Below are 53,647 nucleotides of genomic sequence, written 5' to 3' on the forward strand. Positions count from 1 at the left end.
TGATTTTTTAAAGCTCGATAAGGTAGTGACTTCTTATCAAACTGGTTCATAATCGCAATTCTTGTCTTTAAAAAGGCACGTCCAAGGTGCTGGATGATGTGGAAACGATCAATAATGATTTCGGCATTTGGAAAAAGTCTTCGAGCTAGTGGCATATAGGCTCCTGACATGTCCATCGTGATAAACCGTACCTTTTGTCGTACTTTCAATGGATACTTCAAAAAGTAGTTTCGAATAGTGGTTTGACGGCGATTATCAAGGATGGTTATGAGTTTGTTTGTCTCATAGTTTTGAGCCACAAAAGCGAGTTCACCTTTCTTGAACCCAAACTCATCCCAGGACATAACAGCTGGGAGTTTGTCATAATGTTCCTTGAAAGTAAACTGGTCAAGTTTACGATAGACAGTGGACGTCGATACACGAAGTCTTCTGGCAATATCCGTTAGTGATACCTTCTCAGTTAGAAGTTGTGCAACCTTTTGTCGAACAAGATTGGAGATTTGGCAGTTTTTCTCAACGATTGATGTCTTAGCTACCGTGACTCTCCTACACACTTTACACTGGAAGCGACGTTTCTTCAGACGTAGTAGTGTTGGAGTTCCAGCTTGTTCAAGAAGAGGGATTTTAGAAGTCTTTTGAAAGTCGTACTTGATCATCTTTCCATGGCAATGAGGACATGATGGTGCAGGGTAATCAAGTTTTGCATGAATCTCGATATGAGTGTTAGTTTCAAAAACAAGTGAAATAATGATGTTAGGGTCTTTAATTCCAATTAATTCTGTGGTATTCTTAATAAGTCTCATGAGTTCTTCCTAATGATGGTTTGGTCGCTTTTCATTATAGTTCTTATGGGACTTTTTGTTTACACTCAAAAAGCTCCATAATCTCTACAGTGGTTTTACCCACTACAGAAATTATAGAGCCGTATTTATATGACTAGAATTTCTTCAATTTTTGATAAATATAAAATATAAGACCATTTTTTTTATCTTTTCCAGAAAATTTTGTATAATAGGAACACCAAAGATGAAGTGAGAAAGAAAAATGTACCAAGTAGTTGAAATGAAAGGGGATTTGGAACCGTGGTGGTTCTTAGAAGGCTGGCAAGAAGATATCATCAGTACTAAGGAATTTGAAAATTTTTATGATGCCCTCAAGTACTATAAAAAACTTTGGTTTGCTATGGAAGAAACCTTGCCAAGTTATATCAGCCGTAGCAGTGTCATGACTGCTTTTTGGGACCAAGAGGATAAACACTGGTGTGAGGAGTGTGACGAATATCTGCAGGTCTATCAATCGATTGCTCTTTTGGATGATTGGCAGGAAATTCCTGAGGAAAAATACCGTCCGGGATATGAAAAGCGAAATGACCTTCCAAATCATGCCCACTGTAAAATTAAACGTTAAACAATGCAGAAGCTCGAATTTTTTCGGGCTTCTTTTCATTTTCTTAAACTTTTTACGAATAGGTCTATGAGGAGGTCCTTATGGTAACAGAATTTGCTAAGGAAATGATCAAAAATGCTGATAGTTGTGGGGCTCAAGACATCTATGTCATTCCACGTCAGGATAATTACGAGCTCTATATGCGAGTTGGCCAGGAGAGGAGATTAATTGATGTATATCGGCCTGATTTCATGGCTAGTCTTATTGGTCACTTTAAATTTGTGGCGGGAATGATGGTGGGTGAGAAGCGTAGGAGTCAACTAGGTTCCTGTGACTATGATTGTGGTGATGGTCAAAGGGTTTCTCTGCGTTTATCAACCGTTGGGGATTATCGCGGCTTAGAAAGTTTAGTTATTCGTGTTCTACATTCCGAACGTCGAGAATTGGTGTATTGGAATCAAGGAATCCAGCCGATTATGGATGCTTTGGATTATCGTGGCTTGTATCTCTTTGCAGGTCCCGTAGGTTCTGGAAAGACTACGCTTATGCATGAATTGGTTCAGGAGCGTTTTAAGGGACAGCAGGTGATTTCGATTGAAGATCCTGTGGAAATTAAACAGGATAATGTCTTGCAACTCCAGGTAAATCAGGCAATTGACATGACCTATGATAATTTGATTAAGCTATCACTACGTCACCGCCCGGATGTTTTGATTATTGGAGAAATTCGAGATAAGGAGACTGCTCGAGCGGTTATTAGAGCTAGTCTGACAGGAGTGACTGTTCTTTCAACTATTCACGCAAAGAGTGTGGCAGGTGTTTATGAGCGTCTTCTGGACCTTGGTGTAGATAAGTCTGAGTTGGATAATGCTCTTCAAGGGATTGCCTATATGCGTTTGATTAAGGGAGGAGGTGTGATTGATTTTGCCAGTGAAAATTTCCAAAGCCATTCGTCAACCAGCTGGAACCAACAGTTGGAAGGCTTGGTTCAACAAGGATATCTCACTGAAGGGGATATCCAAGGGGAAAAAATTAAAGATTAATCAGCAAGTCAAGGTTATCCAGCTTTTCAAACAACTTCTAAAGGCAGGGTTTACTTTAACTGAAATCGTAGCCTTTTTGGAGCGAAGTCACTTGTTGAAAGAATCGTCATTATCTCTTATGAAAGCAAGCTTAATGCGAGGCGACAGGCTAGACCAGATGTTTGCGTCAGTGGGTTTTTCGGACAATATTGTTACTCAGATTGCCCTTGCTGATAAGCACGGTAATCTTCTAGGGAGTTTAACCAAGATTGAAACCTACATGCTTCGCATGACCAAGGTTCGCAAGAAACTCATGGAGGTAGCGACCTACCCTATCCTACTCCTGGGTTTCCTGATTCTGATTATGTTAGGACTTAAAAATTATCTTTTACCTCAACTGTTAGAGGGTGATGGTAAGGATAATTGGGCTGTACAGTTGGTTCAAATCTTTCCCCAGCTCTTCTTTGTGAGTTTGTGTGGACTTCTTGTATTAAGCTTAATTCTTTATCTATGGGTCAAACACCAGCCAGCCCTTGTCTTTTACCGACGAATGGCAAAAATCCCTTTCATAGGCCAAACTGTCAGGCTATATACGACCGCCTATTATGCTAGGGAATGGGGAAATCTCTTAGGACAAGGCATTGACCTGTTAGACTTGGTTTCTCTTATGCAAGAGCAAAAGTCTAATCTCTTTCGTGAGCTGGGGGCTGATTTAGAAGAGGCCTTGATGCTAGGACAGAGTTTTCCTGACCGTATTGCTACTCACCCTTTTTTCACTAAGGAACTATCCTTGATTATTGCTTATGGAGAGGCCAATGCTAGGTTGGGCTATGAGTTAGAAGTCTATGCTGAAGAGGTTTGGCAGGCTTTCTTTAACCGTCTTAATAAGGCAACAACCTTTGTGCAACCCCTCATTTTTGTTATTGTTGCTGTCGTGATTGTAATGATCTATGCAGCCATGCTATTACCAATGTATCAAAATATGGAAGGAATGATGTCATGAAAATGATGTTAAAAAAATTGAATGCCGTTAAACTACGAGCTTTTACGCTAATTGAAATGCTAGTCGTGCTTCTCATTATCAGTATTCTCCTCTTGCTTTTTGTTCCTAACTTGAGTAAGCAGAAGGATTCTGTTAAAGAGACTGGAAATGCGGCTGTGGTCAAGGTCGTGGATTCTCAAGCAGAACTTTATGAAATGAAGAATAACAAGACAGCTAGCTTAGCAGCTCTTGTTTCAGAAGGTCAAATCACGCAAAAACAGGCAGATTCATACAATGATTACTATGCGAAACATGGTGGCGAAAGCCGCTCAGTGGCCAATTAGAGCCTTCACCTTGTTGGAGAGTCTGGTGACACTAGCAGTGGTTGCCTTCCTCACTCTGAGTTTGTCAGGCTCAGTGACAGGTATTTTTCAACAGGTTGAAACTAACCTTTTTTATCTGCGCTTTGAGTACCTATACCGAGATAGTCAGCGCTTGGCAGCGGCGGAAGGCGCCAATGTTGAATTGCAGTTGGCCAAGGATAAAATCAGTAACGGAAAATCCAGTCTGGTGATTCCTAAAAGTATTCATCTTGATAAGGGGCAGACGCTAGTGTTTGATGCCAAAGGAGGTAACTCAAGCCTCACCAAGATTCGTTTTTCAAGTGATAAGGAGGTGGTGACCTATCAGCTTAACTTGGGCAGTGGTAAATATAAAAAGACGGTTTCTTAGAGGCTATATTCTTGTCGAAAGCCTGGTAGCAATGGCTGTTTTAGTACTTGTCAGTGGTCTTATCTTGAATCAGATCAATACCAATCGTAGACTAATGGCTGAGAATCTCCATCAACAAGAGGTCTTGAGTGTGGCAACCATGGCTGTTCAGACCAAACAGGATCAGTTGACCTTAAATGGTATCACAGTGACAGTAAAACGTAGCAAGCAAGGTATCGCGGTTTATGAATCGGGAAAGGAGATTATTCATGTCTCTAAATAGTAAGGTTCGCGCCTTTACCCTCTTGGAATGTCTAGTGGCCTTGTTGGTGATTGCTGGTTCAGTCCAAGTTTATCAAGGTCTGACTACAGTATTGGTGAGCAATGTTAAGCAGGTCAAGCAACAAGAAAACCAAGACTGGCTTCTATTTGTCCAACAAATGGAGGCAGAATTAGAAGGTTGTCAGTTGGTAAAGGTAGAGGGGAACAAACTCTATGTCAAGCAAGATAATCAAGACCTGGCTTTTGGACTCTCAAGTGCGACTGATTTTCGAAAAACAAATGCTGACGGTCGAGGCTACCAACCAATGCTTTTCAATGTAAAATCTAGTACGATTAGTCAAAATAACCAGATAGTCACCATCCAAGTGACTCTAAAAAACGGGCTACAAAGGAGTTTTGTTTATGCTTTTGAAAAAACAGGTTAGGGGAGGCGTTCTCCTCTACGCTCTTTTTATGGCTGGCATTTTCACACTTCTTCTTCATGTTTATCTGGAGCGGGTGGTTGCTAGCTCTAGACAAAACCAAGCGCAAATGACTTCCAGTCAAAGTCGTCTCATGGCAGAAATAACCATGGACTTGGCGGACAAGGAAGCTGGTGCTTTTAGTTTTTCTCAGGGAACTACGACCTACGAGGTTAAGGATAAACAAGTGATTGTTAGAGTTGCCAGTAAAGGCCAAATCAAGACCTATCGTTATGTGAAGAAGCAGGAGAAGAAATAGAAATTCTCTTCCCTTTTTGATATGATAGAAGGACGGAGGAAATCATGAATTTTGAAGCAATTGAGACAGCTTTTGAGCTGTTGTTAGAAAATGTCCAAACCATTGAAAATGATCTTGGAACCCATGCTTACGATGCACTTATTGAGCAAAATTCCTATTATTTGGGGGCTGAGGTAGCTAATGAAGTCATCATCAAAAACAACGAGAAATTACGTGCTCTTGATCTAAGTAAAGAGGAGTGGCGTCGTGCTTTTCAGTTCTTGTTTATCAAACTAGGGCAATTGGAAGCTTTACAAGCCAATCACCAATTTACACCAGATGCTATTGGATTTATCATTCTTTACCTACTCGAAGGTTTGACCAAGGACGACCAATTAGATATTTTAGAGATTGGTTCAGGGACAGGAAACTTAGCTGAAACCCTTCTAAATAATAGTCAGAAAACCCTTAATTATATGGGAATGGAAGTTGACGATCTCCTTATCGATTTGTCAGCTAGTATTGCTGATGTGGTGAATTCAAGTGCAGTTTACATCCAAGAAGATGCTGTTCGACCACACATTCTCAAAGAGAGTGATGTTATTATCAGTGACCTACCTGTTGGATATTACCCAAATGATGAGATTGCGAGTCGTTTCAAGGTTGCAGCAACTGGTGAACACACCTATGCCCATCACCTTCTCATGGAGCAATCACTCAAGTACCTGAAGAAAGATGGTATTGCTATTCTTTTGGCACCAACTAATCTTTTGACAAGCCCACAAAGTGACTTGCTTAAGAAATGGCTATCAGGATATGCTGATATTATTGCCGTTATCACTCTTCCAGAAGCAGCTTTTGGCAATAAACATAACATGAAGTCTATCTTCGTGCTTAAAAAACAAACTGAAAATGCTCCAGAGACCTTCGTTTATCCACTTAGCGATTTGCAAAACCCAGAGATCCTCAAGGATTTCACAGATAATTTCCAAAAATGGAAATCAGATAATTCCATTTTCTAGCAAAACATGTTAGAATAGGACTATATTATTGAAAGCGTTTTACAAAGAGGTGGCTTATGACAAAAACAATAGCAATTAATGCAGGAAGCTCAAGCTTGAAATGGCAACTATATGAGATGCCAGATGAAGTTGTTCTTGCTAAGGGTTTGATTGAACGTATCGGCTTGAAAGATTCTGTTTCAACAGTAAAATTTGATGACCGTTCAGAATCGCAAACCCTAGATATTGCTGACCATGTTCAGGCAGTAAAAATCTTGCTTGATGATTTGATTCGTTTTGATATTATCAAGAGTTATGATGAAATTATAGGTGTTGGTCACCGTGTGGTTGCTGGTGGAGAATATTTCAAAGAATCAAGCTTGGTGGATGAAGATGCCTTGGCTAAGATTGAAGAATTGTCAGCCTTAGCACCTTTGCACAATCCAGGTGCAGCTTCAGGGATTCGGGCCTTTAAGGAGCTCCTCCCAGATATTACGAGTGTTGCTGTTTTTGATACAGCCTTCCATACGTCTATGCCGGAAGTGGCCTACCGTTATCCAGTGCCTAATCGTTACTATACAGACTACCAAGTCCGTAAGTATGGAGCACACGGAACTAGCCACCAATATGTTTCTCAAGAAGCAGCTAAGTTGTTAGGTAAGCCAATTGAAGAAACTAAGATTATCACAGCCCATGTGGGAAATGGTGTTTCAATTACTGCCGTTGATGGTGGTAAATCAGTAGACACGTCAATGGGGTTGACACCACTTGGTGGCGTTATGATGGGAACACGTACTGGGGATCTTGACCCTGCGATTATTCCATTTGTTATCGACCGTGAGCCTGAAATGGCAGATGCTGAGCGTATCCGTCACGTCTTTAATAAGGAATCAGGTCTCCTTGGTATTTCTGAAAAATCAAGTGATATGCGTGATATCATTGCTGGTAAGAATGCTGGCGATGAAAAATGTGTGTTAGCCTATAATCTTTATGTGGATCGTTTGCGTAAATACATTGCTCAATACTTCGGTGTGTTGAACGGAGCGGATGCTATCGTCTTTACAGCAGGTATTGGTGAAAACTCTGCAGAAGTTCGTGCTTCAGTCTTGGATGGTCTCACTTGGTTTGGTATTGAAGTGGATCCTGAAAAGAATGTCTTTGGACATGTAGGCGACATTACAACAGCAGAGTCAGCTGTTAAAGTATTTGTTATCCCAACGGATGAAGAGTTGGTGATTGCGCGTGATGTTGAGCGCCTTAAAACTAAATAAGTTATCAAAAATTTGATAAGACCAGAAAAGTTGGCTGAGTGATTGGCCAGCTTTTTTGAATGCTCTGACAGAATCATTCGACTATTTCTATTTATGTGTAATTCTATAAGTAAAGAAAACTTTACAAAAAATGTAAAAGAGGCTTTACAAAATATGTAAAGTAGACTATACTATAAATGTAAAGTTAACTTAACAAAGAAAAGTAAGGAGTTTAACTATTTGAGAATAAACGATAAGGTTGAGGTACCACATGGAAACAAAAATTCAGGAACTTCGCAAGGCTAATAAGATTAGTCAGGCAGAGTTAGCAGATGAAATGGGGGTCACGAGACAGACCATCATTTCACTCGAAAAAGGTCGCTATAATGCGTCGTTGGAACTAGCTTTTAAAATTGCTAGATATTTTGGAAAGACTATTGAAGAAGTCTTTATTTTTGAGGAAGATTAAGGAGAAAAGATATGTTTAAACAAGTCATGAAGAAAATTGGTGTTATTGTTTTAGCGCTCACTCTACTAATCTTAGATTTAACACTATTAGGTGCTTTCCCGCTACTTACTCAGGATGGTAAGTTTTCACTTGTGGAGCAAATAGGTTACGGTATTTGGGCATTAGGGAGTTTGACTATTTTTATCGTGATTGCTTATAGATTTAAACTTTTATCGCTTAAAGAGATTAATTGGAGACGTCTCGTTGCGATTGCTTCTCTTAATCTCGTCATCTTTTTCCTAGGTGATCTTCTAGGGTATTTTATTGGTCAGTTAACACACAATGCGACTATGGAAAATCAAGATGCTTTAAATGATATCTTTGCCCACGTACCATTCTATCTTCACCTAGTAGTCGCCGGTTTTATTATTCCGATTATGGAAGAAATCATTTTTAGGGGACTCTTAGCCAAGGTGCTCTTTGGAAAATACTTTAAGACGGGTCTTGTTATTTCCAGTCTTCTCTTTATGGCTGGTCACTCAGCATTTACGCTTCAGACAATTGTCATCTATGGTATTATGTCAGCTGGTCTTGCGATAACATATTATAAGACTAAGCGTATCGAGTACAGTATGGGTGTTCATATCTTAAACAATAGCATAAGTGTACTACTCAGTCTTTTCGTTTAAGGTGAATAAGTGTTTAAAGTTGTCAGTGAAAAAAGTTATATTGCTCTTATAAAGGATAATAAAGGGAGTGTTAAGATATGTTAATAAAAATGTTAGTAGGAAAGAGAAAAACAGAGGATGAGTTTAAGAAATACATTACACGAGTAGCCTGTTCTCTTTTGTCTTTGGGTGTTTTGGGATTGTTTATTATTCGCTCTAACAGTCTTAGTGATTATGCTCTAGGCTTAGTTTTAGGACTTACCATTGGGGTTTATGTCTTGTCAATCTATTATTTTGCGACGCTTACTCATACTAAACGTCTTCACCAGATGTATATTGCTGCCTATGATGAGCGAAATAAACAGATTTTAATGGCGACAGCAGTTGCAACTCTGATTTTAGAGTTTTTGCTTATCTTTGCTTTGATTGCTCTATATGCCTTTGTCAATATTCAGTTGCCATATGTTACAGTCTTATCAGTCTTGCTCTATGGCTTAGTATTGGGATTTGCTCTTATTCGTCTCATCCTATCTAAAATAGGATAAGAGCCTATATTATCTTGAAAAATTCACCTCTCGTTCTCTTTTTGTCTTGTCAAGTAAGTTTTGTTGTATTATAATAAAGATACAAATAAATGATGAAAAGAGGTGGATTCTCATGAACAAAGGGTCAATTCTCAAACGCTTTCTTTATTTTTTACTAGCTTTCCTAATACTAATTATTGATCAAGTTCCAACCATCTATTTAGGTGTCAAAGATATAAGGCTGGTCTGTCTCTTAATTTTTGTCTTGCTTCTTATGAGCGCAGGAGCTCTTTTCTTAGGAAAACGTCTTGGGCTTTTCGAAGGCTTTAAGGCCCTTTCTTCCCTGAAGGCCTGGGGGATGATTGGCTTGACCTACCTAGGTATTTATATCGTTACTAGGATTGGTTCTATGGTCATGATGATGGAAGGTGTTAGTAATAGCACCAATCAGGCAGCCATAGAAAATGCCCATATGAATCCCTTCCTCCTCATAACGTTTACGGTAATTATGGCACCGATTGTGGAAGAGCTGGTTTTTCGCGGGCTCCTCATGGGACGCGTCTTTAATCCATATTCTATTGTTGGCTTGATTGTTAGTAGTTTACTTTTTGGCCTTGTTCATATGCCGAATAGTATCGGTGTTTGGATTGTATATGCAGGTATGGGTCTTGCCCTTGGAATAGCATATCGTAAGTTTCAAAAGTTAGAGTACTGTATCATGGCCCATATCATTAACAATAGCATTGCGGTTTCAATGTTGTTACTCTTACAATTTTTAGCGCCATATATCAAATAAAGCTCGGAATCTTCCGAGCTTTTTTCTTATAGTTTTTTGGCTTTAGCAATGGTTGTATCAATACTTGAAACTACACTATGGGTGAGGCCTGTACGCTCAAGGTCCATGAGACCGGCGATAGTAGTCCCACCAGGGCTACAGACCTTGTCAATAAGATCATGTGGACTGTCGCTACCAAGACTGAGATTTTCAGCAGTAGCTAGAACCGTCTGTGTGGCAATGGTCAGAGCGACCTGCTTACTTAGACCATTTTTGACACCAGCCTTGGCTAGAGCCTCGATAAAGAGGGCGATGTAGGCAGGGCTAGAACCTGCTAGGGCAGTAAAGGTATCAAAGTCTTTCTCAGCCAATTCAACAGTGGTTCCAAAACTGTCTGTGATTTCCTTGGCAACTGCCAAAAGGTCCTCGGATACCTTATCATTAGTGCAAAGACCAGTAGTGCTTTTGAGGATCTGAGCATTAAGGTTCGGCATGATACGAATAAGAGGAAGGTCTGGACTGGTGAGGGAAGCAAGGCGTTCCAAGGTCACTCCAGCAGCCATACTTATGATAGGTTGATGAAAATTGAGATCGGCTAGTACCTTATCAAACATTTGAGGTTTGATACCAAGGATGACCAGGTCAGCATTATCCAACAATTCCTGATGGGAAGCAGCCGCTTCAACCTCTAGTTCCTCTGCAATCTGGCGTGAACGAGCCAAGGAAGACCCTGAAATAATGATACGATGTGAGCTTGTATTTAGGCCGTTGATAATGGCTGTCGCCATTTTTCCGACACCGATAAAACCTATAATCATGGGTTACTCCTTGTCTTAGTAGTTTTTAATTAAATCTACTGTTGAGCGATCCAATTTCTTAACAATAGCTTGTAAGAAGGCCTGTGCTTCTAGGAAGTCATCCATCGCATAAAGGGTTTGGTGCGAGTGAATGTAGCGGGCACAAACACCGATAGTTGTTGATGGAACACCAGCATTCTGCAAGTGAGCGGCACCAGCATCTGTTCCGCCCGCAGCACAGTAGTATTGGTATTTGATACCAGCTTCTTCAGCTGTAGTCAAAAGGAAATCTTTCATATTGGGCAACATGATGTGACCTGGATCGAAGAAACGAATAAGTGTACCATCACCTACCTTACCTTGATTACCATAGATATCACCTGCAGGAGAACAGTCCACTGCAAAGAAAACTTCAGGATCAAATTTAGTGGTAGAGACATGGGCACCACGTAAACCAACTTCTTCTTGAACATTGGCACCAGCAATTAGAGTATTGTTGAGTTCTTGATCCTTAACGTTTTCCAAGAGTTCACGAATCATGAGAACACCATAACGGTTATCCCAAGCTTTAGAAATGACATTCTTTTGATTGGCTGTGAGAATTGTTTCTGATTCAGGAATGATGACATCACCTGGGAAAACACCGTAGGCATTTGCTTCTTCTTGGTTAGCAAAACCAGCATCAAAGACGATATCAGAAACACTAGGAAGACTTGAAGCTCCGCCACTAGCACGTAAGAAATGAGGTGGCACTGAACCTGAGATGACAGGATAGATACGACCGTCACGAGTGTGTAGGGTGAAGCGTTGTGAGCTGACAACCAGTGGGTTCCAACCACCAAGTTCGACGACACGGAAAGTCCCGTCTGCTTTGATTTCCTTAATCATAAAGCCAACTTCATCCATGTGGGCAGCCACAAGCACCTTAGGGGCATTTTCTGCTTGGCTATGCTTGATACCGAAAATACCACCGAGACCATCTGTTTGGACCTCATCTACAAGTGGGGTGATGTTTTTGCGAAGGTAGTCGCGTACAGGAGCTTCAAAGCCTGAAGTAGCACTGAGCTCGGTTACTTCTTTAATTTTGTCAAATAGGGTAGTCATAAAATCCTCCTTGAGTAGTACTTGCTACTATTTTAGCACGATTCTCAAGAGATAGGTAGCCTCTCCCCATTCGTCTAAAATTATGGTAAAATGTTTCTTATGAAACGTAAAACATTGGCCTTGTTTGCTGGAGGCGTAGGAGCTTTAGGTCTCTTGGCAATGGCAGAGAAGTATAGACAGTCACGTGCAGAAATGAAGAAGGCTGCATTAATCCAAGATATTAGACAAGAATTATCTCACTTGGGGACTATCGCAGTCCTTTATACAAATCCCACTGATAAGGAAAATCCAGGGCTTACAGGAGGTATCGTCTTAGAGGATGGACATGCCTATAGCTTTGTTTATGCAGAGGATATCTTGACCTATGAGGAGGAGCAGGCATGATTATTCCTAAGAATCTTGAAGAACTGGCAAGCTATGTTGAAAGTGATCAAAAGGTGGTTTTCTTTTTCACTGCCGATTGGTGTCCAGACTGCCAGTTCATTTATCCCGTTATGCCTGACATCGAAGCCCTCCATCCAGATATAACCTTTGTGCGTGTTAATCGTGATGATTATATGGCTTTGGCACAAACTTGGAATATTTTTGGTATCCCAAGTTTTGTTGTGACTCAGAAAGGTCAGGAATTGGGACGCTTAGTCAATAAAGCTCGTAAAACTAAAGAAGAAATCAATGCCTTTTTGTCGGAGATTTAAAAGATGAAAATCAATCACTTTCCTAATATCTCTCTTGATATTTCAGAAACCAAAGAAAAGTATCTGACAGAAAAAATGAGAGGATCATCGAAGAATTATGCCAAGTTTTAGTAGAGCATTCCAAAATTGAAAGCGATATCTTCTTGAAACACCAAGAAATAAATACCTACAAAAAGGAAAATAGTCTTCCAACACATCAAACTATTCCTGGAGAAATGGAGTTATTTGATGAATTTAAAGTGAAGTTGACTCCTTTAGCTCAAAAACACTTGACTGATAACTGTTATAAAAGAGGTTTTTCAGCTTCTTTTGGTTCTCCAGGCACCTATGATTTTGTGTTAGAGCCCTGTCGAGTTAAGTTTATTATGAAGAGTAAGGCTAAGATGTTTCTCGAATTTTCCTATGGGAATGACTTTTGGTACCACAAACAATTTGTCTTAAAATTAACAGAGAGTGACTGGAAAATTGACAAGATTAGTTATCGCTATGGTAGTAACGACGATTCTTGGCATATCAGTCGATTTTAAAATCTAGAAAAAGAATTATTGAAGGAGAATCCATGATTTTTGCATATAATAAAGAACAAGTTGGCGACGTTTTGTTGGTTATCTTAGAAGATACTAAAGACATCAAACGTAGCGTAGAACGTAAAGGTAAAGTGGCGCGTGTCACAGCTGATGAAACAGGCAAGACTCTTGCTTGGAATATTTTTGAAGCGTCAAGCCTCATTGATATCGAAGGTAACGGTCAAGTTTTCTTGTCAGACCAAGATGTAGCTGTTTTGAACGAGGAATTGGCTAAAGAGGGCTTTGAAGAGCGTTTGGAAAACACACAAGGACCAGTCTTTGTGGTTGGACAAATTGATGAAATGGTTGCACATCCAGACAGTGACCACCTTAACATCTGCCAAGTGAACATTGGTGATAAGAAGGTCCAAATCGTTGCAGGAGCACCAAACGCAGCGCTTGGGCTTAAAACTATCGTAGCCCTTCCTGGTGCTATGATGCCTAGCGGTGCCCTTATCTTCCCAGGAAAACTTCGTGGTGAAGATAGTTATGGTATGATGTGTGCCCCACGTGAGTTGGCACTTCCAAATGCTCCACAAAAACGTGGTATTATTGAACTTGATGATTCAGCAGTAGTTGGTGAGGCTTTTGATCCAGCCAAACACTGGAAAGGGTAAATAAGACAAGAAGCGGTAAGTAAGCCGCTTTTTTCTTTGTCATAAAGAAAGTTTATAGCTAATCATAAAAAAGAAAGATTATGCAAGTTATAATATTTTTCTTAAAATGTAATCAATATTTACTTTAGGAGGTACTTATGCTTACAACTATTCTTTCTGGTGGGCTCATTGGTCTGATATTTGGATTCATTTTGCAACGAACTCGTTTCTGCTTGACTGGTGGTTTCCGAGACATGTATATTGCACGTAATAATACCTTATTTTACGCTTTTCTTATTGCAATCACAGTAGAAAGTATAGGAGTACTTTCCCTGATTAAATTAGGTATTATTGGAAACCCTTATGAAGAATTTTCCGTGTTAGGAGCAATTGTGGGTTCCTATCTATTTGGTATTGGAATTGTTCTTGCTGGGGGATGTGCCACAGGAACGTGGTATCGTGCCGGTGAAGGTCTCCTAGGTAGTTGGGTTGCACTATTCTTTTATATGACAAGTGCAGCAGCTATGAAATCAGGATTTCTTGTTCCTTTGAATCAATTAATAGCCAAGCGATGGGTAATTAATGATGATTTAGCTGGTCAATTAGGAGTTCCGGTTTGGTATTTTCTTGTTTTCTTAGTAGCTATAACAAGTTTTGTTGTCATTCGAGAGTTACGTAAGCCCAGACGTCAGATTGCTTCGCTTCCATCAAAATATAAGGGAGTGAGACACTATCTTTTTGAGAAAACTTACCATAAATATTTTGCGGGACTTCTAATAGGTCTTGTTGCTTTTATTGCTTGGCCTGCTAGTCAGTTGACGGGTCGTGTTGGAGGGTTAGGGATTACAACTCCCTCAGCACATCTAATTAGTTATATTATTACAGGAGATAGTAAACAGCTTGGTTGGGGTGTTTTTCTTGTATTGGGGATTTTTCTTGGTTCCTTTCTTGCTGCAAAGGGTTCTCGAGAGTTTCGTTGGCGCTTGCCAGACTTGTCAACCATCGGTAAGAGCACACTAGGGGGGATTTTTATGGGAATCGGTGCTTCATGGGCTGGTGGCTGTACGATTGGTAATGGTTTAACAGCTACAGCAATTTTTTCTAGTAAGGGATGGATTGCTTTACCAGTGACTATTTTAGGTGTTTGGACGGCTTCCTATATTATCTTTGTAAAACCCAACAAAAATTAAGAGGAGAATATCATATGGCTTTGATAAAACTTGAAACGGGTGGATTGGTATGTCCATTCCCATTGATTGATGCGAAGAAAAAAATGGCTGAATTAGCTACAGGTGATGAGTTGTTGATAGCTTTCGATTGTACGCAAGCAACGGAAAGTATACCAAACTGGGCTGCAGATAATGATTATCCTGTGACGCGCTTTGAACAAGTCGGTCCTGCTTCATGGGAAATTGTGGTTCAAAAACGTTGAGTTAGTTAAACGAGTAGAGAAAATTTATCATTCAACTGCTGTCATGAAAATATCTGAGAGAGCAGTATTACTAGAAAAGTAATAGTCTCCTATTTACTAGGGATATTAGGATAATTTGGTTATGTAGATTGGAGTATTAGTAAGGATACTCTCAAAGGAATCTGTAAAGCTATTTAAAATAATCTATTTTTTACTTCCGCTTACGAATAGATAGGTGGAGGTAAAAAAATGTATAACAAAGTTATTTTAATTGGACGTTTGACAGCGACTCCTGAAATGGTAAAAACTGCTAGTGATAGGTCTTTTACACGTGTTACAGTTGCGGTTAATCGTCGCTATAAGACGCAAAATGGTGAGCGTGAGGCTGACTTTATTACAGTGGTTGTCTGGGGGCGTTTGGCTGAGACCTTAGTATCTTATGCTAGCAAGGGGAGTTTAATTTCTCTTGATGGGGAGCTTCGTACCCGTAAGTACGATAAGGATGGTCAAACCCATTACGTTACTGAAGTGCTTTGTTCCTCTTTCCAACTTCTGGAGAGTCGTGCTCAGCGTGCTGTTAGGGAAAATAATCCTGATAATGACTTGGCTGACCTCGTCTTGGAAGAAGAACTTCCCTTCTAGTTTATCCTTTGACTAGCTATCTAGGTCTCCTATCTTTGAAGCAACCTCTCTAAAAAATCATTATCTTGTTCCATACCTTGTTTTAAAGAATTGTTGGAGATAAAATATTAAACACTTGTTAGACTAATAAACAGTAAAATTAGATAAGACTTAGGATGATAGGTGTTTAATAGTGTAGATAGACTAGAAAAAATAGTTCATGAAGCTCTAAAAGGTTGATATATCAACCTTTTAAATGTTAAGCAAAATATTCAAAAGAATGCATACAATTAACAGTTGTTTCTAATGTATATCATTGTTTTATTACCGATTTTTAAATTAAATGATAGAGGTTTCATGATAAACTATAGGTGGGTAAGGAAAAAGCTATAAAAGTTACTTTTATAGTAGGCATTATTTGTTTGGAAGGAAAGTGTGAAATATCACAACTATAACGCTATCCTTGCAATTGTTTGAGACAGTTGCATTTTTGTTTATCGTTGTGAGGCCTTAGGCCTATATAATGATTTCACAGACAATTGACTATGACACTCCGACTGACATATGAATTAGGATGTTAAGCGGTCGTTGACTTTTCGTCTAGCCTTGGGGGAACACATTGGTGTGATTCCTAAGACTCACCAGACTAATGTGTTTGAAGCTAGGATGATTCGTCTTAGCTTTTTTTGTGTCCTTTAAAATGGAGGTCTTCGGTATTTCTTTTCTTATGCTATAATAGAAGGACTAAGTGAGATATTGTCTCGCAAATCTTGGAACGGGAGTGACACTAATGCTTGACTTTACCCAAGAAGAGAAAGACTTTTTTATGTCTGAAGCTCTTAAGGAGGCCGAAAAATCTCTAGATAAAGCAGAGATTCCAATTGGCTGTGTCATCGTTAAAGATGGCGAAGTCATAGGTCGTGGGCACAATGCACGTGAGGAGCTCAATCAAGCTATCATGCATGCGGAGGTCATGGCTATTCAGGAGGCTAATAGGACTGTGGGCAATTGGCGTTTGTTAGATTGTACCCTCTTTGTAACCATCGAACCCTGTGTCATGTGTAGTGGGGCAATTGGCTTGGCTCGTATTCCTAAAGTTATCTATGGAGCAAGCAATCAAAAGTTTGGTGGTGCGGGTAGCCTTTACGATATCCTAAGAGATGAGCGTCTCAACCATCGCGTAGAAGTAGAGACTGGTGTCATGGAGGAAGAGTGTGCTAAGATTATGCAAGACTTTTTCCGTCAGAGTCGTGAACGTAAAAAAGAAGCCAAACGATTGGCTAAATTGGAAACAAGGCAAGATATGTAAACAAAAGTGCAAGTCCAAAGGGACTTGCACTTTTTAATGGAAGAAGAGTATTTTTGTTTTCCTGAAGGCAGTTTAGGTCACTCTTTCTATGATTTTTTTTCTTTTTCTCTTGTTAAAAGAAAAATAGGCATAAAGAGGATTAGAGTACCAAAAGCGGACTTCAAATTAGTATCAATAATTGGTGTTCCTAATCGTACATGAAAGATAAGGTTGATTAGGAGTATCAAAAGTAGGCTACCGATAATTCCAGCTAAAGCTATTTTTACGAGTAAATAGTTATTCGTTTTAGGTGATTGATTAGCAGTAGTATCATTTGTTTGATTTTTTGTATGTTTCATGAATTATCATCCTCAAAATCTTTGAGATGTCAGCTGAGTTCTGTTAGTTAGTGGGTGAGGTTATAGAAAGACTTACCTGCAGCATAGCTAAGGTCATAAGTCAGTTTTGCAGCAGCAATGCCAACAGAAATAGCGGCCCAAGGAACCACTCCACCTGATACAGCTTCAAGTTCTTGAGTAGTCATGTTTTTACGATTGTTAATGGTCTTAGTCATTGTTCATATGTCCTTTCTTTTATCGCGCAGAGTCCATGTAGCCATTGTAGGCTCCAAGGCACATCATAGTTCCAATAGGTCCTGAAGCTAGGCAGAGCCCTCCAATGGCAAGGTTAGTCTTCCATCCGCCTCCTGTTACTGAGGCTAGGTCAGCTGCCTTCATTTCTTTATTAATCATTGTCATTCTCCTTTTTTTATTTTTGGTGAGTTTTTAAATCTCATACCCTCTCACCACGAGTTAAGAGATGTGTTAAACATGACTTCTCCTTTCAATAAAGTCAGCCATGTCACTAGCTTTTGGTGCTTTCCTCAAGTTATGGATTTATTATAAGGTGTCGAGAAATAAAAAAGTAGTGACATAAATGTCACCATGGTAAGTCTTATGCTTTATCGAAGTTTAGACTGATCGAAGGAAATAATAGGGACGGATAGGGGATAGGTCTAGCTAGTCTTATCTTAAGTTCTCTACTTGCAATCACTTCGATTTATGGTATAATATTTTTCGGAGCAACATCTGTGCGTGAAGCGGGTCAGGGGAGGAATCCAGCAGCCCTAAGCGATTTCAGGTGTGTGCTCTTTTTTTGTGTCGAGGAGGATTTATGGCCAAATTTAGTGTTTTTAAAGATCAAGAGAGTCTTTTTGCTTGTCCTATCTGTCAGGCGCCAATGCATTTGGATTTGTCTAGCTTGATTTGTCAGAATAGGCATACCTTTAATATCGCCAAGCAGGGCTTTGTTAATTTTTTGAGACAGACTAAGGGAGATAAGCACTATGATATGGCTTCTTTTGAAAAGAGGAGTCAGATTCTTGCGGCAGGCTATTACGATCCTATCCTAGAGGTGATTTCAGAGCGCTTGCGTGACCTTCCTGGACACTCGCACGTTCTAGATGTTGCTTGTGGTGAGGGCTATTATAGCCGTCAGTTGGCTCAAGAGTTTGACAAGGATTTCATGGCCTTTGATTTGTCTAAGGATTCTATCCTTCTTGCGGCTCGTCAAAATCCTCAGAAAAATGTAGCTTGGTTTGTTGGAGTTTTGGCTCAGTTGCCTTTACGTGAACACAGTATTGATGTGATTTTAGATATTTTTTCACCAGCTAATTATCAAGAATTTGGACGACTTTTGTCTGATCATGGCTTGATTTTTAAAGTTATTCCTCATGAGGATCATCTTAAAGAGTTTCGCCAATTGTTACCGGAGGTGCAGGCTTATTCGAACCAGGATGTTCTGGAACATTTTCAAGAGTCCTGTGACCTTTTAGAGCGTGTGACGATTGCTAAGACTTGGTTTATGCCATCAGAGCATGTTCAAACATTTGCCGAGATGACACCTCTTTTTTTCCATGCCAATAAGGATACTTTGGACTTGACTTCAGTGACGCAATTAACCGTTGCGGGAGAGCTCTTGATTGGCCGTATTAGAGATGATAAGCAATCCTAACAGTCGTTGGGATTTTTTTGATGGGAAAATATCTCAGTTAGCTTGTTTGGTCTTCCTAAAAGGTGTATGATGGGAGCAATAAGTAAGAAAGTTTCAGCAATGGGTAAAAAGTGATGAAAAATAGAGCCTATAAGAACTACATTTTTGATTTTTATGGTACCTTGGTTGATATCCTAACTGATGAGAAGTATCCTGTGTTATGGGATACATTAGGCCAGCTATATCAGGCTTATGGAGCGGCTTATGAAGGTGATGCTCTTAAAAAGGCTTATGCTAAGCGTGTGGCTCAGACTCGTAAGGAGTTAATAGAGATTAAAGGAGTTGCTTATCCAGAAGTTGATTTAGCTCAGATTTTCAACCAGCTTTATGTAGATGCTCGGCCTCAGTCTAGTAACTCTAGTCAGCCGGACGATTGGGGAAATTTGATAGCCATGGTATTTCGCGTCTTATCTCGTAAGCAGTTGTTAGCTTATCCGCATACCAAGGAGGTTTTGACCTTTCTAAAAGAGCAGGGCTGTCGTCTTTATCTCTTGTCTAATGCTCAAGCAGCCTTTACTAATGCTGAGATTGATTTAATGGAGTTAAGACCTTACTTTGATGCCATTTACCTGTCTTCGGATGTGGGTATCTGTAAGCCTCAACCTGAATTTTTAAAGCAAGTTTTGGATGATCATGGGTTAAAGCCATCTGAGACTGTCATGGTGGGAAATGACCTGACGACTGATATTGCTGTGGCTGAGGCAGTTGGGATCGATGGTATCTTGCTGAATACCTTCCCTTATTCTCGTCGAGAGTTGGAGAAATCCCCAATCAAACCAGATCGAGTGATTACTGACATAGAGGCTCTAAAGACAAATTTTACATAAAAATACACTCTATTTGGCAAAAGCAAAGACAATTATCAGAATTTTTGGTATAATAATTCCTAACTTTATGTGAATGGAGAATCTCATGACTGCACAAAAAATGTCTGCACAAGAAATTATCGCTTTTATCGGTAATGCTGAAAAGAAAACGAATGTTAAAGTAACTTTTGAAGGGAAATTGGCAACCGCTGTTCCAGCTTCTGTCACTAAGCTTGGTAATGTTCTTTTCGGAGACTGGAAAGATATCGAACCACTTCTTGCGAATTTGACTGAAAACAAGGACTATGTTGTGGAACAAGATGGCCGTAACTCAGCTGTTCCATTGCTTGATAAACGTCACCTTAATGCGCGTATCGAACCAGGCGCTATTATCCGCGACCAAGTAACTATCGAAGATAATGCTGTTGTTATGATGGGTGCTGTTATCAACATCGGTGCTGAAATTGGTGCTGGTACTATGATTGATATGGGCGCAATCCTTGGTGGTCGTGCTACTGTTGGTAAAAACAGCCACATCGGTGCGGGTGCGGTCCTTGCTGGTGTGATTGAACCAGCTTCAGCAGACCCAGTTCGTATCGGTGACAACGTTCTTGTTGGTGCTAATGCTGTTGTTATTGAAGGTGTTCAAGTTGGTAACGGTTCAGTCGTTGCTGCTGGAGCTATCGTTACTCAAGATGTTCCTGAAAATGTGGTTGTAGCTGGTGTTCCAGCTCGTATCATCAAGGAAATCGATGAAAAAACACAACAAAAAACAGCACTCGAAGACGCTTTGCGTAACTTGTAACATATTGATAGTAGAGGCCTGTAAGGCCTCTATTTCTAGATTCTCTATAAAATAAATATAAATAAAAAGGACAAAAACATGACACTTGATTTAATCAAAATCAGACGAGACCTTCACCAAATTCCCGAAATTGGTTTGGAAGAATTTAAAACTCAGGCCTATCTCTTAGAACGTATTGCTGAAATGACTGAAGGGAAGGACTTTGTGGAGCAACGTTCTTGGCGTACAGGAATTCTTGTCTATCTTCACGGGCATGCTCCTGAAAAAACCATTGGTTGGCGTACAGATATTGATGGCCTCCCAATCGTAGAGGAAACAGATCTTGACTTTAAGTCTACTCATGAAGGTCGTATGCATGCTTGTGGACACGATATGCACATGACCACAGCACTTGGTCTTTTGGACCAGATGCTTCAAGTACAGCCTAAAAATAACATGCTCTTCCTCTTCCAACCAGCTGAAGAAAATGAAGCTGGTGGTATGCTTATGTATGAAGATGGTGCCTTTGGAGATTGGTTGCCAGATGAGTTCTATGGCCTCCACGTCCGTCCAGATTTCAAGGTAGGTGATATTGCGACTAACACAAGTACCCTTTTTGCTGGGACTTGTGAAGTCCTCGTTACTTTCAAGGGGAAAGGTGGACATGCGGCCTTTCCACATGAGGCCAATGATGCTCTTGTAGCAGCTTCTTACTTTATTACTCAAGTGCAAACGATTGTCAGTCGTAATGTTGACCCTATTCAGGGTGGGGTAGTTACCTTTGGTTCTTTCCATGCAGGAACTACTAATAATGTTATCGCTGAAACTGCAGAGGTTTATGGAACTATTCGTACCCTTACTCAGGAAATGAGTCTCCTTATCCAGAAGCGCGTGCGCCAGATTGCAGAAGGTGTAGCAGCTAGCTTTGGTATGGAAGTGGATATCATGTTGAAACAAGGTGGTTATCTTCCTGTGGAAAATAATCCAGCCTTGGCCAAAGAGTTGATGGCCTTCTTTGATGCTAGCCCAGAAGTTAACCTGATTGATTGTCCACCGGCTATGACTGGAGAGGATTTTGGTTATTTGCTTAGTAAAGTTCCTGGTGTCATGTTCTGGTTGGGAATCGACACGCCATATGCACTTCACCATCCTAAGATGAGTCCAAACGAAGATGCCCTCGCTTTTGCAGTGGCTGAAATTGGAAAATTCCTTAAACACAAGGCAGAAGCCTAATCAGAGTCGATAAAGCTAAAAAATCTACCAAGTCTGACTTTTGGTAGATTTTTTGATATGATAAACCTATGAAAAATGAACTTAGAAAAACAGTCTTGGCTCAATTAACTTCACAAGAACCTGAGACTAAGGCTAAGATAGATAAACATCTTTTGGAGCAATTGATTGCCTTACCTGCTTATAAAGAGGCTCAGGTGATTGCGACTTATTTGTCTTTTCCTCATGAATATGATACCAGTCTTTTAATCAATCAGGCTTTAAAGGATGGTAAACGACTTTTGATTCCTAAAACATATAAACAAGGTCGAATGATTTTTGTGGATTATGATCCAGATAATCTTGTTGCAACCTCTTTTGGCTTGATGGAACCTGCGTCTGATTTAGCTGTGGAAAAATCAGAGATTGATTTGATTCATGTGCCAGGAGTAGTTTTCAATGATGAAGGCTATCGCATTGGTTACGGAGCAGGTTACTATGATCGCTATTTATCTGATTTTGAAGGGGAGACAGTTAGTACGGTTTATCCTTGCCAGAAACATGATTTTCAACCAGACAGCTATGATATTCCTGTTAAGGAGGTTGTCACATGCCAGTAAATGAGTGGAAAAAATACCCAGCAACCTATCTATTGTTGGGGCTTACGACGTTGACTTTTATCTGTCAATATCTTTTAAACGGATTTCAAGCGACTTCGCCTTTGAGCCTTTTTAAGATGGGAGCTATGTACGGTGCGTTTGTTCAGTACAGTCCCTTGAACCTTTGGCGTCTTGTAACACCAATTTTTGTGCATATAGGTGTTGAGCATTTTCTATTTAATATGCTTACTCTTTACTTTATGGGGAAAATGGCTGAGCAGATTTTTGGGACTCTACGTTTTCTAGGGCTTTATTTGTTAGCTGGTGTTATGGGAAATGCCTTTACCTTACTTTTTACGCCTAATGTTATTGCAGCTGGTGCTTCGACATCCTTGTTTGGACTTTTTGCGGCTGTTGTGATTCTTGGTTATTACAGTCACAGCCCCTTGCTTAATCAGTTAGGCCGTAATTATTTGGCTTTGATTGTTATTAACTTAATCTTCAACCTTTTTACACCTAGTGTTGGGATTACAGGCCATCTCGGTGGTTTAGTTGGAGGTGCTCTTGCAGCTATCTTTTTGGCCAACAAGGTTGAAAGTCGCTTATTTAGTAGAGGTTGGCGTTCTACAGCTCTTTTAACCTATATTTTACTATTGCTGATTCTTCTAGGATTCACTTATTTTTAAGTCATATGAAAAATCCATCGAATGTTATGTTCGATGGATTTTATTTTAGTCTTTTTTAGCTGCTTTGCCTTCAAGTTTGTGGCCCAAGTCAATGAGGTATTGCTTGAGGTCATCTTTAACTTGAGGATGTTTAAGTGCGTAATCGATAGACGTTTTCATGAATCCGAATTTGTCACCTACATCATAACGGTTTCCAGTAAATTCGCGAGCAAAGACGCGTTGTGTCTTGTTAAGTGTATCGATGGCATCAGTCAGTTGGACTTCGTTTCCAGCACCTGGTTTTTGAGTTTCCAAAATACCGAAAATTTCAGGTGTTAGAAGATAACGTCCGATGATAGCAAGATCACTTGGTGCATCTTCTGGATTTGGTTTTTCAACGAAAGTTTCAACGCTATAACGTCCATTTTCGCCTTTGCCTTGAGGGGCGATGACACCATATGAAGAAACTTCTTCGTGAGGTACAGGCATAACTGCAATGGTTGATGCGTGTGTTTCCTCATAATCGTTAATGAGTTGCTTAGTTAATGGTACAGCTTTGTCATTTGTGATATCCATGAGGTCGTCACCAAGCATGACAACGAATGGCTCATTTCCGACAAATGCTTTGGCTTGAAGAACTGCATCTCCAAGACCACGCGGATGGCTTTGACGGATAAAGTGGAGGTTGATAGCAGTGGTGTCATTAACCAATTTCAACAAGTCTGTCTTACCTTTTTGTTCCAAGTTGTATTCTAACTCGAAGTTTGAATCAAAGTGGTCTTCGATAGAACGTTTTGACTTACCAGTAACCACCAAGATATCTTCAATACCTGATTTGAGGGCTTCTTCAACGATAAATTGGATGGTTGGCTTGTCAACGATTGGCAACATTTCTTTGGCCAAGGCCTTAGTAGCTGGTAAAAAGCGTGTCCCGAGTCCTGCAGCGGGGATGATAGCTTTTCTAACTTTTTGATTCTTCATGAGAACTCCTTAGATTTTTATTTTTTATCCCATTCATTTTCAGAGCGCAATTCATTGGACATCATATTGAGAATAGATTCCTTGATATCAGCACCCTCATAGATAGATTTGTAGATTGCTGTTGTAATTGGCATGTAGACACCGAGTTCTTGGGCGATTTCGTAGGCAACCTTTGTGGTTGAAATACCTTCGATAACCATTCCCATGTTACGTTCAATGTCTTCTAGTTTTTCTCCACGACCGAGTGCATCCCCAGCACGCCAGTTACGTGAATGGATAGAAGTTCCTGTAACAATAAGGTCACCAACCCCAGATAGACCGCTGTAAGTCAAAGGATCGGCACCGAGTTTCACACCAAGACGAGTAATTTCTGCAAGTCCACGAGTAATAACGGCTGCCTTAGCATTGTCCCCATATCCCATACCGTGGAGGGCACCTGCACCTACCGCGATAATGTTTTTAAGAGCACCAGCTGTTTCAACACCAATCACATCTGAATTGGTGTAGAGGCGGAAGTAGTTATTACTGAAAATGCCTTGGACATAGCGTGCCACTTCAAGATCCTTAGATGCTGCTGTAATCAAAGTGATATCGCGAACGATAGTTTCTTCAGCGTGGCTTGGACCAGATACGACAACAATGTCACTGCGAAGTTCCTCAGGAATCTCTTCTTCAAGGATTGTTGAAAGACGTTCGTGTGTTCCGGGTTCCAATCCTTTTGAAGCATGCATGACAACGACTTTGTGGTCCAAAAGTTCGGCAACTTGTTTAGCAACTAAGCGAGTAACCTTGGTTGGAACAACAAAGAGAACAGCGTCGACACTATCTAGGGCTTCAGACAGTTCCTTGTAGGCTTTAATGTTTTCATCCAAAACCACATCCTTGAAGTAGCGGGTGTTGGTGTGTTTCTCGTTAATTTCATCAATTTGTTCAGGGATGTTTCCCCAAATACGGACCTCGTGTCCGTTGTCGTTGAGTACCTGAGCAAGGGCAGTTCCCCATGAACCAGGGCCCAAGACAGCGATTTTTTGTTTTTTCATCATTAGGTCTCCCTTTAGGTCCTTTCTAACAAAGTAGAAAAAGACTGTATTCTTTCTCATTATAACATAAGAAAAGCATGTTTGTCTTGTACTCTCTGTTAGGAAGGCTGATGGCCATTTATTTTTTCAGCCAATTTTGGGCAATGTAGCCTCCAATGAGGGCAGCCATGAGCGTTCCTCCAATCAGGATTAAGATATGACTGCCTGTAAAGGGAACCATAACTTGATTTACATAATCTTGAGTTTTCCCTTTGGCCAGGAGTTGTGCGATATAAGCTTTGGGCGCAAGCCACATGGTGATAATGGGTGCTAAGTTTCCTAGAGAAAAGATCATATAGGAGAGTAGATTAAGTTTATTATTCTCATAGTTCCCTTTCTTAGCTAGAAAATCAGCGACAAGGCCAGCTAAAAAGCTAGGAAGAAAGGCTAGAACAAAGTGCCCAGAGGCAAAGAAGAAGAGGGACATAAAGATACCCAGACAGGTAATAGCTCCAAATTGTTTAGTTTTTCTGATAAGCCCCAAATAGACCCAACCTGCAAAGATAGCAGCTAAAGCAGGCGTATGATACATATTTTTGACTTTGAAAAAGATTAAATCAATGGCAACTGCAAGGGCTAGGCAAATAAAATAGAGTAGAATAGCTAGACTGGTTTGTTTGATGAATGTCTTTTGACGCATGAGGTCTCCTAATCAATGTGAGGTGTTTTAGTTTTATTGAGCCAAGAGTATGCCAAACCAATGAAAATACCTCCGCCAATCCAGTTACCGAAGAAAACGACTATCCACTGACGTAGAATATTTGCCAAAGTGAAATTATCCACAGCATCACGCACACCGTTGAAACCGAGCAACATGAAAGAGGCAAAGTTAGCAATCAAGTGTTCATTAATTAAAAATACAAACATGAAGATAGCTGATAGCGCAATGAAAATCTTAGCAGATTCTTCTTTGAGGAGCATGTAGCCCAAGATGGCAATATTAACGAACATATTCGCTGTAATACCTTCTGTAAAGTTCATCCAATCTGTTTTTCCAAGCTTGGTTGAGACAGCAGTAACTAAGAAGCTCTTGTCAGTCAAATGTTGGAAAGAGAAGGATTGGTTGAAGAACCAGGCCAAGATAAGGGCACCGACAAAATTAAAGAAGGTACAGTAGAGGAGGATGGTACACACCTTGCTCCATTTGATTTTACCATAATAGGCACCACTGGTCAGGAACATCATGTTTGAAGTAGCCAACTCTCCATTGAATATGAGAACGAAGACCAGTCCGATGGCAAAGATAAAGGCAAAGACAAAACGAGAAAGGGCTGGAATACCTGTTGCGATAACATCCGCACCAATAATTCCTACAGCAGTCGACATGGTAAGATAAGCTCCTGCAAGCATAGAACGCAAGGCATAGCGCCCCAGACTTTCGTCAAAGAGAGCTTCTTTTTTAGCACAAGCAGCGAATACTTTTTCTTGAAATTGAGACATAGGTTTACCTCTAAAATGTGTGGCTTGGAGCATGGCAAATGCGCAAACTCGAGTGAAAATGAATCTAAGATGACCATGAAAAAAAGTCAGGACAGTTGTCCCAACTTTTCCAAGTCTTAATATGAGGATGCTCCAGATGTTGCATCTGCGGCTGGGGCTGCGTCGCCACCATGACCACCCGCATCTGATGCACCAGATGTGGCGTCGCTACCGCCATGACTAGCTGCAGCTGGTGCAAAAGGACCGCTTCCTCCGACAAGGCGTTGACCAGTTGTTTCGAGATACCAGTCAAGCCATGGTTTAAAGTTAAAGACGATTTCATTGATTCCTGCATAAGAACCATCATCATAGTACATAGCCTGATAGTTATGCGTATTGATAACTCCTTCAGGTGACCCTGGAACAATCGTACGAACGTATTCTTGGTTACCATTACGAAGTGTACCGATAACCCATTCTACATTTTTCATACGAGCTGGTGGAAGTGAGCCGTGAACAGTTGACATACGGCTACCAGATTGAGGTGGCACACGTTTGGCAAACATAGTGTCAGGATCTTGATGGGCGTTATTGTAGTAGAGGAACTGGTTATTATCATCGGCATAGGTCAATTCAAACGGCATTGCCTTGAGGAACATGTCAATTTGATTAACTGTCAAAATACCGTGGTCCAATTTTACGTAGGTATCGCCAGATACCGCACCAGTAATTTCAGCTACTTTTTCTACCCATTCAGGATCATCAGGGTCGACCTCAGTAACAGTTGTAGCGATTGGGTTGTTACAATCCAAGTCTTCAGGTTCGATTGGTTTTGGTTTTTTCAATTTAGAAACCACTCCTACATATTGGATGAAATTATCTAAGCATTGTTCAAGGAAGTTAATAGTACCTTCGTTAGTAATGTTACCCTCAAGGTCAAAGGCTTCTTTAGCCTTTCCAAGCAAGAATTCATTACCTGGAAGTGTATAGGCATTGACACCAGGTGCTTCAAGGATTTTACGCAAATGCACTTGGGCACGAGAAGTCCCTTGGTCGTAGTATGAAGCACCAACAATCATTACAGGCTTGTTTTCAAATGGGTGCACTTCGAATGAGAGCCACTCTAAAACTGACTTAAGTGCTGCAGAGATAGTGTGGTTGTGCTCAGGTGTTGCAATGATAACACCGTCAGCGCGTGTAATTTTGTTATTAAGTAAGCGAAGTTGGAAGCTTTCGTCCCATTTTTCATCTTGGTTAAACATAGGAACTTCATCAATTTCCAAAACTTCAAGTTCAAATTTTATTTTAAAATGTCTTCTGATAAATTCGAGCAGTTTACGGTTATATGATTGGTCATAATTTGCTCCAACGAGTCCAACAAATTTCATAGTTTCTATTCTCCTGTCCTATAGGCTTTCCCAGTCGAAGTCTTCAGCTTCTTTATGTAGCAACTCTGTAGCATGTGAGAGTTTACCAGTAATTTTGACGTAGAGACGGAAGTCATCGAAAATAGCATCTAGTTTTTTGATGACATCAAGGTCGACTAAATTACCATTGCTATCAAAAGCTTGTAGAGAATGTGAGAGTAAGAATTCGTCTGGAAGCACATTAGCTTTGATTTCTGGAGCATTCAAGATTTGACGAAGTTGTAACTGTGCACGAGAAGCCCCGAGTGTTCCGTAAGATGCCCCTGTAATCATAACTGGCTTATTCAAAAGAGGGAAAACACCGTATGAAACCCAAGCTAAAGCGTTCATGAGAACGGCAGGAATTGAGTGGTCATACTCAGGTGTTCCAATAATAACACCATCAGCCTCATCGATTTTTTTAACGATTTCAAGGACACTTTCTGGCAATTGCTTGTTAGCGGGTTTGTTAAAGACAGGAAGGTCCTTGATTTCAACAAGTTCGATGTCTGCCTTATCTGCAAAATGTTTCTGAATATATTGCAATAATTGTCTATTAGTTGAACGTTTTGAATTCGTACCAACAAGTCCGATGAATTTCATGACAATTCTCCTTAAAAGTATTATATCTAGTACTATGTTAGCGTTTTCCTGGTTAAAAGTCAATCTTCGTTTAATGAGAAAGTGATTAGACTATTACCTTTGTCATCTTATTTCGAATAGATTATAATAGGATAGATTTAAAAGTCTGAAGCTAGCATGGCTAGTTTATACAAATACTAGTCAATAGATGTATCGAAAGGAAAAAATAATGACAAAAATTCGTGGATTTGAACTCGTATCAACGTATAACAATCAGGAATTGCTTCCAAAACGTGAGACAGCTCATGCTGCAGGTTATGACTTAAAGGTGGCAGAGAACACTGTCATTGCTCCTGGGGAAATTGTTCTCGTCCCAACAGGTGTTAAGGCTTACATGCAACCTGGTGAGGTCCTCTATCTCTATGACCGTTCGTCAAACCCTCGCAAAAAAGGCCTGGTCTTGATCAACTCAGTTGGCGTTATTGACGGCGATTACTATGGAAATCCAGGAAATGAAGGTCATATCTTCGCCCAGATGAAAAATATTACTGATCAGCCCGTGACTCTTGAAGTTGGCGAACGCATCGTTCAAGGTGTCTTTATGCCTTTCTTGATTGTAGATGGAGACGAAGCTGATGGTGTTCGTACAGGTGGCTTTGGATCGACTGGACAGTAGAGGAAGCAAAGTGGCAGATTATTTGTTAGTAATCGATATGCAGTCAGATTATGTTGCTGTAGGAAAAGCATATCATGAAGAACTGATTGCAGCTGTAAATGACAAAATTGCTAGCTATCCTAGCGACCGGGTTATCTATATTCTCAATCGTTTTTTCTGGGAGAGAAAAGATAGAAAGAAGAAATTTGCGACCGGCTTGCTGCTTGTATCTTCTCGTATCTTTGAGAAGCGTCGGGCTTCTTGCTTTACTAATCCAGATTTAAAAGATTTTTTAGAGGGAAATGGTACTAAAAGCATAGAGTTTATAGGGGTAGATGGCAACGGCTGTGTTAAGGCTTCCGTTTTGGCGGCTATCAAGGAGAACTATCAGGTTTCCGTAGATTTGTCCGCTGTCGGAGTTGCCAACCAGAAGAAATTTCAAAAAACATTGCATAAGTGGCACTCTGCTGGAGTAAGCGTAGAAGGAGAATTATCATAGCTAAGAAAAAATCAACTTTTGTTTGTCGAGAATGTGGCTACAATTCACCCAAATATCTAGGGCGTTGTCCCAACTGTTCTTCTTGGTCCTCTTTTGAGGAAGAAGTTGAGGTGCAGGAGGTAAAAAATGCTCGTGTTAGTTTAACGGGTGAAAAGTCTAAACCTACTAAATTAAAAGAAGTCTCTTCAATTAATTATGCCCGCATAAAGACTGATATGGACGAGTTTAACCGTGTTTTAGGTGGCGGTGTGGTTCCGGGCAGTCTGGTTCTTATTGGAGGAGATCCAGGGATAGGGAAATCAACCCTTCTCTTACAGGTGTCAACGCAACTGGCTAACAAGGGAACAGTCCTCTATGTATCTGGAGAAGAATCTGCCGAGCAAATCAAATTGCGGAGTGAACGTTTAGGCGATATTGATAACGAATTTTATCTGTATGCTGAGACCAATATGCAAGCCGTTCGCAGTCAAGTAGAGGCCATAAAACCCGATTTCCTCATTATCGACTCTATTCAGACCATTATGAGTCCAGAGATTTCTGGCGTTCAAGGTTCTGTATCTCAGGTTCGTGAAGTCACTGCTGAACTCATGCAGATTGCCAAAACCAATAACATTGCCACATTTATTGTTGGGCATGTGACCAAGGAGGGACAGCTGGCTGGACCACGTATGTTGGAACACATGGTGGATACTGTGCTCTATTTTGAGGGGGAACGTCATCATACCTTCCGTATTTTACGAGCAGTCAAAAACCGTTTTGGTTCAACCAATGAGATTGGGATTTTTGAGATGCAGTCTGGTGGTTTGGTAGAGGTGCTAAATCCTAGCCAGGTTTTCTTAGAGGAACGCCTAGACGGTGCTACAGGTTCTGCCATTGTTGTGACAATGGAAGGTAGCAGACCTATCTTAGCTGAAGTTCAAGCCTTGGTGACACCAACCGTCTTTGGTAATGCCAAGCGGACAACGACGGGACTGGACTTTAACCGTGTCAGCCTCATTATGGCTGTTTTAGAGAAACGTTGTGGCCTTCTTCTCCAAAATCAAGATGCCTATCTCAAATCGGCTGGTGGTGTCAAATTAGACGAGCCAGCTATTGACCTTGCTGTAGCCGTTGCGATTGCTTCTAGTTACAAGGAGCTTCCAACCAATCCACAAGAAGCTTTTATAGGAGAAATTGGGTTGACTGGAGAGATTCGCCGAGTAACTCGCATTGAACAGCGTATTAATGAGGCTGCTAAATTAGGTTTTACTAAGATTTATGCTCCTAAAAATTCGCTTCATGGCATGAAGATTCCAGAAGGTATCCAGGTTATTGGGGTCACGACGGTAGGAGAAGTACTCAAAAAAGTCTTTTCTTAAAAAGAGGCCTCAAAACAAGTGTTTGGAAGCGCTTGCAAAAGTACCTGTTCGATGCTATACTTTTCTTAAGAATAGGGAGGTATTTATTATGCAATTTTTTACAGACAGCAATATGCAATTCCCGCTAGTAGAGTTATCTCTTAATCAAGGTGAAACAGTCTTTATCCAGCGTGGCAGTATGGTATATCACACACCGAATGTGACACTGAGTACCAAATTAAATGCCAGTGGATCAGGTTTAGGTCGCTTTGTAAAAGCAGTTGGGCGTTCAATGGTTTCGGGCGAAAGTAGCTTTATTACTCAGGTTGTCTCGCAGTCCAATAACGGCTATATAGCCTTGGCCCCTGATTCTCCAGGTCAAGTGATTCCACTTTATTTAGGTGAAAAACAGTACCGACTAAACGACGGTGCCTTTCTAGCACTTGATGGCACAGCTTACTATACAATGGAGCTTCAGTCTGTTGGTAAGGCTCTTTTTGGTGGTCAGGGTGGTTTCTTTGTAATGACTACCCAAGGCCAAGGAACTCTCTTGGCAAATGCTTATGGCTCTATTAAAAAAATTGAGCTAAACAATCAAGAAGTGACTATTGATAATGCTCATGTCGTTGCCTGGAGTCAGACACTTGATTATAATATTCACCTGGAAAATGGTTTCTGGCAGTCTATTGGGACAGGAGAGGGTGTTGTGAATACCTTTAGAGGAACAGGTGAAATTTATGTTCAAAGTCTCAATCTTCAAACCTTTGCAGGCTTGCTTAATAGATACTTGCCAAAACGTTCATAATATAAATTGAAGGAGGATGGATGCTTGTTAGCATTTATTCTCCTTTTTTATGTTGCGAACTCAATAGCTGACAAGTTAATAAAAAGATGATAAGATAGTGTGTAAATAATTTGATAGTCAAATTATTTTCTTCATTAGAAAGTGAGTTATTATGTCTTATTTTGAAAACTTTCTCAATGCCAACAAAGCCTATGTTGACCTCCACGGGACAGCCCATCTTCCCTTGAAACCAAAGACTAAGGTGGCTATTGTGACTTGTATGGATTCACGCCTTCACGTTGCTCAGGCTTTGGGGTTGGCCCTAGGTGACGCTCATATTTTACGTAATGCGGGTGGTCGTGTGACGGAAGATATGATTCGTTCTTTGGTCATTTCTCAACAACAGATGGGGACACGAGAAATCGTAGTTCTTCACCATACAGATTGTGGTGCTCAGACCTTTAAGAACGATGAGTTTACCGCCTATCTCAATAAAGAACTTGGTGTTGATGTTTCTGATCAAGATTTTCTTCCATTCACAGATGTAGAAGAGAGTGTTCGTGAAGATATGGCTATTCTTCGTCAGTCACCGCTTATCCCTGAGGATGTTATCATCTCCGGTGCGGTTTATGATGTAGATACTGGTCGAATGACTCAAGTTCATCCCTAATACCGAAAAGTTTAGCAGGCATGATTGCCTGCTTTTTTCATGGTTTGACATAAAAAAACTCAGCATAAAATATAAATGCTGAGTTAATCTAGTTTTTAAGAAACGATAAAAATGAGAATCACAGTCCCTAAATAGAAAAGACTGGTGATAAAAAAGCTGATACGCCAGAATAACTTAAGAAAACGTTTAAACTTGAAAGATTGTGTTTTTCTTAGCATCTGAATTGTGATAATTATAGCCGCCAAGGATAATAAGATAGTGATGTAAGGCAGAAAGCTATGGGTGAAGAAACGGGCTGACACAGCAACCACCTCAATAAAATAAAGTGGGAAGGTAAGGTCAGCAAAATTAAGCCCGAGGTATTTTAAACTAAAGAATCGGTGGATGATAAAAGCAAAGATAGGTGTTAAAATCAAAAAAGCTATAGCAAAGAATTTATATAGAATCATAAGTCTATTTTACCTCGAAAAGTCCTTTATGTAAATTTTTTCCTAAACTTAATAAGAAATTCTTGCATCTAAAAAGAATTTCTGTATAATAGATAAGGTATGTAAAAACATACTTGTGGGAGGTAACAAAACTTACTTACCGCCAAAACCACAATAGGAGGAAATTACAAAATGGCTAAAAAAGTCGAAAACATCGTAAAACTTCAGATTCCTGCTGGTAAAGCGACTCCAGCTCCACCAGTTGGACCAGCTCTTGGTCAAGCCGGAATCAACATCATGGGATTCACTAAAGAGTTTAACGCTCGTACAGCTGATCAAGCTGGTATGATCATCCCAGTTGTTATCTCTGTGTATGAAGATAAATCATTTGATTTCATCACTAAAACACCACCAGCTGCTGTTCTTTTGAAAAAAGCTGCAGGTGTTGAAAAAGGTTCAGGTACTCCAAACTCAGTTAAAGTTGCTTCAGTAACTCGTGCACAAGTACAAGAAATTGCTGAAACTAAAATGCCTGACTTGAACGCTGCAAACATCGAATCAGCTATGCGTATGATCGAAGGTACTGCACGTTCAATGGGATTCACTGTTACTGACTAATTCAGTTAACAAGAAAACCACAGACGTCGTCTCACTTCGCTGAGTGACGTGGAAGATGAAAGTCGTTATGACCACATTACACAAGGAGAAATAATTAACATGGCTAAAAAAAGCAAACAAATGCGTGCTGCTCTTGAGAAAATCGACAGCACAAAAGCTTACAGCGTAGAAGAAGCTGTAGCTCTTGCACAAGAAACTAACTTCGCAAAATTCGATGCTACTGTTGAAGTATCATACAACCTTAACATCGACGTTAAGAAAGCTGACCAACAAATCCGTGGAGCAATGGTATTGCCAAACGGTACTGGTAAAACTCAACGCGTTCTTGTATTTGCTCGTGGTGCTAAAGCTGAAGAAGCTAAAGCAGCAGGTGCTGACTTCGTTGGTGAAGACGAACTCGTTGCTAAAATCAACGGTGGATGGCTTGACTTTGACGTTGTTGTTGCAACACCAGATATGATGGCAATCGTTGGTCGTCTTGGACGTGTCCTTGGACCACGTAACTTGATGCCAAACCCTAAAACTGGTACAGTAACTATGGACGTTGCTAAAGCAGTTGAAGAGTCTAAAGGTGGTAAAATCACTTACCGTGCTGATAAAGCAGGTAACGTACAAGCTATCATCGGTAAAGTTTCATTCGAAACTGAAAAATTGGTTGAAAACTTCAAAGCATTTAACGATGCAATCCAAAAAGCTAAACCAGCTACAGCGAAAGGTACTTACATCACAAACCTTTCAATCACTACTACACAAGGTGCTGGTATCAAAGTTGATCCTAACTCATTGTAAGAGTAGTAAAAAACCTATCTTCGGATAGGTTTTTTTCTTACTCTAGACACGAAATTTGAGTAGAAAATAAAAAATATTCAGAAAGTAGTGCTGCTTTTTCGAATTTATGGTATAATTTAAGCGTATACACATAATTATTGATTTTGAACTTTTTACGTTGCGAATTAAGGAGGCAATGAATGAAAAAGAGTAAGGTATTTTTACTAGCAACCGTAGGCCTGTTATCTGTAGGTGTTTTAACGGCTTGCTCGTCATCAAGTAAGACGTCTGGTAAGACTTATAATTATGTTTACGGTGGCGATCCTGCAACCCTAGACTATGTTTCTACAAATAAGAAAAACATGACGACAGCCGTTAGTAACGGTGTTGATGGTTTGTTTGAAAATGACCAATATGGGAATCTAAAACCTTCTGTCGCTGAAAACTGGTCTGTTTCTCAAGATGGTTTGACATATACTTACAAGATTCGTAAGGGTGTCAAATGGTACACTTCAGACGGTGAAGAATATGCCAATGTAACAGCTAAAGACTTTGTAACAGGTCTTAAGCATGCTGCTGATACTAATTCTGAAGCGATTTATTTGCTACAAAACTCAGTTAAGGGCTTGAATGATTACCTTTCAGGTGCCAACAAGGACTTCTCAAATGTTGGTATCAAAGCAGTTGATGATTACACTTTGCAATATACGCTTAGCCAACCAGAACCTTACTGGAATTCAAAATTGACCTACTCTGTTACTTGGCCTGTTAATGAAGATTTCTTGAAATCTAAAGGTAAAGACTTTGGTAAGTCAACAGACCCAACATCTATTCTTTATAACGGTCCATATCTTCTTAAATCTTTGACAACGAAATCTTCTATTGAGTTCACCAAGAATGAAAACTATTGGGATAAGGATAATGTCTATTTTGATACAGTTAAATTGACTTACGATGATGGTACAGACCAAGAATCCTTGGAACGTAACTTCACTGATGGAGTCTATAACTTAGCTCGTCTATACCCAACTAGCTCAAACTATTCTAAAGTTGAAAAACAGTACAAAGACAATATTTTCTATACACAACCTGGAGCAGCTGTAGAAGGTGTCGGTATTAATATCGATCGTCAAACTTATGACCATACATCTAAAGAAAATGATCAACAAAAGACATCAACTAAGACAGCTCTTCTTAACAAAGATTTCCGTCAAGCATTAGGTTTTGCCATTGACCGTACAAATTACGCCGCACAACTTAACGGTAAGGAAGGTGGAAGCACTGCCGTTCGTAATATCTTTGTTAAACCAGACTTTGTTCAAGCAGATGGTAAGGACTTCGGAACAATGGTGATGGATCAACTTCCAGCTTATGGTGATGAGTGGTCTGGTGTGAATCTTGCAGATAGTCAAGATGGTCTTTATAATCCAGAAAAAGCTAAGGCTGAATTTGCTAAAGCCAAAGAAGCTCTTCAAGCAGAAGGGGTTCAGTTCCCAATCCATTTGGATGTTCCTGTCAATCAGTCAAATAAAATCTTTGTGAACCAAGTGCAGTCACTTAAACAATCTATTGAATCAGCTCTTGGAAAAGATAATGTTGTACTTGATCTTCATCAATTGTCAACTGATGATTTCTATAACATTACCTACTCTGCTTCAAATGCAGCGGCAGAGGATTGGGACTTGTCAGTAGGTGTGGCTTGGGAGCCTGACTACCTTGATCCATCAACTTATCTTGATGTCTTGAAGACTACAAATGGTGAAAATACTAAATCTTTCATGGGTTATGACAATCCAAATAGTCAAGCGGTTGAAAAAGTAGGTCTTAAAGAATATGACCAATTGGTTGATGATGCTTCTAAGGAAACAACAGACTTGACGGCTCGTTATGAAAAATATGCAAAAGCTCAGGCATGGTTGACGGATAGTGCACTTTATATCCCAACGACTACTTATAACGGTGCAGCCGCTGTAATTTCTCGTATTAAGCCATTCTCAGGAGCTTATGCTCAAGCCGGTGATAAAGGTTCTACATACTACTTCAAGTATCTTAAATCTCAAGATGATATTGTGACTAAGAAACAATACGATTCAGCTTATAAAGATTGGCTTAAAGAAAAAGCAAAATCTAATGACAAAGCTCAAAAAGATCTTGCCAAACACGTTAAGTAATCTATCGAAAACGTCTACCTTTAGGTAGTCGTTTTTTTAACAAAATTTCTCGAACCACCCCTAGATTGTGATATAATAAGAAAGATTGGTACTCGCTTCTAGATTTTTATTTGGAAAGTTTGGGGGATAGAGTTGCCTACTGGTACTTATCATCTTAAGGTTAGTCCTAAGGAAGGGACTTTAGGCTCAATAGGTATCCAAAGACTGAAGAATGAAACAAAAAAAGGAGATTTATCTTGGCTAAAGATATCCGCGTTCGTTACGCACCAAGTCCAACAGGGCTTCTACACATTGGTAATGCTCGTACAGCATTGTTTAACTACCTTTATGCACGTCATCATGGCGGTACATTTATTATCCGTATTGAAGATACTGACCGTAAACGTCACGTTGAAGATGGTGAGCATTCACAGCTTGATAACTTGCGTTGGTTGGGAATTGACTGGGATGAAAGTCCTGAAACACACGAAAACTATCGTCAATCAGAACGTTTACCGCTTTACCAAAAATATATTGATCAACTTTTGGCAGAAGGTAAAGCCTATAAGTCATACGTAACTGAAGAAGAGTTAGCTGCAGAGCGTGAACGTCAAGAAGCAGCTGGTGAAACTCCTCGTTACATTAACGAGTTCCTTGGCATGACTGAAGAAGAAAAAGCTGCCTACATCGCAGAACGTGAAGCGGCAGGTATTGTACCTACAGTTCGTTTGGCGGTTAATGAGTCAGGGATTTATAAATGGCATGATATCGTTAAGGGAGATATCGAATTTGAAGGTGGTAATATCGGTGGTGATTGGGTTATCCAGAAGAAAGATGGATACCCAACTTACAACTTTGCGGTAGTTGTTGATGACCATGATATGCAAATTTCACACGTTATCCGTGGAGATGACCATATTGTCAATACACCAAAACAACTCATGGTTTATGAAGCTCTTGGTTGGGAAGCACCTGAGTTTGGACACATGACCCTTATCATCAATTCTGAAACTGGTAAGAAGTTGTCTAAACGTGACACTAACACCCTTCAATTTATCGAAGATTACCGTAAAAAAGGTTACCTTCCAGAAGCAGTCTTTAATTTCATTGCTCTTCTTGGTTGGAATCCTGGCGGTGAAGACGAAATCTTTTCTCGTGAAGAACTCATTAAACTTTTTGATGAAAACCGTCTAAGCAAGTCACCAGCGGCCTTTGACCAGAAGAAATTGGACTGGATGAGTAACGACTACATTAAGAATGCAGATTTCGATAAGGTCTTTGCTCTTTGCAAACCTTTCTTGGAAGAAGCTGGTCGTTTGACAGATAAAGCTGAAAAATTAGTGGAACTCTACAAACCACAAATGACAGCAGCAGAAGAAATTGTCCCTCTTACAGATCTCTTCTTTGAAGATTTCCCAGAATTGACAGAGGCTGAAAAAGAGGTTATGGCTGGTGAAACAGTACCAACAGTACTTAAAGCCTTTAAAGCCAAACTCGAAGCTATGTCTGATGATGAGTTTGTTGTTGAAAACATTTTCCCACAAATTAAGGCTGTTCAAAAAGAAACAGGAATCAAAGGGAAAAATCTCTTCATGCCAATCCGTATTGCTGTTTCAGGAGAAATGCACGGTCCAGAATTGCCAGATACTATTTTCTTGCTCGGACGTGAAAAATCAATCAAACATATTGATCAAGTTCTTGCAACACTATAAAAACAAACCCAACAATTGTTGGGTTTTCGAATGCACATAAGCGATATGTCAATGATTATATGATAATTGCTAAGCCTACATTTGTAATATAATGATGATATTTCGTAACCATATCATCATTTTCAAAAGTTTAAATTAGTTTTATAATAGATTGGTAATAAAAATTAGGGAGGAGTGAGCATTATGAGAAGATTTGGTTGGTATTTCTACTACGTTATTGGCATGTACCCATAAAAAGAGGTAATGAGTCAGTTAAAGAGCTTAGTTTTTCTAAGCTCTTTTTTATGTTTATGAAAAGTAGGGGACATGTGGAATCGTCTGATGTTAGATTGTTCTTAATCAGGAAAAAATAGCTTTATATTTTTAGCTTTTTCTAATAGGAGTGACGCTAAATTATATATTTATGTTACAATAAAGTAGGTTGATTTTTGAAAGGAAGGGGGGGAGTCTAGAGATGATCGTTTTATTTACGGTTCTACGTCTATTGGCTATTTTAATTGTTAGTCACGATATGTCAGGTTTGCTCAAAACTTGGAAGAGTAAATGCTGGTTTATCGCAGGGAGTCTCTTGCTCTCTCTATTTGTTGGAGGCATTACAGGGTCGCTCTTAGCACTTTTGTTCTGCTATCTTTTCTTAAATAAAATATCAAGTAGTGAAAAGAATTCTTTTCTTTTCACCTTTTTGCCGTGGGTTTTTGTTGAAGTCACCTCGAAACTGCTTCAACTTTATTTTTTCCCATGGATTTTTCAAATTAATTATTTACAGGTCAAAGACACCCCAGTACTCATTGCTTTGTCTTATCTCTTGATTTACCCAATTTTTCATCTGATTGTCAAAGTGTTCTTTATTGACTTTGGTGCTCTCAATGTTATGGGAAATAACCATACTTACCAAGTTAGACAACGCTTATTGGTTGGGGTGACTCTGGCTTATATTATTTTATCTTTAATTATTTTCTATGCTAGTAACATCTTTCCTTACACAGGCCTCTTTATTTATTTAGCAGGCAGTATTACGGTTGTCTACTCCATCCTCTTTATTTTGCTCTTTGCTCAGCTTAATATTTATTCTAAGAGAAGAGTGAAGGATCAGTTGGCTGAAGAAATGGCTAGACACGAGGAAAGTTTAGAAGAATATAGCCACCGTTTAGAAAAACTCTATAATGATATTTCTCAGGTGAAGAAGGATTATCTCGAAGGGCTTAAAACAATGGAGGTTAGTATCCAACGTCGAGACTTACCTGCTTTGAAACAAGAGTATGCAGAACTTTTAGAGAAATCTGGTAATAGCTTAACGTTATCAAATTATGAATTATCACGTTTGATCAACTTAGAAATCACATCTCTCAAGAGTCTCTTTTCTGCTAAAGTGCTTGAGGCAGAGAACTTAGGAATTAAGGTTAACTTGGAGTTGCCAGATGTCATATCGTCAACTCAGATAGAGGCCTTAGATTTGGTTGTGATTTCTTCTGTCTTCTTAAATAATGCTATTGAGTCGGCGGTGGATTCTGAAGATCCTACTTTAACTATATCTTTCTTTAAAAATCAAGGTTATCTTATCTTGGTTATTGACAATACAACCAGAGAAGAACGTATTCCTGTGTCAAGGATTTTTGATGAAGGGGTTTCTAGCAAAGGTGAAGGCCGAGGGCTTGGTTTGTCTAAGGTCGCAGATATACTTAATCGCTATCCAAAAGTAAATCTTGAGACTCGTAGTTGTGACCATCATTTTACACAGGTCCTCTCTTTTCAGGATAATTGATAAATCAAAGATACTATTTGTGGGGAATAGGATAAGGGAAATAGAAAGGGGAAAAGCATATGCAACTTGCGATTGATGGCCTTATTGCTTTGGTTGTTGTCGTTTCACATCTTGTGATTTTAGCTAGAATGGCTTATCTAGATGTTTTTACTTACCGTTACATTCCTTATGTAATCGTAGTAACTGCCGTTAAGTGGTTAGCCAAGGTGCTATGGCAAATTGATATTCCAGATGCAATTTATCTCCTAGTCTTTATTTTTCTTGAAAAACCTCAGGCTCTACGAGAAGAAAAGTATTTTTATGCTTTCTTTGCCCCTGTCTTTTGGACTTTGATTACAAGTTTCTTTAGTTTTTATCTTTTCCGAGTTTTCTTTAATAAGCCGGTCGAGTTGGTTCCAAACCATTTAGGAATCCTAGCTGTAGATAGTGTTGTTCTTCCCTTCTTTCTAGGTTTGCAAAAAATGTTCGGTTTAGATAGCTTCTTCCAGGAACCCTATCAGGACTTGCAGGATAAATATAAGAGCATGCTCTTGCAAGTTGATCTTATTTTAATTATCAGTTATCTGCTTATCCTCTTTAAACAGGAGATATTCTCCTTGCTTCTGAGTCAGACCTACCTCCCAGGTTACCCTCAAATTTATATTTGGGTTGGTTTCCTTATACACATGTATATTCTTGTTCGTTTTGTTTCCTACGGTAAAGACGTACGAGATAGCAAAATTCTCAGAGAACAAGAGGAGCACTTGAGGAGTCTGGAAGCTTATAATGAAAAAATCGAAACTGCCTATAAGAGTGTACGTTCGTTTAAACATGATTATGAAAACATACTCATTAGTATGCAGACAAGTATTGATAGTGGGGATTTTGACCTTATTGAACAAACCTATCAGGATATTTTGAAAAAGGCAGGTCAAGAACTCATTGAAGAAGATGACGAAAATGTCTCTTGAGTATAAACAGGAAATATTATCATGAACTTACAGCTTTGGACCATGGTATCCCTTGAAAATAGTATTATTCAGATTATTAGTTTTCATATTACCTGGTTTATTTATAAAAAACTAACAAGGAGCAAATTAGCTTACTGGAAAGTATTTTGTTTAAGTCTCTTAGGTATAGTGGTATCACTTGGTAAAGGTGATGGCTTCTATTATCAAGTTGTTATCTTTTTAGCTTTGGCCTTAAAGGAACGGCGGGAACATCGTTTGACGCTCTGGGCAAGCCTCTTTTTTGGAGCCTTCTCGGTTCTTTTTACAGATTTATTTGCGACTTTTACCCCATTTTATGTATTCAATAATCTGTTCACAAATATGACCTTGGGTGAGATTCAAGAAAACTTCTTGCTTAAATTGTTATCTTATGTGATGATTTACCCATTCTTTCTCTATATCAATTATCTTTCCAGTTCAGATGTTGATAAGGTCAAGGAATTGATTTATTCACGTGGTCGTGAACGTCTGTTGATAGCCGTTGATCTGACCTTTGCACTCTACATTATTTGTAGTACTCTTTTGGTATCAACAGGTAGTGATGTGGGAGGGCCAATTTTTATTGCGATGGCAGTTTATCTCCTAATGGTAACAACCTTGAATCGCTACTCTCATAAATTTGTCAGAGAACGTAGTAAGGAAGCTGTGGAGACTTATGTCTATAACTTGGAAGTCTATAATAAACATATTGAGGATCTTTTTACAAAAGTAAAACCTATTGAAAAAGATTTTGAGAGTCTTTTGGTAGCTCTTGAGACCCCATTGGCTAAAAATCAATTATCAGAGGTTTTATCCGTTTATCATGAGCATTTGAATCATCTTAAACTTGATAATTTGGACTTAAATGATAAGTTGGCCCCTCTGTTTGAGATTCCTTATCCGGTATTAAGAAGTTGGATTGTAAACCAAATCATTCCTTTGGAACAAAAAGGTATCACCGTTAGGCTGGATGTCAATGTTGATGCTTATCCTAACAATTTAAATATTGCAGTTCTTATTAGAGTTTTAGAACGTTGCATGAATTTAGCTGAAAAACTTTGGGCCAAGGAGCCGGAGACAGATATTGGTTTCCTTATTCAACAGAATGAGCATGGTAATCTCAGCTTTATTCTTGAGAATACCAATCAGGAAGCTGATCCGAAACTCGATGGTAGTCTGGCTATTAGTCGTGATTTTGCCCAGTTTTGCTGGTCAAACGGTATCGGTTTAACAAATAAAAAAGAATTATTTAAAACCTATCAAATTGTCACGGTAGGACTATAATCGTAGAAAGGAGAGGGATAACTATGCTGGGTAACATCCTATTTCAAATTTTGATGTTTATCATTATTTGGGATATCTACTTACGTATTGGTGGACAAAACACTAATCTTAAAAATCGTATACTTTATTTGTTATTTGATGTTGCTCTATGCATTTGGGGACAACTCATTGGACGCTATATAGGCATAGTACCTCCCTTAGTAGCCATTGTAACATTGACATTTAGTTACCAATTGAATAAAAGTGTCACCTCCGTAGAGCGCTTTTTTCTAGGTTTTTACCCAGTGGTACTAGTCGATTTGGCAAGACGTTTTTTGGCTACTTTCTTCTTTCCACCGATACTTGGCATAACTGTTGATACTTTAAACACTAATATTTGGTGGTCTATGGTACCACTTTCCTTCGTCATGTTGACGGTCAGAATAGTAGATTTTATTTTACGTCTAGATTTTACAGATATCTTGAAAGTTGCTGCCCAACAAGAAAAAAAGAACCGTCTGGGTTTGGTCAACATGCTTCTTTTGCTTTATTATTTAGTTATCTTTTTAGTGTCGACATTTGATACTTATTTTCCAGAGTTACATCTTGAGAGTAGATTTAGGTTGCCATTAGTAATGGGATATCTCTACTTACTCCTCTTTGTACTTGGTGCTGTAAACCAGTTTGCTAAGGAGAAAATAGAGCAGGATTTAGCGATGAAGCAGGCTAACTATCTTGATGATTTGAAGCGTGAGAATACTAGGGTAGAAGGTTTGTATAGAGACTTGATGCATGTTCGCTCTAACTATAATTTCCTACTTAATAATCTGAGAGATATTGAAAGAACAGGGGATATTCGTTCTTATAAAAAAGATTTGGTTGATCTTTATGTCAATCGAGATCAGCATAGTTTTTCAACTCAGGTCACTGATTTGGATAATATCCAAAATCCAAGTATTCATAGTCTACTTTCATCAAAATATCATGAAGCTCAGATGCATCGCCTCAATATTCATGCAGAGATTCCAGATCCAGTGATTCATAACTATCTAACTGATTTAGATTTAGCTGTTGTTTTGGGTCACCTCATGGATAATGCTATTGATGGTGCTCGTAAAGCCAGTGAAGGTTTTATTAGTCTGGCCTATTTTGATGAAGAGGATTGCCAGAGTTTTATTATTGAAAGTACAATTGCAGAAGAGCAAGTGCCACTTTCAATGATGAGTACCCAGCTTTCTCATCCTGAGGGTGGTATAGGTGTTAATGCTGTTCAAGATATTTTGGAACGTTATCCGAACACGTCCTTCTCTGTCCGTAGTCAGAATCATAAAATGATGCAAATACTAGAAATGAGGCCCTAATATGAATATATACATTTTAGAAGATGACTTAATGCAGCAAACACGTATTAGTGACATCATCAGAGAATTGGTTTCAGAGGGCACGTTTTCCGTACGAAAACTTGAAGTTTTTTCTAAACCTCACAAACTATTGTCCAGTATCAATGAAAAGGGCAACCATCAGGTTTTCCTTTTAGATATCGATATTGATGGTGAGCGAAAGAAGGGGCTAGAAGTTGCCTCAGAAATTCGTCAACAAGATGCTAATGCAGTTATTATTTTTGTAACAACTCACTCAGAGTTTGCACCGATTAGTTTTAAATACAAGGTTTCTGCACTAGATTTCATTGATAAGACAGTTTCTAATGCAGAGTTCAAACAACAACTAAAACAAACATTGACTTTTGTGAACCAAAAAGTTGGAGATGTGGATGATGATGAGATTTTTGTGTTTGAAACCGCTCAGTCTCGGATCCAAGTCCCTATGAGAGATATTTATTATTTTGCGACTGCTGTGACACCTCATAAGGTGATGCTGATTACTAAAACAGAGCGTTTGGAGTTTTATGCCAATCTTGGAGATATTACTTCGGTAAATAAAAAACTCTTTTCTTGTCATCGCTCCTTTTTAGTTAATTTGGATAACATATCTCGTATTGATAAGACTCAGTTGATGATTTATTTTGAAAATGGTGATTCTTGTCCAGTTTCACGTTTGAAAATGAAGGCTCTGCTTAAAAAATGGTCAGAGGTAAAAGAACATTAGTCGATGACTAATGTTCTTTTTAGTCTAAAAAAGCATGTGTTTATTTCATAGGTGATTGATTATCTTATGAGTGAACAAATTCTGTAAAAACACAAAATAGATGTCCTTTAGTGATAAAATTTAGAGATTTATAAAAAAATATCTTAAAAAAATGCAGTTCAGGATGAAAAAACGACATTCTATGAAATCGTATAGACAATTAAATTGAAAAAAGCTATTATATAATCAAGATATGTGATTCGGAAATGAGACATCGTCAATCTTATTGAAATCTACATACACTTTATGAAAATAAATAATGTACTTTTATATAACTTTTTCCTAATCCCCATTTTTTATTGGCCGCTCGTCCAATTACATATCTTTTTTATAGAAATTAATAGGCTTGAGAAATCAAGCCGTTTTTTTGTTTTTAAGTGGATTAGTGCAGATTAGGATAAAAAAATACATTCTGTGAGTGAAATTCGACATTTTAGGAAATGAAGATATACATTTGGGGATTGCATGCTATAATGTAATCAAGGTTAGAGAGCAAGAAGAATGTATGGTTTAAGTTAGTCCCTTAAACATAATAATTTCCCTCATTCATTCTATCTAAAATTGCTGTTGTGTTCTCTACCGATGATGCTGTTGTTCAAAAGGTCTGTACTTTGTACAGGCCTTTTGGCATTTTAGAAGATAAATAGTTAAAGATGCTTTTGAATCTATTTGTATAGTTTCAAAAGTGTTTTTTATTTTTCATTACCTCTTGCATAAAATTGAATAAAAATTAAGATTTAAGCACTTCTAAGGTCAAAATAATAAATAAAAACAAATAAAAATGAAATAAATATAAAAAAATAACAAAAAAGTGTTGACAAGTGAATAAATATGCAATATAATTAATCTCGTAAGGTTGATAGAGATAGCAACCACAAGAAAATATAAGAAAAGAGAAAAATATTATGTCAAAAGAGAAAGTTATTCTTGCCTATTCGGGAGGTCTTGATACCTCAGTCGCTATTACATGGCTTAAAAAAGATTACGATGTTATCGCCGTTTGTATGGATGTCGGTGAAGGTAAAGATCTTGAGTTTATCCATGACAAAGCTTTGACAGTTGGAGCTGTCGAGTCATACGTGCTTGATGTTAAAGATGAGTTTGCTGAAGATTATGTGCTTCCAGCACTTCAAGCTCACGCTTACTATGAACAAAAATATCCTTTGGTTTCAGCACTTAGTCGTCCAATCATTGCTAAAAAATTGGTTGAGATTGCTCATAAAACAGGAGCAACGACTATCGCTCACGGTTGTACTGGTAAAGGTAATGACCAAGTTCGTTTCGAAGTTGCCATTGCTGCCCTAGACCCAAGTCTTAAAGTAGTAGCGCCAGTACGTGAATGGAAGTGGTCTCGTGAGGAAGAAATTGAGTATGCTAAGGCTAATGGTGTTCCAGTTCCAGCAGACCTTGATAATCCTTACTCAGTCGATCAAAACCTTTGGGGACGTGCCAACGAGTGTGGTGTTCTTGAAAATCCTTGGAATCAAGCTCCGGAAGAAGCTTTTGGGATTACCAATTCACCAGAGTCTGCGCCAGATGAAGCTGAATATGTCGATGTAACCTTTAAAGAAGGGAAACCAGTTGCTCTTAACGGTAAAGAAATGAAATTGGCTGACCTTATCCAAGAAATGAATGTTATTGCTGGTAAGCATGGCGTCGGACGTATCGACCACGTTGAGAACCGTCTTGTAGGTATCAAATCTCGTGAAATTTATGAATGTCCAGGAGCTATCGCCCTTTTGACAGCTCATAAAGAAATTGAGGACTTAACTTTGGTACGTGAAGTTTCTCACTTTAAACCAATTCTTGAAAATGAATTGTCAAACCTTATCTACAATGCTTTGTGGTTTAGCCCAGCGACACAAGCTATCATTGCTTATATTAAGGAAACACAAAAAGTTGTTAATGGTATCGCTAAAGTTAAGCTTTACAAAGGGCATGCTCAAGTAGTAGCACGTCAATCAGCTAATTCATTGTATGATGAAAACTTGGCTACTTACACATCAGCGGACAGCTTTGATCAGGATGCTGCGATTGGATTTATCAAGCTTTGGGGTCTTCCAACTCAGGTTAATTCACAAGTTAACCATCCATTTGACAATTAATGACAGATTACATAAGAAAAGTAGGCTATTAGAAGAAAAACGCTTCTTATCAGATAAAAGTGGACAGAGAGCCACATCTGATACTCTTTTCTTATAACTTATATTATTATCGTTAAGGCGTTCTGAGAGGCGTCACGAGCCTAAATAAACTACGACTGAGATCTGGTTTTAGGAAAACAAGTGTCCAGAGAGACAAATTAAGCTAGACAAATACTATCTAGCTTTTTTCATTTAAGTTATTGTGACCAAAGAGGTCGTTGCTTGTTATAAGTATTAAGAAAGGATGGAAGATTATCTCAGTGTAGGGAAATCTTCAAAATAAAACTATGGCAGAAAATCATAAACTATGGGGCGGTCGGTTCGAAGCTAGTCTTGAAAAATGGGTAGAAGAATTTGGTGCTTCAATCTCATTTGACCAAAAGATGGCAGAGTTTGATTTGAAAGGGTCTATTGCCCATGTTACGATGCTCGGTGAGACAGGAATTATTACCAAAGAGGAAGCATTACAAATTAAACAGGGATTGGAAGAGCTGCTTGAGGAATATAAGGCTGGTAAACTAGAATTTGATGTTTCCAATGAAGATATTCATATGAATATGGAGAGTCTTTTAACAGCTAAAATTGGACCAGTAGCAGGAAAACTTCATACAGCACGTTCACGTAACGACCAAGTGGCAACGGATATGCACTTGTATCTGAAAGCTAAATTAGTGGAAGTTATTGAGAAGCTTGATAATTTACGTGGTACTTTAGTCAACCTAGCAGACAAACATACCTACACAATTATGCCAGGCTACACCCACTTGCAACATGCACAACCGATTTCTTTTGGTCACCACTTGATGGCTTATTACAACATGTTTACACGTGATGCCGAACGTTTTGAATTTAATATTAAGCATACGGATATTTCTCCACTCGGAGCTGCTGCACTGGCAGGAACAACTTTCCCAATTGATCGTAATATGACATCTGACTTAATGGGCTTCGCAAAGCCATATAGCAATTCTTTGGATGCTGTTTCTGATCGTGACTTTATTCTCGAATTCTTGTCAAACTCAAGTATTCTAATGATGCATATGACACGTATTTGTGAAGAAATCATTAACTGGTGTTCTAACGAGTTTAAGTTTGTGACTCTATCAGATACTTTTTCAACAGGCTCTTCCATTATGCCTCAAAAGAAAAACCCAGATATGGCAGAACTAATTCGTGGGAAATCAGGTCGTGTCTATGGCAATCTGATTGGATTATTGACTGTGATGAAGTCATTACCTTTAGCCTACAATAAAGATCTCCAAGAAGATAAAGAAGGTATGTTTGATACGGTAGAAACGATTACTGTTGCTATTGATATTCTCGCAGGTATGCTCAATACAATGACTGTTAACGACAAGCATATGGCAGAATCAACAGAGAAAGATTTTTCAAATGCTACAGAGTTGGCTGATTATCTTGCGTCTAAAGGACTTCCATTCCGTGAAGCACATGAGATTGTTGGAAAACTTGTCCTTGAGTGTACCAAAGCTGGTTATTATCTTCAGGATGTTCCTCTCGAACGTTATCAAGAAGTTTCAGATTTAATTGAAGAGGACATCTATGAGACGCTTAAATCTCATACAGCTGTTGAACGTCGTCATTCCCTTGGTGGAACTGGTTTTGACCAGGTTAAATGGCAAATCAAAGAAGCTCAAAAAGCTCTAAAAAAATAAGTCTCTAAGGCCCTAACCATAAGGTTTTGGGCTTTTTTGCTATTTATGATATAATAGTACTAATTTTGAGTTTGGAGTCGCATTTTGAAAAAATCTTATCGCGTTAAGAAAGAGAAAGACTTTAAAGCATTATTTGATGCGGGACACAGTGTTGCTAATCGAAAATTTGTTGTCTACAGTCTGAATCGTGATCTGCCTCATTTTAGAGTAGGTTTGTCGGTCAGTAAGCGTCTTGGTAATGCGGTTACTCGGAATCGGGTAAAACGTCGTCTACGACATGCACTGATGGACATGTCATCTCAGTTAGAACATCAAGATTTTGTCGTTATTGCTCGTAAAGGTGTCGAAGACTTAAGTTATCAAGACATTTATAGCAATCTCGTTCATGTCTTAAAAATAGCAAAGTTATATAAGGACTAGAAAATTATTTTGCTTCTTTACATTGTAGGATAAACTAAGATCGTTCCTGATTTTTGAGATAGTCTTAATGAATGGAAGCAAGCAGTTCTTTATCGTATTAAAAAGGAGTTTTTAGTGAAGAAAAAACTTAATTTATCTATTTTAGGTGCAGGAGTTCTCTTGCTTTTGTCCGCATGTGGACGAAGTGATGTTACAAGTCATTCTACAGGCCTTTGGGAACGTCTCATTTTAATGTTTGGGAAGGCTATTCAAGGGCTCTCATTTGGTGGTTCTATTGGATTAGGGATTATCATTTTCACGATCTTAATTCGTGCGGTAATGATTCCTCTTTATAATCGCCAAATTAAGTCAAGCCGTGAACTACAAGAGTTGCAGCCAGAGTTACGTCGCTTGCAAAGTGAGTATCCTGGACGCGAGAATCGTGAAGCTCTTGCTTATGCACAACAAGATCTTTATAAAGAGCATGGTGTAAATCCTTACGCAAGCTTTGTTCCTCTTTTGATTCAATTTCCTATTTTGATGGCTCTTTATGGAGCGCTCACGCGAGTGCCAGAATTGCGAGAAGGAACATTCCTCTGGGTTGACCTAGGTCAGAAAGACCCTTACTTTATTCTTCCGATTTTGGCGGCTGCTTTCACCTTCCTTTCAACTTGGTTGACCAATAAGGCAGCTAAAGATCGTAGTGCAATGCTTCTTGTTATGAATATCATGCTTCCAATCTTTATTTTCTGGTTTGGAACTCAGATTTCTTCAGGGGTAGCACTTTACTGGGCAGTTTCAAACGCCTTCCAAGTTATTCAGATTTTGGTTTTTAATAATCCGTTTAAAATCATTGAAGAACGTAATCGTTTGGAAATGGAAGAAAAAGAACGTAAAGCTAAGATTCGTCGTGCCAAGAAAAAGGCGCATAAACGTAAATAAGGAGGCTTATTATGGTTGTCTATTCTGGACGAACAGTCGAACAAGCTATTGAAAAAGGTTTGAAAGATCTTAATTTACCCCGTATGAGGGCTCATATTAAGGTGATTTCTCGTGAGAAAAAAGGTTTTCTAGGGTTCGGGAAGAAACCAGCTCGAGTTAGCGTTGAACCAATAAATGAAAAGATAGCTCATGAAGCAGATCAAAACACCGTTAAAGTGGCTCCTGATGCTATAAAACAATTCGACGATTCTGTCGCAAGTCCAAAAGACGAAACGATTGCTTTCAATAAAGTGACAAAACTCGTTACGGTTTCAGATAATAAGGAAATTGCACAAGAAAACTTAAAGCAACCAGTGTCTACAGAGCCCCTTGGTGAAGAGTTGCCAGATAAGAAACAGGAGCAACCAAAGGCAACAATTATTCCTCTATCTGTTAAACGTGAGTCATCAGAAGAGGATGCTACAGAATTTATGGCAAGTTCGCTTGAACCTCAACTAGAACCAGTTGCTCAAGTTCAGACTCTGGAAACTCCAGAAGGAGATTTCAGTGATTTTGTGGCATCTGAGTTTAGTTCAGATGATTCTTCTGAAAATAATTTAGAAGATATTCAAGCTGCTGCAGATGATGTTTTATCTTATCTCGAAAAAATTATCTATGAAATGGATGTTGATGCTAGCCTAGAGGTTAGTCACAATCGTCGCAATATTATCATTCAGATTGAAACAGACCAGCCTGGTCGTGTTATCGGTTATCATGGCAAGGTTCTCAAGTCTTTACAACTTTTAGCGCAAAATTATTTGCACGATCGTCATTCTAAACGCTTTAGTGTTGTTCTTAATGTTCGTGATTATTTGGAGCAACGCACAGAGACTTTGATTGATTTAGCAGAAAAAACGGCAGCTAAGGTAAAAGAAACAGGCCGAGAGTATGTTATGGATCCAATGACGAATAGCGAACGAAAAATTATCCATAAGGCACTTTCTCAAATTGAAGGGGTTGAAAGTCACTCGGAAGGGGACGATCCTAATCGTTACGTTGTTGTGACAAAAGTATAATTAGAATAGCGTTATTGCTTACAGAAACTAGTCTTATTTGAAGGCTAGTTTTTTTGACAATTAAAAGTAGACGGTGTATACTTTTAATAAAAAGTAATCGCTGTCTACTTATATGCAAATAGGAGTCAAAATGAAACGTAATACTGCTGAATTGAAGGAAAAGTTAATCACAACTGGAATTGAGGAGATAAGAATAAGAGGGATCAATCAACTATCTATCCGAACGGTGGCTCAAAGATGCGGGATCACCCATGGAGCACCCTATAAGCACTTTGAAAATAAGGGTGTATATCTTCAGGTAGTTTTAGAGCGTTTATCTGAGATCTTTTTGAAGTATCTGACACAAGGAATAGACTCTTCTCTTGATGTAAGGGATCAATTAGTATTAATGGGGTGTAATTTTGTGGAATTTGCTCAAAAAGAAACAAACAGTTTTGAGGCCTTATTTATTAAGTTTCCTTTCAATTATATGGAACTAACCCAGGACAGTATCTCTGTTAATGCCCATTTACCAGGATTTGAGCACTTTAAGAGTGTGGTTTTGAAGCTAAAGAGTGAAATGAACATTTCTGGTAGTGAGACAGAAATATTAGTTCATATCTGGAGTTTTATTACTGGATTAGCTGTTTTGGTAAGGAGTCCTATTGGTGATAATTTCAATAGTAACACTATTGAAGAGACTGTTAGTACTATGTTAGACATCTACGTTAAAGGAGCTAAACAATGAAAACCTTAATTATCTACACACATCCAAACGACAAGAGCTACAATGCCTCTATACTAGAGACAGTCAAGGAGAATTTATCGTCTAAACATGAGTTAAAGGTTCTAGATTTGTATAAAGAGCGGTTCGATCCTGTTTTACGCTTTGATACAACGCATAGGAGAAGAGACCTAGCGCACGATGTAGCTATGAAAGACTATCGAGATTTAATAATTTGGGCAGATCAGTTGATTTTTATTTTTCCAATTTGGTGGAGTGGAATGCCGGCTATCCTGAAAGGATTTATTGAACGCGTCTTTGCTGCTAGTTTTGCCTATGAAAATACACCCCGTGGATTGGATGGTAAACTGACTGGGAAAGCTTGGATTATTACAACCCACAATACACCAAAGATAGTTCTACCTTTAGTTCAAGATTATAGCAAAGTTCTAAAATTTCAAGTCCTAAAACCTTGTGGTATTAAATCGGTCAAAGTTACCCAGATTTCACCTGTTGAGTATATGGGTGACCATAAGCGAAAAGAGGTGCTCAAGAAAATAGCTAAAATAGCAAGAAGGTTATGAGCAAGCGATGATATAGGGATAGTAATGTGGTCTACAATTATCACCAGCCTAAGGGTTTCAAAGATATAATAAAATTAATATCTAAGTAATTCTTGACAAGATTAAGCTATTGCTATAAAATAGTATGGTATGTTTAGTAACTGATCAAAAATAGCCGGCTAAACGAATACGAAAATCTATCAGGAGGTATTCAACGTGAAACGTACTTATCAACCAAGTAAAATCCGTCGTCAACGTAAACACGGATTCCGTCACCGTATGTCAACTAAAAATGGACGTCGTGTTCTTGCAGCTCGTCGTCGTAAAGGACGTAAAGTTCTTTCAGCTTAAGACATTATTGAAAGCAACAGTGCTCGAGACTGTTGTTTTTTTGTTTGCTATGAATGTTAGTGTTGATGTTTGATGCTATTCATCGAGAGTTTGAAAATATAGAGCTGACAATTCTTGTAATTTTTGATAAACTAAAGCGGTTGTGTATAATGACCACTGACTAAAAAATACTTAGGACTGTTTTTCCTAATGTAAGGAGTATAAATGACTGATTTTCCTATTAAATATCGTCTTATAAAGAAAGAAAAACACACAGGAGCACGCCTGGGGGAAATTATCACGCCTCATGGAACTTTTCCAACACCGATGTTTATGCCTGTAGGTACCCAAGCTACAGTAAAAACGCAATCTCCTGAAGAATTAAAACAGATGGGTTCAGGGATTATTTTGGCCAATACTTATCATTTATGGCTAAGACCTGGTGATGAGCTCGTTGCTAAAGCTGGAGGACTCCATAAATTCATGAATTGGGACCAAGCGATTCTTACAGATAGCGGTGGTTTTCAAGTATATTCATTGGCCGAAAAACGAAATATCTCGGAAGAAGGTGTAACTTTTAAAAATCACCTCAATGGAAGTAAGATGTTTTTATCTCCTGAAAAAGCGATCTCGATTCAGAACAATCTCGGTTCAGATATTATGATGAGTTTTGACGAATGCCCTCAATTTTACCAACCATACGATTATGTGAAAAATTCTATTGAACGTACAAGTCGTTGGGCAGAACGAGGGCTAAAAGCACATCGTCGGCCACATGACCAAGGCCTTTTTGGAATCGTACAGGGAGCAGGTTTTGAAGATCTTCGTAGACAATCTGCACAGGATTTGGTTTCCATGGATTTTCCAGGTTATTCAATTGGAGGTCTTGCGGTAGGAGAAACTCATGAAGAGATGAATGCAGTTCTAGACTTTACCGTGCCTTTACTTCCTGAGAATAAACCACGTTATCTTATGGGGGTAGGGGCACCAGATAGTTTGATTGACGGTGTTATTCGTGGTGTTGATATGTATGATTGTGTCCTCCCAACACGAATTGCTCGTAACGGAACTTGTATGACGAGTCAAGGGCGCCTCGTGGTTAAAAATGCGGCGTATGCAGAAGATTTTAGCCCTATAGATCCTGAATGTGATTGTTATACATGTAAGAATTACACACGTGCTTATGTGAGACATTTGTTGAAAGCAGATGAAACGTTTGGGATTCGCCTGACTAGTTATCATAATCTCTACTTCTTGGTAAATTTAATGGCCAAAGTACGACAAGCTATTATAGATGACAATTTACTTGAGTTTCGCCAAGATTTCATTGAAAAATATGGTTATAATGCAAGTAAAAGAAATTTTTAAATAATTTATTTAGCAGTACATGATTGTACTGCTTTATTTTTTTCAAAAACCCTATTGACAATAACTAAATTGGGTGTTAAGATATAAAAGTTGTCTTAACAGACTTGCCACAAACTTGAAAAGGTTCCAAAACTTTAAAAAAGTTATTGACAAGATAAGTCAGAGATGATATTATAAATAAGCTGTTCCGGAAGGGGCGGCGGACACGAGAAGTGAAAAAACTTCAAAAAAAGTGTTGACAAGCTATTCTAGATTTGCTAGAATATAGGAGTTGTCTTAAGAGAGACAAAGACCTTTGAGAAC

Annotated in this window: 64 protein-coding genes and 1 other RNA gene; 52 read left to right on the plus strand and 13 right to left on the minus strand. The window is 39.0% G+C overall.

The genetic code is table 11. The features are described from left to right. Positions 1–803: ISL3 family transposase (locus tag H7T99_RS07935; RefSeq protein WP_201035977.1), on the minus strand; the 803-nt coding region annotated here is incomplete at its 3' end. 241 nt (positions 804–1,044) lie between these two features. On the opposite strand from H7T99_RS07935, the gene H7T99_RS07940 reads away from it, so the two are divergent. The 14 genes from H7T99_RS07940 (at position 1,045) to H7T99_RS08005 (ending at position 9,769) form a co-directional block, all read left to right on the plus strand. Then, positions 1,045–1,407 carry a DUF1033 family protein gene (locus H7T99_RS07940; RefSeq protein WP_002887019.1) on the plus strand — a complete coding sequence of 121 codons (363 nt, stop codon included), beginning with the start codon at positions 1,045–1,047 and terminating at the stop codon, positions 1,405–1,407. 80 nt (positions 1,408–1,487) lie between these two features. After that, positions 1,488–2,429, plus strand: a complete 942-nt coding sequence (gene comGA, locus H7T99_RS07945) for a competence type IV pilus ATPase ComGA (protein WP_002885658.1) — start codon at positions 1,488–1,490, stop codon at positions 2,427–2,429. After that, positions 2,311–3,411 (plus strand): competence type IV pilus assembly protein ComGB, encoded by a 1,101-nt coding sequence (gene comGB, locus H7T99_RS07950; protein ID WP_144429890.1) that lies wholly within the window; start codon positions 2,311–2,313, stop codon positions 3,409–3,411. Before comGA ends, comGB begins: the two co-directional genes overlap by 119 nt. Continuing rightward, positions 3,408–3,734, plus strand: a complete 327-nt coding sequence (gene comGC / locus H7T99_RS07955) for a competence type IV pilus major pilin ComGC (RefSeq protein WP_002885815.1) — start codon at positions 3,408–3,410, stop codon at positions 3,732–3,734. The genes comGB and comGC overlap by 4 nt, the downstream gene beginning before the upstream one ends. Continuing rightward, positions 3,694–4,122, plus strand: coding sequence for a competence type IV pilus minor pilin ComGD (gene comGD, locus H7T99_RS07960; protein WP_260313876.1), 429 nt, complete (start codon positions 3,694–3,696; stop codon positions 4,120–4,122). The genes comGC and comGD overlap by 41 nt, the downstream gene beginning before the upstream one ends. After that, on the plus strand, positions 4,094–4,384 hold the full coding sequence (gene comGE / locus H7T99_RS07965) for a competence type IV pilus minor pilin ComGE (RefSeq protein ID WP_037601469.1): 291 nt from the start codon (positions 4,094–4,096) through the stop codon (positions 4,382–4,384). Before comGD ends, comGE begins: the two co-directional genes overlap by 29 nt. Further along, complete coding sequence (comGF, locus tag H7T99_RS07970; protein WP_037601472.1) at positions 4,371–4,808, plus strand: competence type IV pilus minor pilin ComGF; 438 nt, start codon at positions 4,371–4,373, stop codon at positions 4,806–4,808. Before comGE ends, comGF begins: the two co-directional genes overlap by 14 nt. Beyond that, positions 4,786–5,103 (plus strand): competence type IV pilus minor pilin ComGG, encoded by a 318-nt coding sequence (gene comGG / locus H7T99_RS07975; protein WP_037601475.1) that lies wholly within the window; start codon positions 4,786–4,788, stop codon positions 5,101–5,103. Before comGF ends, comGG begins: the two co-directional genes overlap by 23 nt. Positions 5,104–5,147: 44 nt before the next feature. Further along, positions 5,148–6,104, plus strand: a complete 957-nt coding sequence (locus tag H7T99_RS07980) for a class I SAM-dependent methyltransferase (protein ID WP_037601477.1) — start codon at positions 5,148–5,150, stop codon at positions 6,102–6,104. A gap of 56 nt (positions 6,105–6,160) precedes the next feature. Beyond that, the gene (locus H7T99_RS07985) at positions 6,161–7,354 is read left to right on the plus strand and encodes an acetate kinase (protein WP_037601479.1); all 1,194 of its coding nucleotides are present in this window, start codon (positions 6,161–6,163) and stop codon (positions 7,352–7,354) included. A 250-nt stretch (positions 7,355–7,604) separates the two neighbouring features. After that, the gene (locus H7T99_RS07990) at positions 7,605–7,802 is read left to right on the plus strand and encodes a helix-turn-helix transcriptional regulator (protein ID WP_002885716.1); all 198 of its coding nucleotides are present in this window, start codon (positions 7,605–7,607) and stop codon (positions 7,800–7,802) included. A gap of 11 nt (positions 7,803–7,813) precedes the next feature. Then, positions 7,814–8,470 carry a CPBP family intramembrane glutamic endopeptidase gene (locus H7T99_RS07995; RefSeq protein ID WP_037601483.1) on the plus strand — a complete coding sequence of 219 codons (657 nt, stop codon included), beginning with the start codon at positions 7,814–7,816 and terminating at the stop codon, positions 8,468–8,470. Between the two features lie 77 nt (positions 8,471–8,547). Continuing rightward, on the plus strand, positions 8,548–8,994 hold the full coding sequence (locus H7T99_RS08000; protein ID WP_201035978.1) for a CAAX protease: 447 nt from the start codon (positions 8,548–8,550) through the stop codon (positions 8,992–8,994). Positions 8,995–9,106: 112 nt separating this feature from the next. After that, a complete protein-coding gene (locus H7T99_RS08005; protein ID WP_013991258.1) occupies positions 9,107–9,769 on the plus strand; it encodes a CPBP family intramembrane glutamic endopeptidase in 663 nt (220 codons plus the stop codon). Between the two features lie 26 nt (positions 9,770–9,795). Here the strand turns inward: H7T99_RS08005 and proC are convergent, their stop codons facing one another. Together proC and pepA are read right to left on the minus strand one after the other, a co-directional pair. After that, positions 9,796–10,566 (minus strand): pyrroline-5-carboxylate reductase, encoded by a 771-nt coding sequence (proC, locus tag H7T99_RS08010; protein ID WP_013991257.1) that lies wholly within the window; start codon positions 10,564–10,566, stop codon positions 9,796–9,798. 15 nt (positions 10,567–10,581) lie between these two features. After that, positions 10,582–11,649 (minus strand): glutamyl aminopeptidase, encoded by a 1,068-nt coding sequence (gene pepA, locus H7T99_RS08015; RefSeq protein WP_013991256.1) that lies wholly within the window; start codon positions 11,647–11,649, stop codon positions 10,582–10,584. 99 nt (positions 11,650–11,748) lie between these two features. Here pepA and H7T99_RS08020 point away from each other — a divergent pair, with 99 nt between their 5' ends. The 8 genes from H7T99_RS08020 (at position 11,749) to tadA (ending at position 16,847) form a co-directional block, all read left to right on the plus strand. Then, positions 11,749–12,033, plus strand: coding sequence for a DUF4651 domain-containing protein (locus H7T99_RS08020; RefSeq protein ID WP_013991255.1), 285 nt, complete (start codon positions 11,749–11,751; stop codon positions 12,031–12,033). After that, on the plus strand, positions 12,030–12,344 hold the full coding sequence (locus tag H7T99_RS08025) for a thioredoxin family protein (protein WP_037601488.1): 315 nt from the start codon (positions 12,030–12,032) through the stop codon (positions 12,342–12,344). Before H7T99_RS08020 ends, H7T99_RS08025 begins: the two co-directional genes overlap by 4 nt. A gap of 143 nt (positions 12,345–12,487) precedes the next feature. Next, positions 12,488–12,871: a hypothetical protein gene (locus tag H7T99_RS08030; RefSeq protein WP_230578909.1), complete on the plus strand. Its 384-nt coding sequence runs from the start codon at positions 12,488–12,490 to the stop codon at positions 12,869–12,871. A gap of 32 nt (positions 12,872–12,903) precedes the next feature. Then, positions 12,904–13,527: a YtpR family tRNA-binding protein gene (gene ytpR, locus H7T99_RS08035; protein ID WP_002885779.1), complete on the plus strand. Its 624-nt coding sequence runs from the start codon at positions 12,904–12,906 to the stop codon at positions 13,525–13,527. A gap of 137 nt (positions 13,528–13,664) precedes the next feature. Further along, positions 13,665–14,696 carry a YeeE/YedE family protein gene (locus tag H7T99_RS08040; protein WP_037601491.1) on the plus strand — a complete coding sequence of 344 codons (1,032 nt, stop codon included), beginning with the start codon at positions 13,665–13,667 and terminating at the stop codon, positions 14,694–14,696. Positions 14,697–14,710: 14 nt separating this feature from the next. Then, the gene (locus H7T99_RS08045) at positions 14,711–14,938 is read left to right on the plus strand and encodes a sulfurtransferase TusA family protein (RefSeq protein ID WP_003095911.1); all 228 of its coding nucleotides are present in this window, start codon (positions 14,711–14,713) and stop codon (positions 14,936–14,938) included. A gap of 228 nt (positions 14,939–15,166) precedes the next feature. Beyond that, on the plus strand, positions 15,167–15,559 hold the full coding sequence (locus tag H7T99_RS08050) for a single-stranded DNA-binding protein (RefSeq protein WP_037601494.1): 393 nt from the start codon (positions 15,167–15,169) through the stop codon (positions 15,557–15,559). A gap of 769 nt (positions 15,560–16,328) precedes the next feature. Continuing rightward, complete coding sequence (gene tadA, locus H7T99_RS08055; protein ID WP_014635105.1) at positions 16,329–16,847, plus strand: tRNA adenosine(34) deaminase TadA; 519 nt, start codon at positions 16,329–16,331, stop codon at positions 16,845–16,847. Between the two features lie 86 nt (positions 16,848–16,933). Here tadA and H7T99_RS08060 read toward each other — a convergent pair whose 3' ends face one another. From H7T99_RS08060 to H7T99_RS08070, 3 genes are read right to left on the minus strand one after another with little or no spacing between them, the layout of a single operon-like run. Continuing rightward, positions 16,934–17,185, minus strand: coding sequence for a hypothetical protein (locus H7T99_RS08060; protein ID WP_014635104.1), 252 nt, complete (start codon positions 17,183–17,185; stop codon positions 16,934–16,936). A 47-nt stretch (positions 17,186–17,232) separates the two neighbouring features. Continuing rightward, entirely contained in the window at positions 17,233–17,400 is a 168-nt protein-coding gene (locus tag H7T99_RS08065) for a class IIb bacteriocin, lactobin A/cerein 7B family (RefSeq protein WP_002885883.1), read from the minus strand. A gap of 19 nt (positions 17,401–17,419) precedes the next feature. Further along, positions 17,420–17,578 (minus strand): class IIb bacteriocin, lactobin A/cerein 7B family, encoded by a 159-nt coding sequence (locus H7T99_RS08070; RefSeq protein WP_014635103.1) that lies wholly within the window; start codon positions 17,576–17,578, stop codon positions 17,420–17,422. Positions 17,579–17,899: 321 nt separating this feature from the next. Between H7T99_RS08070 and ffs the strand changes: the two genes are divergently transcribed. The 7 genes from ffs to H7T99_RS08105 all read left to right on the plus strand — a co-directional run bounded on the left by ffs (position 17,900) and on the right by H7T99_RS08105 (position 22,962). Continuing rightward, positions 17,900–17,985, plus strand: an RNA gene (ffs, locus tag H7T99_RS08075) — signal recognition particle sRNA small type. A gap of 14 nt (positions 17,986–17,999) precedes the next feature. Beyond that, positions 18,000–18,839, plus strand: coding sequence for a putative RNA methyltransferase (locus H7T99_RS08080; protein ID WP_037601498.1), 840 nt, complete (start codon positions 18,000–18,002; stop codon positions 18,837–18,839). 113 nt (positions 18,840–18,952) lie between these two features. After that, a complete protein-coding gene (locus H7T99_RS08085) occupies positions 18,953–19,705 on the plus strand; it encodes an HAD family hydrolase (protein WP_014635101.1) in 753 nt (250 codons plus the stop codon). 85 nt (positions 19,706–19,790) lie between these two features. After that, the gene (gene dapD / locus H7T99_RS08090; protein WP_037601501.1) at positions 19,791–20,489 is read left to right on the plus strand and encodes a 2,3,4,5-tetrahydropyridine-2,6-dicarboxylate N-acetyltransferase; all 699 of its coding nucleotides are present in this window, start codon (positions 19,791–19,793) and stop codon (positions 20,487–20,489) included. A 78-nt stretch (positions 20,490–20,567) separates the two neighbouring features. Further along, positions 20,568–21,701, plus strand: coding sequence for an N-acetyldiaminopimelate deacetylase (locus H7T99_RS08095; protein WP_037601504.1), 1,134 nt, complete (start codon positions 20,568–20,570; stop codon positions 21,699–21,701). A 68-nt stretch (positions 21,702–21,769) separates the two neighbouring features. Next, positions 21,770–22,297 carry a 5-formyltetrahydrofolate cyclo-ligase gene (locus H7T99_RS08100; RefSeq protein ID WP_037601507.1) on the plus strand — a complete coding sequence of 176 codons (528 nt, stop codon included), beginning with the start codon at positions 21,770–21,772 and terminating at the stop codon, positions 22,295–22,297. Beyond that, positions 22,288–22,962: a rhomboid family intramembrane serine protease gene (locus H7T99_RS08105; protein ID WP_002891988.1), complete on the plus strand. Its 675-nt coding sequence runs from the start codon at positions 22,288–22,290 to the stop codon at positions 22,960–22,962. Before H7T99_RS08100 ends, H7T99_RS08105 begins: the two co-directional genes overlap by 10 nt. Positions 22,963–23,007: 45 nt before the next feature. Here the strand turns inward: H7T99_RS08105 and galU are convergent, their stop codons facing one another. The 6 genes from galU to H7T99_RS08135 form a co-directional block, all read right to left on the minus strand. Next, on the minus strand, positions 23,008–23,922 hold the full coding sequence (gene galU, locus H7T99_RS08110; RefSeq protein ID WP_037601510.1) for a UTP--glucose-1-phosphate uridylyltransferase GalU: 915 nt from the start codon (positions 23,920–23,922) through the stop codon (positions 23,008–23,010). A gap of 17 nt (positions 23,923–23,939) precedes the next feature. Then, complete coding sequence (locus tag H7T99_RS08115; RefSeq protein WP_037598511.1) at positions 23,940–24,962, minus strand: NAD(P)H-dependent glycerol-3-phosphate dehydrogenase; 1,023 nt, start codon at positions 24,960–24,962, stop codon at positions 23,940–23,942. A 118-nt stretch (positions 24,963–25,080) separates the two neighbouring features. Next, on the minus strand, positions 25,081–25,641 hold the full coding sequence (locus H7T99_RS08120) for an MptD family putative ECF transporter S component (protein ID WP_002891982.1): 561 nt from the start codon (positions 25,639–25,641) through the stop codon (positions 25,081–25,083). Positions 25,642–25,649: 8 nt separating this feature from the next. Then, entirely contained in the window at positions 25,650–26,441 is a 792-nt protein-coding gene (locus tag H7T99_RS08125; RefSeq protein ID WP_014635096.1) for a formate/nitrite transporter family protein, read from the minus strand. A 116-nt stretch (positions 26,442–26,557) separates the two neighbouring features. Continuing rightward, positions 26,558–27,808, minus strand: a complete 1,251-nt coding sequence (locus H7T99_RS08130) for an NAD(P)H-dependent oxidoreductase (protein WP_002885631.1) — start codon at positions 27,806–27,808, stop codon at positions 26,558–26,560. An 18-nt stretch (positions 27,809–27,826) separates the two neighbouring features. Next, the gene (locus tag H7T99_RS08135; protein WP_002885617.1) at positions 27,827–28,429 is read right to left on the minus strand and encodes an NADPH-dependent FMN reductase; all 603 of its coding nucleotides are present in this window, start codon (positions 28,427–28,429) and stop codon (positions 27,827–27,829) included. Between the two features lie 208 nt (positions 28,430–28,637). Between H7T99_RS08135 and H7T99_RS08140 the strand changes: the two genes are divergently transcribed. The 5 genes from H7T99_RS08140 (at position 28,638) to H7T99_RS08160 (ending at position 32,353) form a co-directional block, all read left to right on the plus strand. Next, a complete protein-coding gene (locus tag H7T99_RS08140; RefSeq protein ID WP_002885724.1) occupies positions 28,638–29,084 on the plus strand; it encodes a dUTP diphosphatase in 447 nt (148 codons plus the stop codon). Between the two features lie 10 nt (positions 29,085–29,094). Further along, the gene (locus tag H7T99_RS08145) at positions 29,095–29,562 is read left to right on the plus strand and encodes an isochorismatase family cysteine hydrolase (protein ID WP_002885777.1); all 468 of its coding nucleotides are present in this window, start codon (positions 29,095–29,097) and stop codon (positions 29,560–29,562) included. Continuing rightward, positions 29,559–30,920 carry a DNA repair protein RadA gene (gene radA, locus H7T99_RS08150; RefSeq protein ID WP_073686093.1) on the plus strand — a complete coding sequence of 454 codons (1,362 nt, stop codon included), beginning with the start codon at positions 29,559–29,561 and terminating at the stop codon, positions 30,918–30,920. The genes H7T99_RS08145 and radA overlap by 4 nt, the downstream gene beginning before the upstream one ends. Positions 30,921–31,008: 88 nt before the next feature. After that, positions 31,009–31,704, plus strand: a complete 696-nt coding sequence (locus H7T99_RS08155) for a TIGR00266 family protein (RefSeq protein WP_037598509.1) — start codon at positions 31,009–31,011, stop codon at positions 31,702–31,704. 151 nt (positions 31,705–31,855) lie between these two features. Continuing rightward, positions 31,856–32,353 carry a beta-class carbonic anhydrase gene (locus H7T99_RS08160; RefSeq protein ID WP_002885818.1) on the plus strand — a complete coding sequence of 166 codons (498 nt, stop codon included), beginning with the start codon at positions 31,856–31,858 and terminating at the stop codon, positions 32,351–32,353. A 95-nt stretch (positions 32,354–32,448) separates the two neighbouring features. Here H7T99_RS08160 and H7T99_RS08165 read toward each other — a convergent pair whose 3' ends face one another. After that, entirely contained in the window at positions 32,449–32,802 is a 354-nt protein-coding gene (locus H7T99_RS08165) for a DUF3397 domain-containing protein (RefSeq protein WP_002885872.1), read from the minus strand. A gap of 171 nt (positions 32,803–32,973) precedes the next feature. Here H7T99_RS08165 and rplK point away from each other — a divergent pair, with 171 nt between their 5' ends. From rplK to tgt, 18 genes are all read left to right on the plus strand, one after another. Further along, a complete protein-coding gene (gene rplK, locus H7T99_RS08170) occupies positions 32,974–33,399 on the plus strand; it encodes a 50S ribosomal protein L11 (protein WP_002885648.1) in 426 nt (141 codons plus the stop codon). Positions 33,400–33,498: 99 nt separating this feature from the next. Continuing rightward, positions 33,499–34,188: a 50S ribosomal protein L1 gene (rplA, locus tag H7T99_RS08175; RefSeq protein WP_002885800.1), complete on the plus strand. Its 690-nt coding sequence runs from the start codon at positions 33,499–33,501 to the stop codon at positions 34,186–34,188. A 179-nt stretch (positions 34,189–34,367) separates the two neighbouring features. After that, a complete protein-coding gene (locus H7T99_RS08180) occupies positions 34,368–36,338 on the plus strand; it encodes a peptide ABC transporter substrate-binding protein (RefSeq protein WP_021144665.1) in 1,971 nt (656 codons plus the stop codon). 236 nt (positions 36,339–36,574) lie between these two features. Continuing rightward, positions 36,575–38,029, plus strand: a complete 1,455-nt coding sequence (gltX, locus tag H7T99_RS08185) for a glutamate--tRNA ligase (RefSeq protein WP_201035979.1) — start codon at positions 36,575–36,577, stop codon at positions 38,027–38,029. A 454-nt stretch (positions 38,030–38,483) separates the two neighbouring features. Continuing rightward, positions 38,484–39,791: a GHKL domain-containing protein gene (locus H7T99_RS08190; RefSeq protein ID WP_002885760.1), complete on the plus strand. Its 1,308-nt coding sequence runs from the start codon at positions 38,484–38,486 to the stop codon at positions 39,789–39,791. Positions 39,792–39,850: 59 nt separating this feature from the next. After that, on the plus strand, positions 39,851–40,741 hold the full coding sequence (locus H7T99_RS08195; protein WP_002885882.1) for a hypothetical protein: 891 nt from the start codon (positions 39,851–39,853) through the stop codon (positions 40,739–40,741). Positions 40,742–40,762: 21 nt separating this feature from the next. Continuing rightward, entirely contained in the window at positions 40,763–42,043 is a 1,281-nt protein-coding gene (locus H7T99_RS08200; RefSeq protein ID WP_021144663.1) for a hypothetical protein, read from the plus strand. A 23-nt stretch (positions 42,044–42,066) separates the two neighbouring features. Continuing rightward, positions 42,067–43,383, plus strand: coding sequence for a GHKL domain-containing protein (locus tag H7T99_RS08205; RefSeq protein ID WP_021144662.1), 1,317 nt, complete (start codon positions 42,067–42,069; stop codon positions 43,381–43,383). A gap of 1 nt (position 43,384) precedes the next feature. Then, a complete protein-coding gene (locus tag H7T99_RS08210) occupies positions 43,385–44,128 on the plus strand; it encodes a response regulator transcription factor (protein WP_002885796.1) in 744 nt (247 codons plus the stop codon). A 944-nt stretch (positions 44,129–45,072) separates the two neighbouring features. Beyond that, entirely contained in the window at positions 45,073–46,272 is a 1,200-nt protein-coding gene (locus tag H7T99_RS08215) for an argininosuccinate synthase (RefSeq protein ID WP_002885646.1), read from the plus strand. A 326-nt stretch (positions 46,273–46,598) separates the two neighbouring features. After that, the gene (gene argH, locus H7T99_RS08220) at positions 46,599–47,984 is read left to right on the plus strand and encodes an argininosuccinate lyase (protein WP_037601513.1); all 1,386 of its coding nucleotides are present in this window, start codon (positions 46,599–46,601) and stop codon (positions 47,982–47,984) included. Between the two features lie 84 nt (positions 47,985–48,068). Next, positions 48,069–48,404: a ribonuclease P protein component gene (gene rnpA / locus H7T99_RS08225; RefSeq protein WP_037601516.1), complete on the plus strand. Its 336-nt coding sequence runs from the start codon at positions 48,069–48,071 to the stop codon at positions 48,402–48,404. A gap of 114 nt (positions 48,405–48,518) precedes the next feature. Next, positions 48,519–49,325: a membrane protein insertase YidC gene (locus tag H7T99_RS08230; RefSeq protein WP_037601519.1), complete on the plus strand. Its 807-nt coding sequence runs from the start codon at positions 48,519–48,521 to the stop codon at positions 49,323–49,325. Positions 49,326–49,336: 11 nt separating this feature from the next. Continuing rightward, the gene (gene jag / locus H7T99_RS08235) at positions 49,337–50,380 is read left to right on the plus strand and encodes an RNA-binding cell elongation regulator Jag/EloR (protein WP_037601524.1); all 1,044 of its coding nucleotides are present in this window, start codon (positions 49,337–49,339) and stop codon (positions 50,378–50,380) included. Between the two features lie 130 nt (positions 50,381–50,510). Continuing rightward, on the plus strand, positions 50,511–51,107 hold the full coding sequence (locus H7T99_RS08240; RefSeq protein ID WP_037601526.1) for a TetR/AcrR family transcriptional regulator: 597 nt from the start codon (positions 50,511–50,513) through the stop codon (positions 51,105–51,107). Then, on the plus strand, positions 51,104–51,667 hold the full coding sequence (locus H7T99_RS08245; protein ID WP_037601529.1) for an NAD(P)H-dependent oxidoreductase: 564 nt from the start codon (positions 51,104–51,106) through the stop codon (positions 51,665–51,667). Before H7T99_RS08240 ends, H7T99_RS08245 begins: the two co-directional genes overlap by 4 nt. A gap of 195 nt (positions 51,668–51,862) precedes the next feature. Then, complete coding sequence (gene rpmH / locus H7T99_RS08250) at positions 51,863–51,997, plus strand: 50S ribosomal protein L34 (RefSeq protein WP_002885866.1); 135 nt, start codon at positions 51,863–51,865, stop codon at positions 51,995–51,997. Between the two features lie 204 nt (positions 51,998–52,201). Further along, complete coding sequence (tgt, locus tag H7T99_RS08255; RefSeq protein ID WP_037600045.1) at positions 52,202–53,344, plus strand: tRNA guanosine(34) transglycosylase Tgt; 1,143 nt, start codon at positions 52,202–52,204, stop codon at positions 53,342–53,344. The last annotated feature ends 303 nt before the right edge of the window (positions 53,345–53,647 follow it).

The organism is Streptococcus sp. 17.1, from assembly GCF_016648655.1.
GTDB lineage: Bacteria > Bacillota > Bacilli > Lactobacillales > Streptococcaceae > Streptococcus > Streptococcus salivarius_E.

What these genes read in the sequence shown, in the direction of transcription:
- H7T99_RS07940 (WP_002887019.1), top strand. Translation starts at nt 1,045, where the DNA reads ATGTACCAAGTAGTTGAAATGAAAGGGGATTTGGAACCGTGGTGGTTC.
- comGA (WP_002885658.1), top strand. Translation starts at nt 1,488, where the DNA reads ATGGTAACAGAATTTGCTAAGGAAATGATCAAAAATGCTGATAGTTGT.
- comGC (WP_002885815.1), top strand. Translation starts at nt 3,408, where the DNA reads ATGAAAATGATGTTAAAAAAATTGAATGCCGTTAAACTACGAGCTTTT.
- comGD (WP_260313876.1), top strand. Translation starts at nt 3,694, where the DNA reads ATGCGAAACATGGTGGCGAAAGCCGCTCAGTGGCCAATTAGAGCCTTC.
- comGF (WP_037601472.1), top strand. Translation starts at nt 4,371, where the DNA reads ATGTCTCTAAATAGTAAGGTTCGCGCCTTTACCCTCTTGGAATGTCTA.
- comGG (WP_037601475.1), top strand. Translation starts at nt 4,786, where the DNA reads ATGCTTTTGAAAAAACAGGTTAGGGGAGGCGTTCTCCTCTACGCTCTT.
- H7T99_RS07980 (WP_037601477.1), top strand. Translation starts at nt 5,148, where the DNA reads ATGAATTTTGAAGCAATTGAGACAGCTTTTGAGCTGTTGTTAGAAAAT.
- H7T99_RS07985 (WP_037601479.1), top strand. Translation starts at nt 6,161, where the DNA reads ATGACAAAAACAATAGCAATTAATGCAGGAAGCTCAAGCTTGAAATGG.
- H7T99_RS07990 (WP_002885716.1), top strand. Translation starts at nt 7,605, where the DNA reads ATGGAAACAAAAATTCAGGAACTTCGCAAGGCTAATAAGATTAGTCAG.
- H7T99_RS07995 (WP_037601483.1), top strand. Translation starts at nt 7,814, where the DNA reads ATGTTTAAACAAGTCATGAAGAAAATTGGTGTTATTGTTTTAGCGCTC.
- H7T99_RS08000 (WP_201035978.1), top strand. Translation starts at nt 8,548, where the DNA reads ATGTTAATAAAAATGTTAGTAGGAAAGAGAAAAACAGAGGATGAGTTT.
- H7T99_RS08005 (WP_013991258.1), top strand. Translation starts at nt 9,107, where the DNA reads ATGAACAAAGGGTCAATTCTCAAACGCTTTCTTTATTTTTTACTAGCT.
- proC (WP_013991257.1), bottom strand. Translation starts at nt 10,566, where the DNA reads ATGATTATAGGTTTTATCGGTGTCGGAAAAATGGCGACAGCCATTATC.
- pepA (WP_013991256.1), bottom strand. Translation starts at nt 11,649, where the DNA reads ATGACTACCCTATTTGACAAAATTAAAGAAGTAACCGAGCTCAGTGCT.
- H7T99_RS08020 (WP_013991255.1), top strand. Translation starts at nt 11,749, where the DNA reads ATGAAACGTAAAACATTGGCCTTGTTTGCTGGAGGCGTAGGAGCTTTA.
- H7T99_RS08025 (WP_037601488.1), top strand. Translation starts at nt 12,030, where the DNA reads ATGATTATTCCTAAGAATCTTGAAGAACTGGCAAGCTATGTTGAAAGT.
- ytpR (WP_002885779.1), top strand. Translation starts at nt 12,904, where the DNA reads ATGATTTTTGCATATAATAAAGAACAAGTTGGCGACGTTTTGTTGGTT.
- H7T99_RS08040 (WP_037601491.1), top strand. Translation starts at nt 13,665, where the DNA reads ATGCTTACAACTATTCTTTCTGGTGGGCTCATTGGTCTGATATTTGGA.
- H7T99_RS08045 (WP_003095911.1), top strand. Translation starts at nt 14,711, where the DNA reads ATGGCTTTGATAAAACTTGAAACGGGTGGATTGGTATGTCCATTCCCA.
- H7T99_RS08050 (WP_037601494.1), top strand. Translation starts at nt 15,167, where the DNA reads ATGTATAACAAAGTTATTTTAATTGGACGTTTGACAGCGACTCCTGAA.
- tadA (WP_014635105.1), top strand. Translation starts at nt 16,329, where the DNA reads ATGCTTGACTTTACCCAAGAAGAGAAAGACTTTTTTATGTCTGAAGCT.
- H7T99_RS08060 (WP_014635104.1), bottom strand. Translation starts at nt 17,185, where the DNA reads ATGAAACATACAAAAAATCAAACAAATGATACTACTGCTAATCAATCA.
- H7T99_RS08065 (WP_002885883.1), bottom strand. Translation starts at nt 17,400, where the DNA reads ATGACTAAGACCATTAACAATCGTAAAAACATGACTACTCAAGAACTT.
- H7T99_RS08070 (WP_014635103.1), bottom strand. Translation starts at nt 17,578, where the DNA reads ATGATTAATAAAGAAATGAAGGCAGCTGACCTAGCCTCAGTAACAGGA.
- H7T99_RS08080 (WP_037601498.1), top strand. Translation starts at nt 18,000, where the DNA reads ATGGCCAAATTTAGTGTTTTTAAAGATCAAGAGAGTCTTTTTGCTTGT.
- H7T99_RS08085 (WP_014635101.1), top strand. Translation starts at nt 18,953, where the DNA reads ATGAAAAATAGAGCCTATAAGAACTACATTTTTGATTTTTATGGTACC.
- dapD (WP_037601501.1), top strand. Translation starts at nt 19,791, where the DNA reads ATGACTGCACAAAAAATGTCTGCACAAGAAATTATCGCTTTTATCGGT.
- H7T99_RS08095 (WP_037601504.1), top strand. Translation starts at nt 20,568, where the DNA reads ATGACACTTGATTTAATCAAAATCAGACGAGACCTTCACCAAATTCCC.
- H7T99_RS08100 (WP_037601507.1), top strand. Translation starts at nt 21,770, where the DNA reads ATGAAAAATGAACTTAGAAAAACAGTCTTGGCTCAATTAACTTCACAA.
- H7T99_RS08105 (WP_002891988.1), top strand. Translation starts at nt 22,288, where the DNA reads ATGCCAGTAAATGAGTGGAAAAAATACCCAGCAACCTATCTATTGTTG.
- galU (WP_037601510.1), bottom strand. Translation starts at nt 23,922, where the DNA reads ATGAAGAATCAAAAAGTTAGAAAAGCTATCATCCCCGCTGCAGGACTC.
- H7T99_RS08115 (WP_037598511.1), bottom strand. Translation starts at nt 24,962, where the DNA reads ATGAAAAAACAAAAAATCGCTGTCTTGGGCCCTGGTTCATGGGGAACT.
- H7T99_RS08120 (WP_002891982.1), bottom strand. Translation starts at nt 25,641, where the DNA reads ATGCGTCAAAAGACATTCATCAAACAAACCAGTCTAGCTATTCTACTC.
- H7T99_RS08125 (WP_014635096.1), bottom strand. Translation starts at nt 26,441, where the DNA reads ATGTCTCAATTTCAAGAAAAAGTATTCGCTGCTTGTGCTAAAAAAGAA.
- H7T99_RS08130 (WP_002885631.1), bottom strand. Translation starts at nt 27,808, where the DNA reads ATGAAATTTGTTGGACTCGTTGGAGCAAATTATGACCAATCATATAAC.
- H7T99_RS08135 (WP_002885617.1), bottom strand. Translation starts at nt 28,429, where the DNA reads ATGAAATTCATCGGACTTGTTGGTACGAATTCAAAACGTTCAACTAAT.
- H7T99_RS08140 (WP_002885724.1), top strand. Translation starts at nt 28,638, where the DNA reads ATGACAAAAATTCGTGGATTTGAACTCGTATCAACGTATAACAATCAG.
- H7T99_RS08155 (WP_037598509.1), top strand. Translation starts at nt 31,009, where the DNA reads ATGCAATTTTTTACAGACAGCAATATGCAATTCCCGCTAGTAGAGTTA.
- H7T99_RS08160 (WP_002885818.1), top strand. Translation starts at nt 31,856, where the DNA reads ATGTCTTATTTTGAAAACTTTCTCAATGCCAACAAAGCCTATGTTGAC.
- H7T99_RS08165 (WP_002885872.1), bottom strand. Translation starts at nt 32,802, where the DNA reads ATGATTCTATATAAATTCTTTGCTATAGCTTTTTTGATTTTAACACCT.
- rplK (WP_002885648.1), top strand. Translation starts at nt 32,974, where the DNA reads ATGGCTAAAAAAGTCGAAAACATCGTAAAACTTCAGATTCCTGCTGGT.
- rplA (WP_002885800.1), top strand. Translation starts at nt 33,499, where the DNA reads ATGGCTAAAAAAAGCAAACAAATGCGTGCTGCTCTTGAGAAAATCGAC.
- H7T99_RS08180 (WP_021144665.1), top strand. Translation starts at nt 34,368, where the DNA reads ATGAAAAAGAGTAAGGTATTTTTACTAGCAACCGTAGGCCTGTTATCT.
- H7T99_RS08190 (WP_002885760.1), top strand. Translation starts at nt 38,484, where the DNA reads ATGATCGTTTTATTTACGGTTCTACGTCTATTGGCTATTTTAATTGTT.
- H7T99_RS08195 (WP_002885882.1), top strand. Translation starts at nt 39,851, where the DNA reads ATGCAACTTGCGATTGATGGCCTTATTGCTTTGGTTGTTGTCGTTTCA.
- H7T99_RS08200 (WP_021144663.1), top strand. Translation starts at nt 40,763, where the DNA reads ATGAACTTACAGCTTTGGACCATGGTATCCCTTGAAAATAGTATTATT.
- H7T99_RS08205 (WP_021144662.1), top strand. Translation starts at nt 42,067, where the DNA reads ATGCTGGGTAACATCCTATTTCAAATTTTGATGTTTATCATTATTTGG.
- H7T99_RS08210 (WP_002885796.1), top strand. Translation starts at nt 43,385, where the DNA reads ATGAATATATACATTTTAGAAGATGACTTAATGCAGCAAACACGTATT.
- H7T99_RS08215 (WP_002885646.1), top strand. Translation starts at nt 45,073, where the DNA reads ATGTCAAAAGAGAAAGTTATTCTTGCCTATTCGGGAGGTCTTGATACC.
- argH (WP_037601513.1), top strand. Translation starts at nt 46,599, where the DNA reads ATGGCAGAAAATCATAAACTATGGGGCGGTCGGTTCGAAGCTAGTCTT.
- jag (WP_037601524.1), top strand. Translation starts at nt 49,337, where the DNA reads ATGGTTGTCTATTCTGGACGAACAGTCGAACAAGCTATTGAAAAAGGT.
- H7T99_RS08240 (WP_037601526.1), top strand. Translation starts at nt 50,511, where the DNA reads ATGAAACGTAATACTGCTGAATTGAAGGAAAAGTTAATCACAACTGGA.
- H7T99_RS08245 (WP_037601529.1), top strand. Translation starts at nt 51,104, where the DNA reads ATGAAAACCTTAATTATCTACACACATCCAAACGACAAGAGCTACAAT.
- tgt (WP_037600045.1), top strand. Translation starts at nt 52,202, where the DNA reads ATGACTGATTTTCCTATTAAATATCGTCTTATAAAGAAAGAAAAACAC.